Annotated in this window: 58 protein-coding genes (2 of these 58 running past the window's edge); 19 read left to right on the top strand and 39 right to left on the bottom strand. The window is 71.9% G+C overall.

Annotated elements, in window-relative coordinates; genetic code table 11:
- The 4 genes from ASE68_RS04195 to ASE68_RS04180 all read right to left on the bottom strand — a co-directional run.
- Positions 1-1,073 carry the 5' portion of a sensor histidine kinase gene (locus ASE68_RS04195; RefSeq protein WP_055855448.1) on the bottom strand. The gene continues 85 nt to the left of window position 1, outside the view, so 1,073 of the gene's 1,158 nt are visible here — the first part of the coding sequence; its start codon is at positions 1,071-1,073; its stop codon lies beyond the left edge, outside the window.
- Positions 1,074-1,132: 59 nt separating this feature from the next.
- On the bottom strand, positions 1,133-1,612 hold the full coding sequence (locus ASE68_RS04190; RefSeq protein ID WP_157421537.1) for a DUF6069 family protein: 480 nt from the start codon (positions 1,610-1,612) through the stop codon (positions 1,133-1,135).
- Positions 1,613-1,731: 119 nt separating this feature from the next.
- Positions 1,732-2,181, bottom strand: coding sequence for a GNAT family N-acetyltransferase (locus tag ASE68_RS04185; RefSeq protein ID WP_055855445.1), 450 nt, complete (start codon positions 2,179-2,181; stop codon positions 1,732-1,734).
- A gap of 139 nt (positions 2,182-2,320) precedes the next feature.
- Positions 2,321-3,289 (bottom strand): alpha/beta fold hydrolase, encoded by a 969-nt coding sequence (locus tag ASE68_RS04180; RefSeq protein ID WP_055855442.1) that lies wholly within the window; start codon positions 3,287-3,289, stop codon positions 2,321-2,323.
- Between the two features lie 176 nt (positions 3,290-3,465).
- Here ASE68_RS04180 and ASE68_RS04175 point away from each other — a divergent pair, with 176 nt between their 5' ends.
- The 6 genes from ASE68_RS04175 to ASE68_RS04150 all read left to right on the top strand — a co-directional run bounded on the left by ASE68_RS04175 (position 3,466) and on the right by ASE68_RS04150 (position 7,791).
- A complete protein-coding gene (locus ASE68_RS04175; RefSeq protein WP_055855440.1) occupies positions 3,466-4,203 on the top strand; it encodes an alpha/beta fold hydrolase in 738 nt (245 codons plus the stop codon).
- A 245-nt stretch (positions 4,204-4,448) separates the two neighbouring features.
- Entirely contained in the window at positions 4,449-5,327 is an 879-nt protein-coding gene (locus tag ASE68_RS04170; RefSeq protein ID WP_055855438.1) for an RNA polymerase sigma-70 factor, read from the top strand.
- Positions 5,317-5,679, top strand: coding sequence for a hypothetical protein (locus tag ASE68_RS04165; RefSeq protein WP_055855436.1), 363 nt, complete (start codon positions 5,317-5,319; stop codon positions 5,677-5,679). Before ASE68_RS04170 ends, ASE68_RS04165 begins: the two co-directional genes overlap by 11 nt.
- 99 nt (positions 5,680-5,778) lie before the next feature.
- Positions 5,779-6,549: an SDR family oxidoreductase gene (locus ASE68_RS04160; protein ID WP_055855434.1), complete on the top strand. Its 771-nt coding sequence runs from the start codon at positions 5,779-5,781 to the stop codon at positions 6,547-6,549.
- A gap of 6 nt (positions 6,550-6,555) precedes the next feature.
- Positions 6,556-7,350, top strand: coding sequence for an SDR family oxidoreductase (locus ASE68_RS04155; protein WP_055855432.1), 795 nt, complete (start codon positions 6,556-6,558; stop codon positions 7,348-7,350).
- Between the two features lie 36 nt (positions 7,351-7,386).
- Positions 7,387-7,791 carry a DUF6855 family protein gene (locus ASE68_RS04150; protein WP_055855430.1) on the top strand — a complete coding sequence of 135 codons (405 nt, stop codon included), beginning with the start codon at positions 7,387-7,389 and terminating at the stop codon, positions 7,789-7,791.
- 98 nt (positions 7,792-7,889) lie between these two features.
- Here ASE68_RS04150 and ASE68_RS04145 read toward each other — a convergent pair whose 3' ends face one another.
- Positions 7,890-8,969: a winged helix DNA-binding domain-containing protein gene (locus tag ASE68_RS04145; RefSeq protein WP_157421536.1), complete on the bottom strand. Its 1,080-nt coding sequence runs from the start codon at positions 8,967-8,969 to the stop codon at positions 7,890-7,892.
- 95 nt (positions 8,970-9,064) lie between these two features.
- Here ASE68_RS04145 and ASE68_RS04140 point away from each other — a divergent pair, with 95 nt between their 5' ends.
- From ASE68_RS04140 to ASE68_RS20115, 4 genes are all read left to right on the top strand, one after another.
- Entirely contained in the window at positions 9,065-9,739 is a 675-nt protein-coding gene (locus ASE68_RS04140; protein ID WP_055855426.1) for a hypothetical protein, read from the top strand.
- 55 nt (positions 9,740-9,794) lie between these two features.
- Positions 9,795-10,106: a hypothetical protein gene (locus tag ASE68_RS04135; protein ID WP_055855424.1), complete on the top strand. Its 312-nt coding sequence runs from the start codon at positions 9,795-9,797 to the stop codon at positions 10,104-10,106.
- A 25-nt stretch (positions 10,107-10,131) separates the two neighbouring features.
- Positions 10,132-10,665 carry an ASCH domain-containing protein gene (locus tag ASE68_RS04130; protein ID WP_055855422.1) on the top strand — a complete coding sequence of 178 codons (534 nt, stop codon included), beginning with the start codon at positions 10,132-10,134 and terminating at the stop codon, positions 10,663-10,665.
- A gap of 99 nt (positions 10,666-10,764) precedes the next feature.
- Positions 10,765-10,902: a hypothetical protein gene (locus ASE68_RS20115; protein WP_157421535.1), complete on the top strand. Its 138-nt coding sequence runs from the start codon at positions 10,765-10,767 to the stop codon at positions 10,900-10,902.
- Between the two features lie 62 nt (positions 10,903-10,964).
- Here ASE68_RS20115 and ASE68_RS04125 read toward each other — a convergent pair whose 3' ends face one another.
- Positions 10,965-11,438 carry a cupin domain-containing protein gene (locus ASE68_RS04125; protein WP_055855420.1) on the bottom strand — a complete coding sequence of 158 codons (474 nt, stop codon included), beginning with the start codon at positions 11,436-11,438 and terminating at the stop codon, positions 10,965-10,967.
- Between the two features lie 147 nt (positions 11,439-11,585).
- Here ASE68_RS04125 and ASE68_RS04120 point away from each other — a divergent pair, with 147 nt between their 5' ends.
- Complete coding sequence (locus tag ASE68_RS04120) at positions 11,586-12,038, top strand: hypothetical protein (RefSeq protein ID WP_055855418.1); 453 nt, start codon at positions 11,586-11,588, stop codon at positions 12,036-12,038.
- On the opposite strand, the gene ASE68_RS04115 is transcribed toward ASE68_RS04120, so the two are convergent.
- From ASE68_RS04115 to ASE68_RS04095, 5 genes are all read right to left on the bottom strand, one after another.
- Positions 11,971-14,376: an HAD-IC family P-type ATPase gene (locus ASE68_RS04115; RefSeq protein ID WP_055855416.1), complete on the bottom strand. Its 2,406-nt coding sequence runs from the start codon at positions 14,374-14,376 to the stop codon at positions 11,971-11,973. The genes ASE68_RS04120 and ASE68_RS04115 overlap by 68 nt on opposite strands.
- A gap of 16 nt (positions 14,377-14,392) precedes the next feature.
- Positions 14,393-15,307, bottom strand: coding sequence for a sucrase ferredoxin (locus ASE68_RS04110; protein ID WP_055855414.1), 915 nt, complete (start codon positions 15,305-15,307; stop codon positions 14,393-14,395).
- Positions 15,304-16,542, bottom strand: coding sequence for a cupin domain-containing protein (locus ASE68_RS04105; protein ID WP_082461977.1), 1,239 nt, complete (start codon positions 16,540-16,542; stop codon positions 15,304-15,306). Before ASE68_RS04105 ends, ASE68_RS04110 begins: the two co-directional genes overlap by 4 nt.
- A complete protein-coding gene (locus ASE68_RS04100) occupies positions 16,542-16,832 on the bottom strand; it encodes a BatC protein (RefSeq protein ID WP_235480755.1) in 291 nt (96 codons plus the stop codon). The genes ASE68_RS04105 and ASE68_RS04100 overlap by 1 nt, the downstream gene beginning before the upstream one ends.
- Positions 16,833-16,993: 161 nt before the next feature.
- Entirely contained in the window at positions 16,994-17,656 is a 663-nt protein-coding gene (locus ASE68_RS04095) for an NAD(P)H-dependent oxidoreductase (RefSeq protein WP_055855411.1), read from the bottom strand.
- Positions 17,657-17,734: 78 nt separating this feature from the next.
- On the opposite strand from ASE68_RS04095, the gene ASE68_RS04090 reads away from it, so the two are divergent.
- From ASE68_RS04090 to ASE68_RS04080, 3 genes are read left to right on the top strand one after another with little or no spacing between them, the layout of a single operon-like run.
- Positions 17,735-18,172, top strand: a complete 438-nt coding sequence (locus ASE68_RS04090) for a MarR family winged helix-turn-helix transcriptional regulator (protein WP_055855408.1) — start codon at positions 17,735-17,737, stop codon at positions 18,170-18,172.
- Between the two features lie 34 nt (positions 18,173-18,206).
- Positions 18,207-19,151 carry a GNAT family N-acetyltransferase gene (locus ASE68_RS04085; RefSeq protein WP_055855406.1) on the top strand — a complete coding sequence of 315 codons (945 nt, stop codon included), beginning with the start codon at positions 18,207-18,209 and terminating at the stop codon, positions 19,149-19,151.
- 48 nt (positions 19,152-19,199) lie between these two features.
- Positions 19,200-20,231, top strand: a complete 1,032-nt coding sequence (locus ASE68_RS04080; protein WP_055855404.1) for an NADPH:quinone reductase — start codon at positions 19,200-19,202, stop codon at positions 20,229-20,231.
- Positions 20,232-20,271: 40 nt separating this feature from the next.
- Here ASE68_RS04080 and ASE68_RS04075 read toward each other — a convergent pair whose 3' ends face one another.
- The gene (locus ASE68_RS04075) at positions 20,272-20,946 is read right to left on the bottom strand and encodes a LysE family translocator (protein WP_055855402.1); all 675 of its coding nucleotides are present in this window, start codon (positions 20,944-20,946) and stop codon (positions 20,272-20,274) included.
- A 98-nt stretch (positions 20,947-21,044) separates the two neighbouring features.
- Here ASE68_RS04075 and ASE68_RS04070 point away from each other — a divergent pair, with 98 nt between their 5' ends.
- On the top strand, positions 21,045-21,497 hold the full coding sequence (locus ASE68_RS04070) for an Lrp/AsnC family transcriptional regulator (protein ID WP_055855399.1): 453 nt from the start codon (positions 21,045-21,047) through the stop codon (positions 21,495-21,497).
- 37 nt (positions 21,498-21,534) lie between these two features.
- Here the strand turns inward: ASE68_RS04070 and ASE68_RS04065 are convergent, their stop codons facing one another.
- From ASE68_RS04065 to ASE68_RS04020, 10 genes are all read right to left on the bottom strand, one after another.
- Positions 21,535-22,317: an ABC transporter permease gene (locus ASE68_RS04065; protein ID WP_055855397.1), complete on the bottom strand. Its 783-nt coding sequence runs from the start codon at positions 22,315-22,317 to the stop codon at positions 21,535-21,537.
- Positions 22,314-23,285, bottom strand: a complete 972-nt coding sequence (locus ASE68_RS04060) for an ABC transporter ATP-binding protein (RefSeq protein WP_055855395.1) — start codon at positions 23,283-23,285, stop codon at positions 22,314-22,316. Before ASE68_RS04060 ends, ASE68_RS04065 begins: the two co-directional genes overlap by 4 nt.
- A complete protein-coding gene (locus ASE68_RS04055) occupies positions 23,282-23,782 on the bottom strand; it encodes an NUDIX domain-containing protein (RefSeq protein WP_055855392.1) in 501 nt (166 codons plus the stop codon). The genes ASE68_RS04060 and ASE68_RS04055 overlap by 4 nt, the downstream gene beginning before the upstream one ends.
- A gap of 154 nt (positions 23,783-23,936) precedes the next feature.
- A complete protein-coding gene (locus ASE68_RS04050) occupies positions 23,937-26,852 on the bottom strand; it encodes a lamin tail domain-containing protein (RefSeq protein ID WP_055855391.1) in 2,916 nt (971 codons plus the stop codon).
- A 177-nt stretch (positions 26,853-27,029) separates the two neighbouring features.
- Positions 27,030-27,485 carry a hypothetical protein gene (locus ASE68_RS04045; RefSeq protein WP_055855388.1) on the bottom strand — a complete coding sequence of 152 codons (456 nt, stop codon included), beginning with the start codon at positions 27,483-27,485 and terminating at the stop codon, positions 27,030-27,032.
- Between the two features lie 95 nt (positions 27,486-27,580).
- Positions 27,581-27,898, bottom strand: coding sequence for a metalloregulator ArsR/SmtB family transcription factor (locus ASE68_RS04040; RefSeq protein ID WP_055855386.1), 318 nt, complete (start codon positions 27,896-27,898; stop codon positions 27,581-27,583).
- Positions 27,895-28,365 carry an SRPBCC domain-containing protein gene (locus tag ASE68_RS04035; protein WP_235480754.1) on the bottom strand — a complete coding sequence of 157 codons (471 nt, stop codon included), beginning with the start codon at positions 28,363-28,365 and terminating at the stop codon, positions 27,895-27,897. Before ASE68_RS04035 ends, ASE68_RS04040 begins: the two co-directional genes overlap by 4 nt.
- A 126-nt stretch (positions 28,366-28,491) precedes the next feature.
- Positions 28,492-29,142 (bottom strand): GyrI-like domain-containing protein, encoded by a 651-nt coding sequence (locus ASE68_RS04030; protein ID WP_055855381.1) that lies wholly within the window; start codon positions 29,140-29,142, stop codon positions 28,492-28,494.
- Between the two features lie 102 nt (positions 29,143-29,244).
- Positions 29,245-30,249: an ornithine cyclodeaminase family protein gene (locus ASE68_RS04025; protein WP_055855379.1), complete on the bottom strand. Its 1,005-nt coding sequence runs from the start codon at positions 30,247-30,249 to the stop codon at positions 29,245-29,247.
- Positions 30,246-31,301, bottom strand: a complete 1,056-nt coding sequence (locus ASE68_RS04020; protein ID WP_055855377.1) for a proline racemase family protein — start codon at positions 31,299-31,301, stop codon at positions 30,246-30,248. Before ASE68_RS04020 ends, ASE68_RS04025 begins: the two co-directional genes overlap by 4 nt.
- Before the next feature lie 128 nt (positions 31,302-31,429).
- Here ASE68_RS04020 and ASE68_RS04015 point away from each other — a divergent pair, with 128 nt between their 5' ends.
- Entirely contained in the window at positions 31,430-31,897 is a 468-nt protein-coding gene (locus tag ASE68_RS04015; protein WP_055855375.1) for a VOC family protein, read from the top strand.
- 47 nt (positions 31,898-31,944) lie between these two features.
- Here the strand turns inward: ASE68_RS04015 and ASE68_RS04010 are convergent, their stop codons facing one another.
- From ASE68_RS04010 to ASE68_RS03990, 5 genes are all read right to left on the bottom strand, one after another.
- Positions 31,945-32,343, bottom strand: a complete 399-nt coding sequence (locus tag ASE68_RS04010) for a PPOX class F420-dependent oxidoreductase (protein WP_055855371.1) — start codon at positions 32,341-32,343, stop codon at positions 31,945-31,947.
- Positions 32,344-32,499: 156 nt separating this feature from the next.
- On the bottom strand, positions 32,500-34,272 hold the full coding sequence (locus ASE68_RS04005; RefSeq protein ID WP_055855369.1) for a beta-galactosidase family protein: 1,773 nt from the start codon (positions 34,270-34,272) through the stop codon (positions 32,500-32,502).
- A 105-nt stretch (positions 34,273-34,377) separates the two neighbouring features.
- Entirely contained in the window at positions 34,378-35,721 is a 1,344-nt protein-coding gene (locus ASE68_RS04000; protein ID WP_055860649.1) for a sugar ABC transporter substrate-binding protein, read from the bottom strand.
- 142 nt (positions 35,722-35,863) lie between these two features.
- Entirely contained in the window at positions 35,864-36,811 is a 948-nt protein-coding gene (locus ASE68_RS03995; RefSeq protein WP_055855367.1) for a carbohydrate ABC transporter permease, read from the bottom strand.
- Entirely contained in the window at positions 36,808-37,773 is a 966-nt protein-coding gene (locus tag ASE68_RS03990) for a carbohydrate ABC transporter permease (RefSeq protein WP_055855365.1), read from the bottom strand. Before ASE68_RS03990 ends, ASE68_RS03995 begins: the two co-directional genes overlap by 4 nt.
- A 111-nt stretch (positions 37,774-37,884) precedes the next feature.
- Between ASE68_RS03990 and ASE68_RS03985 the strand changes: the two genes are divergently transcribed.
- Positions 37,885-38,949: a LacI family DNA-binding transcriptional regulator gene (locus ASE68_RS03985; RefSeq protein WP_055855363.1), complete on the top strand. Its 1,065-nt coding sequence runs from the start codon at positions 37,885-37,887 to the stop codon at positions 38,947-38,949.
- A gap of 201 nt (positions 38,950-39,150) precedes the next feature.
- Here ASE68_RS03985 and ASE68_RS03980 read toward each other — a convergent pair whose 3' ends face one another.
- The 7 genes from ASE68_RS03980 to ASE68_RS03950 form a co-directional block, all read right to left on the bottom strand.
- Positions 39,151-40,617, bottom strand: a complete 1,467-nt coding sequence (locus ASE68_RS03980) for an amidase (protein ID WP_200921665.1) — start codon at positions 40,615-40,617, stop codon at positions 39,151-39,153.
- The gene (gene nikE, locus ASE68_RS03975; protein WP_055855362.1) at positions 40,614-42,320 is read right to left on the bottom strand and encodes an ABC transporter ATP-binding protein; all 1,707 of its coding nucleotides are present in this window, start codon (positions 42,318-42,320) and stop codon (positions 40,614-40,616) included. Before nikE ends, ASE68_RS03980 begins: the two co-directional genes overlap by 4 nt.
- Entirely contained in the window at positions 42,317-43,180 is an 864-nt protein-coding gene (locus ASE68_RS03970; RefSeq protein ID WP_055855359.1) for an ABC transporter permease, read from the bottom strand. The genes nikE and ASE68_RS03970 overlap by 4 nt, the downstream gene beginning before the upstream one ends.
- The gene (locus ASE68_RS03965) at positions 43,177-44,136 is read right to left on the bottom strand and encodes an ABC transporter permease (protein ID WP_055855358.1); all 960 of its coding nucleotides are present in this window, start codon (positions 44,134-44,136) and stop codon (positions 43,177-43,179) included. Before ASE68_RS03965 ends, ASE68_RS03970 begins: the two co-directional genes overlap by 4 nt.
- A 34-nt stretch (positions 44,137-44,170) precedes the next feature.
- A complete protein-coding gene (locus tag ASE68_RS03960) occupies positions 44,171-45,808 on the bottom strand; it encodes an ABC transporter substrate-binding protein (RefSeq protein ID WP_055855356.1) in 1,638 nt (545 codons plus the stop codon).
- A gap of 155 nt (positions 45,809-45,963) precedes the next feature.
- On the bottom strand, positions 45,964-46,419 hold the full coding sequence (locus tag ASE68_RS03955; RefSeq protein ID WP_055855354.1) for a DUF3237 domain-containing protein: 456 nt from the start codon (positions 46,417-46,419) through the stop codon (positions 45,964-45,966).
- A complete protein-coding gene (locus ASE68_RS03950) occupies positions 46,412-48,118 on the bottom strand; it encodes a CocE/NonD family hydrolase (RefSeq protein WP_082461973.1) in 1,707 nt (568 codons plus the stop codon). The genes ASE68_RS03955 and ASE68_RS03950 overlap by 8 nt, the downstream gene beginning before the upstream one ends.
- 146 nt (positions 48,119-48,264) lie before the next feature.
- On the opposite strand from ASE68_RS03950, the gene ASE68_RS03945 reads away from it, so the two are divergent.
- The gene (locus ASE68_RS03945) at positions 48,265-48,837 is read left to right on the top strand and encodes a TetR/AcrR family transcriptional regulator (protein ID WP_055855352.1); all 573 of its coding nucleotides are present in this window, start codon (positions 48,265-48,267) and stop codon (positions 48,835-48,837) included.
- Between the two features lie 34 nt (positions 48,838-48,871).
- Here the strand turns inward: ASE68_RS03945 and ASE68_RS03940 are convergent, their stop codons facing one another.
- Positions 48,872-49,858, bottom strand: a complete 987-nt coding sequence (locus tag ASE68_RS03940) for a YafY family protein (RefSeq protein ID WP_055855349.1) — start codon at positions 49,856-49,858, stop codon at positions 48,872-48,874.
- A gap of 67 nt (positions 49,859-49,925) precedes the next feature.
- Between ASE68_RS03940 and ASE68_RS03935 the strand changes: the two genes are divergently transcribed.
- Positions 49,926-51,068 (top strand): epoxide hydrolase family protein, encoded by a 1,143-nt coding sequence (locus tag ASE68_RS03935; protein ID WP_055855347.1) that lies wholly within the window; start codon positions 49,926-49,928, stop codon positions 51,066-51,068.
- Positions 51,069-51,433: 365 nt separating this feature from the next.
- On the opposite strand, the gene ASE68_RS03930 is transcribed toward ASE68_RS03935, so the two are convergent.
- From ASE68_RS03930 to ASE68_RS03915, 4 genes are all read right to left on the bottom strand, one after another.
- Entirely contained in the window at positions 51,434-52,345 is a 912-nt protein-coding gene (locus ASE68_RS03930; protein WP_055855345.1) for a hypothetical protein, read from the bottom strand.
- Positions 52,346-52,407: 62 nt separating this feature from the next.
- Positions 52,408-52,884: a GNAT family N-acetyltransferase gene (locus tag ASE68_RS03925; protein WP_055855343.1), complete on the bottom strand. Its 477-nt coding sequence runs from the start codon at positions 52,882-52,884 to the stop codon at positions 52,408-52,410.
- A 43-nt stretch (positions 52,885-52,927) separates the two neighbouring features.
- Positions 52,928-53,740: an MBL fold metallo-hydrolase gene (locus ASE68_RS03920; protein ID WP_055855340.1), complete on the bottom strand. Its 813-nt coding sequence runs from the start codon at positions 53,738-53,740 to the stop codon at positions 52,928-52,930.
- 144 nt (positions 53,741-53,884) lie between these two features.
- Positions 53,885-55,012: the end of a right-handed parallel beta-helix repeat-containing protein gene (locus ASE68_RS03915; RefSeq protein ID WP_055855338.1), read on the bottom strand. 2,607 nt of this gene lie beyond the right edge of the window; 1,128 of the gene's 3,735 nt are visible here — the last part of the coding sequence; the start codon falls outside the window, past its right edge — the gene reads right to left on this strand; its stop codon occupies positions 53,885-53,887.

The raw sequence follows: 55,012 nt of genomic DNA, 5'->3' as shown, positions 1-55,012 counted from the left end.
ACCGCCTCGACTCGTTCGCGCAGTCCCACGAGCCCGCTTCCGTCGTCGACGGCGGTCGTCGCCACCGTGCCTTCACGATGACTCGGGCCGTCGTCGGCGACCACGATGCGCACCAGCCCCGCCGACACGGCGACCTCGACAGCGCAGCGGCGGGCCGCCGAATGCCGCAGCACGTTCGTCGCCCCCTCGCGCACGACCCAGCCCAGCACCGCGTCGACGGTGACGGGAAGCGCCCGGTCGGGCATGGTCACGGACACTGCGACGCCCGCGTCCTCGAGCGCGCGACGAGCATTCGAGAGCTCCTCGCCGAGACTCATCGACCGTGAGCCCACGACCACCGACCGAACCTCGTCGAGCGCCTCGCGCGCGATCGTCTCGACCTCGGCGATATGGGTGGCCGCGACATCCGGATCCCGTCGGCTGAGCCGTCGCGCCGCCTCGGACTTGACGGCGATGACCGAGAGGGAGTGGCCGAGGAGGTCGTGCAGGTCGCGAGAGAAGCGCAGGCGCTCCTCGGCGACCGCTGCGACGGCGAGTCGCTCGCGCGTGCGGTCGAGTTCTCGCGCCAAGGCGACGTAGTACTGCACGAGGAAGTTGCCGGCTCCGCCCGCGAATGCTGCGAACCCGACGAGCACGGCCGCTTCGAGCGATCCGGTCGACGTTCCGACGGCGATCGCACCGCTGACCGCGATCGAGCCGACCATGGCCATGGCCCAGCGACGGCGGATCGCGAGTGACGCGGCCACGGCGAGGAGCGGGAACAGCAGCGCCTGCTCGGTGCGCCAGAGCACGAGGTAGCCGGTGCAGAGCAGCAGCAGGCCGGCGAACACGGCCTCGGTCGCGGCCGTGGGGCGTCGGCGCGAGCCGAACGGCAACGACACCGCGATCCCGAAGACGCCGCCGAGCAGCAGCACGTAAGCGACCCTCGCCCAGTCACCGGTCGCGACCGCTGCGACGAACGGCGGCAGCAGCAGCACCGGTGCGGCGATGAGCGAGAGCCACGGGCCCGGTCGGTAGGCGAGCCAGGCCGGCGCCCGCCGTGCGGAGTCCTGAAGATCGTCGATCGTCGTCATCGTCTCACTCGTTCGGAAATCGGTGCCTGCTCGGAGGCTCGTCCCATCGCCAATCTACGTCACCGGCCCGCGGGTCGCCGTGCCTGCCGAGCGGCGCGCGGCAAGCCGATCAGCAGCGTCGCTCCGGTCGCCACGTGCATGGCGAACAGCACCACGAGCGCGGCCCCGGTCGCGCCGGTGAACACCGGGCCGAGCAGTGAGAGTGCGAGCACCGGCCATCCGATGAGGGCGAAGATGCGACCGCTGCGGCGCGAGAACCGTTCGAGCAGGGCGAGCACGCCCCACGCTGTGAGCCCGGTGACGAGCACCGCGAAGACGATCGAGGCGGGCGCGACGGTCTGGGCGGCGGCGCCTTCGCCGACCGTCAGGTCGAGCCCGCCGATCGGCACCGCACCCGCCCAGATCAGCAGCGGCAGCGCGACCGCCGCCGCGAGCGTCGCCATCCTGCCGATCCGGCGGCGCATCGGGGTCGAAGCGCCATCAGCCGCGCGTTCCGTGCTCGTCGTCGAGGAAGCGTTCTGCATGGTCATGTCAGTCATGCCCTCGACGCTACGAACGCCGCCGGCGACCCGGCAGAGTCGGATGTCCCGACTTCGACAGGACGAATGTCACCAGCCGCAGTTCCTGTGGCCGTTCGCAAGACTGAACGGCCAGAGGCTCAGGCCTCCGGACGCCGCGGCTCGAGCAGGTCCGCGTACTGCGCGTTGTTCCGCAGGAACGCGGCGACGACCTCGCAATGCACGACGAGGTGCTTGCCGCGCTCGCGCACGTCGTCGAGCACGTCGGCGATGAGGTCGGCCGCGATGCCGCGCCCGCGGAACGCGGGCGCGACGGTCGTGGCGAGCACGTCGATCTCGTCGTCGGTCTCGGCGAAGCGCACGCTGGCCACCTCGTCGTCGCCGATCGTGGCCGCGTACCGTCCCTCGGCGAGGCGGTGCACCTCGATCTCCGCGTCGGCGTCGGCCGACGGCCGGTCGACCTCCCGCACCTCGGCAGCCGTCACCTCGTCGACGAGCGCCGAGGTGCCCTCGTCGAGGAACCCCGCCCCGTCGGGGTAGCCCGCGGCATCCGGGTACTCGATGGGCGTGAACCCGTCTGGTGTGCTCATGGCGCGTCTCCTTCGATCGTGTGCCAGGTTCGGTGGCGGGTGGGACCAGCCGTGGTCTGCTTGGCGCAACCCGGGGAGGGGCCGCCTGAAACCCGGTACTCCCGCTCTTCTCTCACGGCTCGACCGGACCTGTCAACAGTCAGGACCGAGCGGATGCCGCGGCTGTGACATCCGGCCAGTGCGCCGTCTGCCCGCCCGCGAGCTCCGCCGCCCGGCGCACGGCGTCGGCGAAGGCCCTCGGCGCCTCCTGGGGCAGGTTGTGTCCGGCGTGCGGAACGCGCCGGTGCTCGTGCGGGCCGGCGAATCGAGCCCCGGCCGCCGTGGCGTCGCGGGCGGGAAAGTTGCCGTCGGCGAGTCCGTCGAGCGTGACCGCGGGCACCTCGATCGACGGCAATTGCGCCAGTCTCGCTTCGAGTCGTGCGTACTCCGGCGCCCCGTCGACGTGGGCGAGACGGTGCCGGTAGGAGTGGATGACGACCTCGAAGAAATCGGGGTTGTCGAACGCGGCGGCGGCGCGGTCGAGCTCCGCTTCGTCATAACGCCAGTCCGGGGAGTTGCGACGCCAGATGACCTCGGCGATGCCGCGCGGGTCCTGCGCCAGCCCGAGCCGGCCACGTTCGGTGAGGAAGTAGAAGAAGTACCAGAAGCCGGCCTCGAGCTCGGGCGGGAGGGGCCGCATCGACGCGCGGATGTCCTGCACGAGGTAGCCGTTGACGGCGACCAGCGCGGTGACCCGCTCGGGCTCGAGTGCGGCGACGACGCAGGCGGCGCGTCCGCCCCAGTCGTACCCGGCGAGGATCGCCTTCGGGATGCCGAGCGCGTCGAGGAGCTCGATCACGTCCTGTCCGAGGGCCGCCTGCTGCCCGGTGCGAGGCTCCGACAAACGCAGGAATCGCGTCTCGCCGTGGCCGCGCAGGAAGGGCACGATCACCCGGAAGCCCGAGTCGGCCAGCATCGGCGCCACGTCGACGTAGCTGTGGATGTCGTACGGGAACCCGTGCAGCAGCACGACGGGCGGGCCGTCCTGCGGCCCGGCCTCGAAGTAGGCGACGTCGAGGCGGCTCGTCTCGACGTGGCGGAGCGGCTGCAGCCGCGGAATCGCGTTCATGGTGTGCTCCTCTCGGATCGGGTGCGTTGCGAACCCGTCACGACCTCCGACCGGGCCGGGTGCCCGGATGTGACGAGCGGTCGGCGTGCACCTCGTGTCACAGGTCGCTGCTCCGCACGGTCTGAGCTGACATCGACCCCGCACTCCGCGGACGTCGATCCGAGAAGGGAACCGCCATGTCAGAACAGAAGCCGACCGTCGTGCTCGTGCACGGAGCGTTCGCCGAATCCGCAAGCTGGAACGGCGTCATCGAACGCCTCTACGCCGAGGGCGTCACCTCGGTCGCCGTCGCCAACCCGCTGCGCACCCTGGCCGGCGACGCGGCGTACGTGCGCGACGTCATCGCCTCGATCGAGGGGCCCGTCGTGCTCGTCGGCCACTCCTACGGCGGACTCGTGATCAGCGAGGCCTCCGCCGGCAACGACCAGGTCGCCGCACTCGTCTACGCCGCCGCGTTCGTGCCCGAGCCGGGCGACAGCGCGTTCTCCCTCTCGGCGAGCGCCCCCGGATCCACCCTGGGCGAGGCGCTCGACGCGCACCCCGTCTCGACGGGCGGCGTCGAACTCGTGATCCGCCGGGACCGCTTCCGCGAGCAGTTCGCCGCCGACGTGCCCGTGCAGGTCGCCGGGCTCATGGGTGCGACCCAGCGCCCCGTGACCGAGGCCGCCCTGAAGGACCCCGTGCAGGCGCAGGCCCCCGGATGGACCGACCGCCCCTCGTGGCACGTCTTCGGCGCCGAGGACCGCAACATCCCCGCCGCCGTGCACCGCGCCGGCGCCGAGCGGGCCTCCTCGCTCGGAACGAACGAGATCGCCGGAGCCTCGCATGCCGTGAGCGTGTCGCAGCCCCAGGCGGTCGCCGCCGCGATCCTCGAGGCCGTCGCCCACGTGGTGGGGCAGCGCGCGGCCGCGTAGTCCGCGGTCGCCGTCGGCGTCGAACGGATGCCGCAGACAGGCGGGGCCATTGCACCTCGCCCGCCCGCGGCATCCGCTCGCCCGACGCGACCCGAGCCGGAGAACGCTCGCCGGGCCGCGGCATCCGGAATAGCATGCGAGCGTTCGAAGATTTCTTGGCGGATGTCGTCACAGCGCGGGCTGCTGCGCGGTCGTAGCTGCAGAGGGGACGGCTGCGGTCCCTCCGCCGACCGACGGGACACGACATGGACGAGAACCTCGACGACGCACTCGCCGCATTCGAAGCCGTGCGCGGGAGGCTCTTCGGCATCGCCTACCGCATGCTCGGCAGCGCCGGCGAGGCCGAGGACATCGTGCAGGACGCCTGGCTGCGCTGGCAGGGCACCGACCGCACGGTCGTCGAGAATCCGCCCGCGTTCCTCGCCACGACGACGACCCGGCTCGCGATCAACGCGCTGCAGTCGGCGCACGCCCGCCGCGAGACGTACATCGGCCCGTGGCTGCCCGAGCCCGTCGACACGAGCGCCGACCCCACGCTCGGCGCCGAACGGGCCGAGGCCCTGGGCTTCGCCGTGCTCGTGATGCTCGAGAAGCTCACCCCCACCGAGCGGGCCGCCTACGTGCTGCGCGAGGCGTTCGCCTACCCCTACGACCAGATCTGCGAGATCGTGCAGGTCTCGGAGCCCGCGGCCAGGCAGCTGGTCAGCCGCGCCCGCAAGCACCTCGCCGGCGAGACCCGTCGCGAGGTGAGCCGGCACGAGCAGCGACGGCTGCTGACCGCGTTCCTGAGCGCCGCGAAGACCGGCGACCTGGTCGAGCTCGAGCGGCTCTTCGCCGAGGACGTGGTCTCGTACTCCGACGGCGGCGGCCGCGTGCGCGCCTCGAAGTTCCCGGTGGTGGGGCGCCTGCGGGTCGCGAAGTTCGTTCGCGCCTTCCGCACCCACTTCTGGGAGGGCGTGGAGATCACCGAGGCCGAGACGAACGGCCAGCCGTCGGTGATGCTCTCGAAGGAGGGCACGACGTTCGCCGTGCTCACCGTGGTCGCCGGCGCGCACGGCATCGACCAGCTGCTCTGGATGATGAACCCCGAGAAGCTCGGGGCCGTGGCCTCCCGTGCAGCATGATCTCGCCGCTCGCCTCCTCGCCGCCCTGCACCCGTGGAACGAGGTCGCCCTGGCGAGCGTGCTGACCCGTGACGTGCGCCTCGTCGTCGACTCCGGCGACGAGACCGGCGGCGAGGCGTACGGGCGGGCATGCGTCGTGCGCACCCTGCACGAGCGGTTGTCGAGGCATCCGGATGCCACGATCCTCCCCGCGCACGTCAACGGGCGCCCCGGCCTCGCACTGCGCCGACCCGACGACGAGGTGGTCGGCGTGCTCGCCATCGACGGCTCCGAGGCGATCGAGACGCTGTGGGTCTCGACCGCGCCCAGGAAGCTCGCTCCGTGGAACCGCCGACGGCCGGCGATCGACTGAACGCGTTTCGCGACATCCGTCACAGATGCGACGCATGCCCGGTCAGAGCTTCATGACGGCAGCGGAACCACCGCGGCCACGACGGAAGGCACTGAAGTCATGAAGATCGTCGTCATCGGAGGCACCGGCCTCATCGGATCCAAGGTCGTCGAGCACCTCGTCGAGCACGGTCACGAGGCCGTCGCCGCATCGCCGAACTCGGGCGTGAACACCATCACCGGCGAGGGCCTCGCCGAGGTGCTCGAGGGCGCGAACGTCGTCGTCGACGTGTCGAACTCGCCGTCGTTCGCCGACGACGACGTGCTCGCGTTCTTCACCACCTCGACCGCGAACCTCCTCGAGGGCGAACGCGCCGCCGGCGTGACGCACCACGTCGCCCTCTCGATCGTGGGCGCGGAGCTCCTGCCGAGCAGCGGCTACCTGCGCGCGAAGGTCGCGCAGGAGCAGCTGATCGAGGAGTCCGGCCTGCCGTACTCGATCGTGCGCGCGACGCAGTTCTTCGAGTTCGCCGGCCGCATCGCCGACGAGGCGACCGTCGACGGCACCGCCCGCCTCAGCACCGGACTCATGCAGCCCATCGCGGCAGCGGATGTCTCGGCCGCCGTCGCCCGCATCGCCGCCGGCGAGCCGCTCAACGCAACCCTCGAGATCGGCGGGCCCGAGCGCCTCGGCCAGGACGAGTTCGTGCGCCTCGGCCTGACGGCGAGGGGCGACTCGCGCACCGTGATCGGCGACCCCGAGGCGCCGTACTTCGGCACGAAGCTCACGGGCACCGAACTCGTGCCGACGAGCGCCGACGCGCAGCTGTCGACGACCACGTTCGCGGAGTGGCTGGCCGCGCAGTCGGCGCCGGCCGCCTCGGTGAAGTAGCCAGCCATGCGCATCGCAGTCATCGGCGGCACCGGCCTCATCGGCACGCGGCTCGTGGCACGGCTCCAGGCCGACGGCCACGACGTCGTCGTCGCCTCGCGTGCGACGGGCGTCAACTCCTACACCGGCGAGGGCCTGGCAGAGGCCCTCGCCGGTGCGGAGGCGCTCATCGACGTGTCGAACTCGGACTACCTCGATGAGGCGGCCGCGAACGAGTTCTTCTACGCCTCGACGTTGAACCTGTTGACATACGGCGCAGCGGCAGACGTGGCGCACCACGTCGCGCTCTCGGTCGTCGGCACGGATCGCCTCGCCGGCTCCGAGGGCGGCTACTTCGCCGCGAAGGCGACCCAGGAGCGGCTCATCCGGCAGTCGGGCCGACCGTTCTCGATCGTGCACGCGACCCAGTTCTTCGAGTTCATCGCGAACATCGCGGATGCCGGCACGAGTCGCAACGTCGTGCGGCTCTCGCAGGCGCTGTTCCAGCCGATGGCCGCCGACGACGTGGCCGCCGCGGTGGCCTCGACCGCCGTCGGGTCGCCGCTCGGCCGGATGGTGGAGTTCGCAGGGCCGGAGCAGTTCCGGCTCGAGGAGCTCGTGCATCGTCACCTGCGCGAACGCAGCGACCTGCGCGACGTCCGCGTCGACCCGTTGGCCCGGTACTTCGGCACCGACCTCGACGAACGCGAGCTCCTGCCCGGGCCCGACGCGACGATCGCGGCGACGCGCTACGACGACTGGTTCGCCGCCGGCGGCCGGGCATACGAACCCGCTGTGGCCGCGCCCGACGTGCGGGCGTAGCATCTGCCTCGCAGCACCCCGCGATCGGAGGACGCCATGACCGGAACCGGATCCGCAGACGACCCGTGGCAGCTCAGCACGGCTCCGGGCACGAGCGCCTACACGATGCACCGCGACGAGGACGCCGATCCCCCGGCGCTCGTGTGCCAGGTCGGATCGACGACCCTGAAGTACCGTCTGAGCGCGGTCGACGACCTCGCTGCCTGGCTGCGCGAGCAGGCCGACTGGGTCGACCTCGGGGCCGCCGACGAGCAGAAGCCGGCGCAACCCGGCACCGTCGAGGCGTGGGGTCGCGATGAGGCGAATCCCGTCGGAGGTTGGTACGGGCTGCGCAAGGGCTACCGGGGCAGGTTCGGCATGTACCTGCCCCCGCTGCTCGAGGCGCTCGGGCTCGCCGAGCTCACCCACGACAAGCGCAACAACCGCATACGCGCGATCTGAGCGTCAGCCGATGCGCCGGTGGGCGGCGGATGTCACGGTCCGGCCCACGCGGACGCCTCGGCGCTTGCGCGGGGTGCGCCGGCGCCGACCGTCAGGGGTCAGCCGTCGAGCTCGACCCTCGCCTCGAGGCCGAGGTACGCGCCGTAGCGGTCTGCCGCCTCCTGAACCGCGTCGACCTCGCGCGGCCGGAGCGGTCGGTACGGCCGCACCGCGAACCTGACGGAGGACGCGGTGAGCGTCCGCTTCATGGCGGCGACCAGCTGCCCGTCGACGAGGGCCATGCCGATCGCGGCCTCGCGGGCTCGTGGCACGACGCCATCGGCATCGAGCACCCAGCGCGAGTCCTGGTATCCGCGGTACATCTCGTCGAGCACCTGCAGCAGGTGTCCGGCCGGCTCGTCATCCGTCGGCGCCGCGGATGTCGGCAGGTCGCCGCTCGCATGCCAGTAGGTGCGTCCGTCGTGCTCGAAGGAGTCGAGCCGGTCGACCACGGCCGCGATGCCTCTGCGCACGTCGGTCACGGTGAGGGTGGCCCAGTATGCGAGGTCGCGCTCCGTCGCGGGCCCGTGCGCGGTGAAGTACCGCAGCGCCAGCTCGGCGAGCGCCTCATCGCGGTCGAGACGGCGCACGTCGGGCACGCGATCGGCGAGGAGCGCATAGGTGTGCTCGCCGTCGCGCGGCGCGCCGCTGCACACCAAGCCGAGCACCTCGAGCCGGCCGAGCAGCAGCATGAGCTGCTGGCCCGTGAGCTCTTCATCTCGTTCGGCGAGCGCAGCGGCGACCTCCGGCCGCGTCCGATCGGGCGATTCGGCGAGCATCGCCTCGACGACCTCGCCGAGCGCCTCGACCCGGTCGGCGATCGGCTGCAACTGCTGCTCGAAGATCGGCATCACCCGCGGCCTCGTGAGTTCCTGCAGCCAGAGTGCGTCGTCGGCGTGCACGTAGTGCCAGGTCGAGCGCAGCACGTGCAGGCGCAGCACCCGACCGTCGACGAGCGCGCCGGCGAGGTCGACCCGGGCGGGCGAGGCCGTGCGGGTCGCGACCGCCCATGCCGACTGCGACGCGTTCTCGGCCTGCACGGCGCCGAGGGCGCGCACGACCTCCTCGGCCGTGCCCGAGGATGCGGCGAGCCGCTGCGAGCGCAGTCGCCAACGAGCGAGTTCGCGATCGGTGGTCATGTTCGCAGCGTATTCGGCCCCGCCGTCGGTGAACACCCGGATGCCGCGGAGGCGGTCTCGGCGTACCGTCGTCAGCGTTCCACCGAGGAGGAGCCATGAGCGAGCGCACCGTCGCCGAGCCGGGCGACACGGACACGAGATGGATGACGCGGCGAGCCCGCTGGACGCACATCGCCGTCGGAGCGGCGGCAGGCCTCGCCTGGGCCGGCGCCCTGCGCGCGTGGATGGCCGAGCTCAGCGGACCAGCGTCGTCGTTCTCATGGGGCACGTTCGAGGGCGTGCTGCTGCCCGGGCTGCTCGTCGGGGCGGCGTTCGGCTGGGCCTCGGGCGTCGGCCCCGCGGCATCCGTTCGCGAACGACGGATGCTGCGATGGTGCGCCGCGGCCCCCCTGGCGTTCGCGATCGCGCCGATGCTGCGCCCCGGCGCCCTGGCCGATTTCCTCCGCGAGGGGCTCGGCGGCGGAGCGGTGCTCGTGGCGCTCACCGCGATCGGCGGCGGCTACGCGCTCGGCGGCGGGCGCCCGCTCTGGACTCGGATCGCCTGCGGGGTGCTCGCGTTCGGCATCTCGCTCGCCGGGGCACTGCTGACCGGCCCGTTGCTGCGCGACAGCGCGCTCGCGCTCACGACGCCGCGCGGCGCCTGGCTCGCGGTCTTCGACCTCGCCCTCATGTGCACGCTCATCGTCGCCTCGGCCATCCCGTTCCGCAGGCTCTCCCGATCCTCTCCGCGGCGGCTAGCCTTGGCCGGGGCGCACGACGAACGGGAGTGACGATGCACGAGCAGTCGACGCGGCACGGCGGGCGCGCACACGCACCGGCCGATCGGTGACGGGCCCCGACGCGAGGCCGACCCGCCGCATCGAACTGACCCTGCACCGGCCGTGGTACGCGCTCTACTGGGGCATCAGGCCGACCCTCGTCATCGGCGAGCGCGGGCAGCCCGCGCAGTGGGGCGTCGGCACCTGGCAGGTCGCCGCCGAAGAGAACGTGATCGTCGGCGTCTACCTCTTCAACCGCGTCTGGCGCTTCGGGCAGGCGGAGGTCGCGCTCGAGCCGCACCACGCCCCGGCGCTCACCTACCGGGCACCCGCGCTGCCGTTCCTGCGCGGGCGGATCCGTGCAAGCGAACCGGGCTGAATCCGCGCCTGCAAGACTGGCTCGTATGGAGACTCCCCCCACCGACACGTCCGCCGCCGGCCTCGCCGCCAACGCCCCGGTCGATCGTGCCGCCGCGGCCGAACTGTGGGAGGCGTACCGAACGGCTCTGCCCGCGCGCGCGACCGATGCCGAGCCGCCTTCGGTCGAGCAGTTCGGCGATCATCCCGACCTCACCGACGAGCTCATCGGACTCGTGCTCGAGGGGACCAAGCGGGCGACGGCGAGCCTCGTCGTCGAGTTCGAGGCCGAGGGGCAACCGCTCCCGCGCGTCGGCAGCCACTGGATCGCCTGCGACTCGTTCGGGCGGCCCCGCGCCATCCTCCGCAGTACGGAACTCCGCATCGCGACGGTCGATCAGGTCGACGAGGCCTTCGCGTACGACGAGGGCGAGGGTGATCGCTCACTCGCGTGGTGGCGCGACGCGCACATCCGGTACTGGCGACGAGCGACCCAGCGCCTCGGGTCCGATTGGACACCCGACCTCGAGATCGTGCTCGAGCGCTTCACCGTCGTGTGGCCCGCCGAGGTCGCCGACTGACCCATCCGCTCGCAACCCCTTGAACTCCCGTGAATCGCCGACGAGACTTCCGACCGGCGATTCACCACTCGCGAGGCCTCGCCCGACGAGGTCGGTCCGGTGCTGAAGCGCTACGTCGCCGTCGCCCCGCTCGTGCTGCCGTACTTCACGGCGGCGGCCGACGACCCGCCCGCGGCCTTCGCTGCGGAGGCCGACCGGCATCCGGTCTTCGAACTCACGATGCTCGACCGTCCCTAGCCCAACCCTGAGCGCCCGGCCTTGAGCGCCCAGGCGCGAGAGTCCGGGCGCAGGCGGCCGGATCAGGCGTGCTCGTCGGGCTTGCCCTCTTCGGGCTCGACAGCCCACGACGGCGGCTCGTCGACACCGGACTCCTCGTCGCGATCGGCGTCGCCCTTCGTGGCCTGCACGATGCCCGCCGCGTGGTGCACGGGGGCGTAGACGACGTAGAGGCGCATGGGCTCGTCGCCGATGTTCTCGACGTCGTGCCACGTGCCGGCGGGCACCTGGATGCTCCAGCCGTCGGAGACCTCCTCCTGAATGGGGAGGTCGTGCTCCGACGGGCCCATCTTCACGAGTCCGCGGCCGGCGTCGAGCCGCAGGAACTGGTCGGTCTCGGGGTGCGCCTCGAGCCCGATCGACTCCCCCACGGGAATCGACATGAGCGTCACCTGCAGGTACTTGCCGCTCCAGGCGACGGTTCGGTAGTTCTCGTTCTGCTTCGTCGCCGTCTCGAGGTCGAACACGTTCGGCTTGGGTCCGTTGTCGATCGTCATGCCTCGACGCTATGCCCGGATGCCGCGCCGCTGCCAGCCCTTGCGGTATCCGCCCGGGTCGTGATCGCCGACGGATTCACCGCACGGATGCTGCCTCGCTGCGGTTCCGGATGCCGCGGGCGGCCGCCCGGCGCTAAGGTCGCCCGTATGACCGAGCAGACCGACGACGCGACGGCGGAGTCCTCGCCGACGGCGCCGCATCGCCCGCCGCCCGAGCTCGTCGTCGCGGTGGTGCTCGGCTACCTCACGGGCGTCGCGCAGGTCATTGCGGGCATCGCGGTGATGTTCGGTCGCTACCTGCCCGATACGAACGACGCCGAACGCCTCGTCGTGACGATCGTCGGAGCGTGCATCGTGCTGCTCGGCCTGTTCGTGATCACCATCGCCTCCGGGCTCACCCGAGCCCGGCGCGACGCCCGCGTGCTCGTGACGGCGCTGCTCGGCGTCACGATCGCGCTCGACGTCGTGATCCTCTTCGCGTCGCCCGACCAGTGGTTCGTCATCGTCGACCTCGTGCTCGTGGCGGCCGCCGTCACGGTGCTGTGGACGGGTCGAACCGCGCGGTTCTTCGCACATAGCGCAGGTGGAAGAAGCGGATGACCTCGATCGCCGAGATGGCCACGACGGCGACCACCAGCACCAGGGCCGCCGTGACGATCGACGGATCGACGAACACGAGGAACTCCGTGATGAGCGGCACCGAGTAGACCACGATCAGCCCGAGCATCATCGAGCCGATGATGAGGATCTTCCAGCCGTCGATCGGTCGTGAGAGCACCGTGAGCACCCAGAGTCCGATGACCGTCAGCAGGAGCGTCGAGCCGGTGCGCAGCTCGTCCTGGCCGATGCCGGCCTGCGTCGCGAGCCAGCTGTAGACGAAGAGCGCGAGCGCGACGACGACGCCGGCCGGGATCGCGAAGCTCAGTGAGCGCCGCAGGAACCCCGGCACGTAGCGCCGCGCGTTCGGCATGAGCGCGAGGAAGAAGGCGGGCAGGCCGATCGTGAGCCCGTCGATCACCGACAGCTGCCGCGGCAGGAACGGGAACTCGAGCACGAACGCCCCGAAGAGCACCGCGAGCCCGGTCGCGTAGACCGTCTTCGTGAGGAACAGCATCGAGACGCGCTCGATGTTCGCGATCACCTGCCGCCCTTCGGCGACGACCCGCGGCAGGTGCGAGAACCGCCCGTCGAGCAGCACGATGCGCGCGACCGCCTTCGTCGCTGCGGCGCCCGACTCCATGGCGATGCCGATGTCGGCCTCCTTGATCGCGAGCGCGTCGTTGACGCCGTCGCCGGTCATCGCGACGGTGTGGCCCGCCTGCTTCAGCGCGACGACGATCGCCTTCTTCTGCTGCGGCGTCACGCGTCCGAAGACGAGGTGCTGCTGCAGCACCTCGGCGAGCTCGGCGGGGTCCTCGGGCAGCTGCCGCGCGTCGAAGCCGCCCGGCGCATCGAGGCCCACCGTGCGCGCGATCGCGGCGACCGTGTCGGGGTTGTCGCCCGAGATGATGCGCACGGCCACGCCCTGCTCGGCGAAGTACGCGAGCGTCTCCGCGGCATCCGACCTGATGCGCTCGCGGAACGTGAGCAGCGCGACCGCCTCGAGTCCGTCGGGCAGCGACTCGGCCTCCTCGTCGAGGGGTGCCGTGCTGTGCGCGAGCACGAGGGTGCGGAGTCCGGATGCCGCGAGCCGCCGCGCGTCGCCCGCGAGCCGGTCGTCGGGGAAGACCATCTCGGGCCCGCCGAGCACCCAGCTGCCCGCGGCATCCGCGCCCTCGGCGAAGGCGACCGCGCTCCACTTGCGCGCCGACGAGAACGGGATGCGCGCGACCGGCGCGGCCGACGGCGCCTCCGAGTACGGCTCGGCGAGGCAGCGTGCGGTGGCGTTCGCGTCGGGCTCGGCGCCGTACCAGGCGAGTGCCGCACGCCACCCGGCGGGCGCGGCATCCGGAGCGAGCGGATGCTCGGCATCGAAGACGATGCTGCCCTCGGTGAGCGTGCCGGTCTTGTCGAGGCAGATGAGGTCGACACGGGCGAGCCCCTCGACCGCGGCGAGCTCCTGCACGAGCACCTGCTGCCTGGCGAGCTTCACGGCTCCGACGGCGAAGGCGATGCTCGTCATGAGCACGAGTCCGAGGGGGATCATCGCGACGAGGGCCGCGATCGTGTTCACCGCCGCCTGGCGCCAGTCGCCGGACTCGAAGGCCTTCTCCCAGCCGCCGAACACGAAGATCTGGGCGTTGAAGACGAGCAGCGCGATCGGCCCGACGATCCAGCTCACGACGCGCAGCACCTTGTCGATCGACGAACGCAGTTCGCTCGCGACGAGCGAGAACTTCTTCGCCTCCGCGGCGAGGGAGTTCGCGAACGAGTCGGCGCCGGCGCGCACTACGACCGCCTCGCCCTCGCCGGCGATCACCACCGACCCCGACAGCACCTCGTCGCCGGGCACCTTGTCGACCGCGTCGGACTCGCCCGTGAGCATCGACTCGTCGAGCTGCAGGTGAGCGGATGTCACGACGCGGGCGTCGGCCGGAACCTGGTCGCCGGCGCGCAGCACGAGCAGGTCGTCGACCACGACCTCCGCCACGGCGACCTCGGCGACCTCGGCGTCGCGTCGCACCCGCGCCCGCGGCGCGTGCAGCAGGGCGAGCTTGTCGAGGGCGGCCTTGGCGCGGAACTCCTGCACGGAGCCGATGACGGTGTTCGCGATCGCACTGATGCCGAACAGCGCGTCCTGCCAGCGCCCGAGGAGCAGCAGCACGAGGAAACAGGCCGCGATGATGCCGTTGAACAGCGTGAGCACGTTCGCGCGGATGATGCTCGCCACGCTGCGGCTCGACTGCTGCGTGAATGCGTTCGTGCGCCCGTCGGCGACGCGCTGCGCCACCTCGGCGGTGGTGAGGCCGGTCGGGGTCTCGACATCCGTCGCGCTCATGTCGGGAGACTATCGGTCAGGCCCCGCGTCGGCCGATGCCGCGCAGGCCGTACTGCCGAACCTGCACGAGGCGCGTCGCGGCGCACGTCGAGAGCAGCGGCGACGAGGCCTCCTCGGCGAGGTCCACCACGACCGAGCCGTCATCGGCGAGGTCACCGGCGCCGCCGAGTCCGAGCCGCACGCGCCATCCGCCGTCGGTCGCGACCTGCTCGAGCGGCGGGTACGCGCCGATGCGATCGTCGCCGAACTCCTGCCGCGCGTAGTGCTGCGCCGCCTGCACGGGGTGGCTGAGCGAGCTCCGCCCCCGCAGCCGGTCGGGCACCACGCGCCCGGCGTCGAACGCGTCGGCGATGCGCACGGGGTCGCCGTCGTCGGCGTAGCCGTAGTACAGCCCGTGCGGGAACACGACCATCGTGCCGGCGAAGCGATCGCCACCGACGTGCGAGCACTCCCACGTCTGCTCGGGTCGGGCGGCGGCGAGCGCGGCGGCGACCCGGCGTCCGCGCACCGCGCAGCAGCGGTCGTGCCGGCCATGGGCGCACACCGCGTAGATCGGCTCGGTCGACGGCCTGCCCGCCGAACCGTCGAGCGGAATCTCGAGGAGCGCCGCGGCATCCGTCGCCTCGCCCCAGGCGATCGACTCGCTGCCCGGGCGGGAGTCGACGATCGCCCACCGCTGCACGGCCGGCGGCACCCGCCGGCCCGGCCGCCGGATGGCGAGGATGCGCAGGTCGGCCGCCTCCGCACGCCGCACGATGCGCCGACCGAGCTCCCGGTCGAACGGCGCATCGAGCAGGGCGTTCGGGCCCCAGCTGGTCGCCACCTCGAGCAGCAGCCACCGCATGCCGCGCGGCGCGGTGCCCGCGAGCGGATCGCTCCGCTCGCGGGCGCGGTCGCTGCACGGCGCCCATGGCTCGGCGGCGAGCGTCACGCGGGCGTCACCGCGAATCCCTCACGGACGAGCCGCCGCGCGACCACGACGGCGCTCGCGGCGTCGAGCCCCGGCAGGTCGCCGACCGCGATCGGGTCGCCCTCGACGAGGCGGCGCATCGCGGCCTCGGCCTCGACCGGCAGCGACAGGGTCTTCGCGCTCGACACGATGCGCACCCGATCGCCGTCGGTCTCGACGCGCACGCGCAGTGAGCCGCGCCAGCGCACGGTCGCCGACGCGTCGAGCTCCGCGAGCGCGGCCAGCGTGGCCAGCGGCGCCAACGGCTCGGGGCGGATGTCGCGCTCGAAGCGCCGAGCGAGGGCCTGGGCCGTGCCCGCGGCATCCGCTCGCTCGATGAGCTCGGACAGGGCGCCGGCCGTCTCGCGGAGGATCTCGGCGACCTGCTCGGGGTCATCGAAGTCGACGCCCAACGGCAGCGAGGCGCGCAGGCGATCGCTGTCGCCGACGCGGGCGACCAGCGCCGAGACGACGTCGGCGTGCGTGTACGTCGACATGCCGACGGTCAGGTGCACCGACGTCGCGTCGCCGCCCGCCGTCGCCGAATGGATCCAGCCGCGCGGCAGGTAGAGCGCGTCGCCCGGCTGCAGCACGGCATCGATCACGGGCGGCTCGAGCGCGGCGACCGCGACCGCGTCGCGATGCCCGCCCCACGGCTGCGAGCTCAGCGGGTCGACGTGCACGGGGGCATGGATGCGCCAGTGCTTCTCGCCCGACACCTGCAGCACGAACACGTCGTGCGTGTCGTAGTGGGGGTCGAAGCCCTGCGCCGACGGCGGCGTCACGTAGGCGTTCACCTGCACCGGATGCCGCAGCTCGTCGGCCAGCTCGCGGGTGAAGTCGATGATCGGCGGCCAGAGGCGGTGCAGCCCCTGCAGCACGATCGTCGCGCCGCCCGCGAAGCGCTCGAACACGCGCTCGCTCGAGACCTGGTCGCCCACCTCGGCTCCGTAGCCGCCCGACGCCGTGTAGGCCGACGCGGGGAGCACGGTGCCGTCGCGAGCCATCCGGATGAACGGGGTGCGCACGCCGCGGCGGGCGATCAGCTCATCGACCGCGTCGGCGCTGAACAGGTCATCGAAGCCGGACGGGAGTTCGTCGGCACGGGACAGCAGCGCCGTGCGGGCCCAGACCTCGTCGGCGAACTGCTGCGCCGGCATGCCGACGCAGCGCGACAGCGCGGGCCGAGTGCTCGACCCGCGCTCCGCTGCCGGCACTACGCCGATCCGTCGGCGCCGCCGTCGTGACCCGCGGGGTTCGCTCCGCCGTCGGCCGTGCCCTCGCCCGCCGAGCCGTCAGCGCCGCCGTCGTGGCCGTCGGGGTTCGCTCCCCCGTCGGCCGTGCCCTCACCGGGATCGGCAGACCCGTCGGCACCGCCGTCGTGGCCGTGCGGGTTCGCGCCGCCGTCGCCAGCGCCCTCGCCGCCCCGGTCGGTCGGGTTCGGCTCAGAGAGGTCCTGACGGCCCTCATTCGGTTCGAGCGTGATGTCTTCGTCTCCGATGGACATGCCATCCCCCTTCTCGTCCGCCACGACCGGGCGCCGCGGCGCGTCTGCCGCCAGCGTAACGAGCGTCGCGCCGGGTCGCGATGGGTTGACAGGCGGATGTCACGATCCACGTGGTTCGAGGCGCATCCGGTGAGTCTCATCCCGCCAGCCGGCCGTGAGGGTCACACGCGCGCGGGCTGCCGTTGCGGGCTGGCGGCCGCGCGCAGGTTCACGAAACGCTGCTCGGTGTCGCGCAGCATCCGCTCGCGCTGTTCGACGGTCTTCTCGGTGATGGCGGCGTAGTTGACCCAGCGCAGGTTCTTCACGCCGATCTTGCCGAAGGTGCCCTTGAACATGATCTTCGTGAGCGGGTCGCGGAACCACCAGCGGTAGGCCGCGTCGGGCGTAGTCATGATCGACAGCACCGTGACGCCCCCGAGCCTGGGCATGAGGTTGCGGAACGGGTTGCCCTTGGCGCCGGCGATCTCCTCGAACACGACTCCCTTCGTGAGCACGCGATCGAGGAACCCCTTGGTCGCGGCCGGCATCGCCTCCCACCACACCGGGAAGGCGAACACCACGTGATCGGCGGCCAGCAGCCGACGCTGGTAGTCGGCCACGACGGGATCGACCACCGACTTCAAGCGCCAGGCGACGAGGTCGTCGCGGCTCATGACGGGATCGAACCCGTCGGCGGCGAGGTCGACGAGGTCGATCTCATGACCGGCCTGCCGTGCACCGCGGATCGCGGCGTCGGCGACCGCGGCCGTGAAGCTGCGCCGGTGCGGCACGTTCTCGGCGGAGTCGAGGGTGTAGGGGTGATCGAGGACGAACAAGATGCGCATGGCGGCTCCTTCGGTTGCTTTCTCAACGGTTGCATGCGCAACCGTCGCCTGTCAAACGAATACAGTAGACTGCCGGGCATGGACGAGGTCGACTTCCCCGATGAGCAGGCGCAGCTCTGGTACCTGATCCGCCGCGTGGCGGGCCTCCTCGACCGCACAGGCGACGCGCTCTTCCGCCGGGAGCTCGACATCTCGCTCGCGCAGTTCCTCGTGCTCAGCGTCGTCGACGCGCATCCGGGCCCCCTCAACCAGCAGGCGATCGCCGACCGGCTCGGTCTCACCAAGGGCACGGTCAGCCGCCAGATCGAGCAGGCCGTCGCGGCCGGGCTCATGACCGTCGAGACCAGCCCGCACAATCGCCGTGAGAACGTCCTCGGCCTGACCGCTGCCGGCACCGACCTCGTGCGCCGAGGCGACGCCCTGCACGCCGCGAGCCGCAGCACGTGGGATCCCGAGCCCGACGAGCTCCGGGCGACGCTGCGCGTGCTCGAGCAGATGAACCGCGCCCTCGGCTGAGACCGACGGCGCAGCTCGGGCAGAGTGGATATCCATGACGAACCACCACTTCGACATCCGCACTCTCAGCAGCATCGACGAGCTCGACTTCTTCAACGGCCTGCCGTACACCCTGAATCACGAGATCGCCGACGACCTCGAGCAGGGGCGGCGCCGACCCGAGTGGACCTGGATCGCCGAGCGGGACGGACGCCTGCTCGGACGGCTCGCGCTCTGGTGCCCGACCGGAGCTGCGGGACCGACCCAGCTCGACGTGTTCGATCTCGACGACCGACTGTCCGACGACGAGCAACGGACGGTCGGCACGGCGCTGCTCGACGCTGCGCGAGACGAGATGATCGCGAGCCTGCCGACGCCGCCGGAGTTCGCCCGCTACCTGCCGGCCGACTGGCGCGAGCGCTCGGCCGAACGACGAGCGACCGAGACGATCATGGGCCTGCTCGAGGCATCCGGTGCCCGATTCATCGTCGAGCGGCTGCGGCTCGAGTGGCGACCGGAGGCCGGCGTGCCGGCGCCCGACCCGCGACTGACGTTCCGGGCGTTCGCCGGCGATGAGGAGCTCATCGACCTGACGACGAGGGTGCTCGCCGGAACGCTCGACGCGCACAGCCTCGAGGAGCTGGAGCATGCGTCGCCGCGCGAGGTCGCGGTCGCACAGAACGAGGAGGAGTTCGCCCGATACACGACGCCTCGCGAATGGTGGCGGGTCGCGCTCGACGTTTCGGGCGAGGTCGTCGGGTTCGTGCTGCCCGCGCGCAACTCGTACCACCACATCGTCGCGTATCTGGCCGTGCTGCCCGAGCACCGCGGCAACGGCTACATCGACGGCATCCTCGGCGAGGGCACCCGCGTGCTCGCAGAATCGGGGGCACCGTACATCCGGGCGTCGACCGACGTCGGCAACGTGCCGATGGCGAACGCGTTCGCCCGCGGCGGCTACGTCACGTTCGAGCGCCTGGTCAACATGGCTTGGGCCTGAGCTCAGCAGACACGGAAGGTTCTCGGCATCGGCCGCGTTGGCCTGAGCATGAAAGCGATCGCGTACTCGAAGACCGGTGACTCGTCCGTGCTGCAGCTCGTCGAGCGGGAGGCGGCCGACCCAGCCGAGGGCGAGGTGCGCGTGCGCATCGCCGTCTCGGGCGTCAACCCGACCGACTGGAAGGCCAGGGCGGGATCCCAGCCCGGAGGAGCCACCCCGTTCGACGAGGTCGTGCCGAACCAGGACGGCGCGGGCGTCATCGACGCGGTGGGGCCCGGCGTGACCGGCTTCGCCGTCGGCGACCGCGTCTGGGCCTACCTCGCCGCGCATCAGCGGCCGACCGGCACCGCGCAGCAGTTCGCCGTGCTGTCGGCCGAGCATGTCGTGCCGCTTCCGGATGTCGCGAGCTTCGAGCTCGGGGCCTCGCTCGGCGTGCCCGCGATGACCGCGCACCGCGCCCTCACCGTCTCGGAGCACGGCCCCTCGCGGCTCGGCCCCGGCGCGCTCGACGGGCGGACGGTGCTCGTCGCGGGCGGCGCCGGCGCGGTCGGCCACGCGGCCATCCAGCTCGCCCGCTGGTCGGGAGCCACCGTCATCACGACGGTGAGCTCACCCGAGAAGGCGGCCCTCGCGACCGCGGCCGGAGCGCACCACGTCGTGGACTACCGCGCCGGCGACGCCGCCTCCGTGATCCGCGCCCTCGCCCCGCACGGCGTCGACCAGGTCGTCGAGGTCTCCCCCGCGCGCAACGCCGAGCTCAACGCGAGCGTCATCGCGAACCACGGCACGATCGCGGTGTACGCGACCGACGGCGGCGCCGAGATGGCGATCGACGTGCGCCGGCATTTCGCGCTCAACGTGCGCTACCAGTTCCTGCTGCTCTACACGGTCGGGCAGGCGGCGCTCACGGCGGCGGCCGAGGACATCGGCCGCGCCCTCCTCGACGGAGCGCTGCCCGTCGGCGAGGAGGCCGGGCTGCCGATCACGCGGTTCCCGCTGGAGCGTACGGCCGAGGCGCACGACGCCGTCGAGGCCGGCACCGTCGGCAAGGTGCTCATCGACGTCGACCCCGCGGCCTGAGCCTCGAGGTCGTGCCGGTCTGCGGCCGCCCGGCCGAAGCTCACCCGAGCAGGTGCGACAGCTGCTCGACGACCAGCACGACCGCGAGGACGACCATCGCGGCGCCCGACACCCGCGACACCACGGTGAGCGCCGTCGGCCGTGCACGCAGCACGGCCCGCGCGCTCACGCCCACGACCGAGTAGACGAGCGCGCAGCTGCCCACGAAGATCAGGCCGAGCACCGCGAGCTGCACCGGGATCGGCCATTCGCTCGCGGCATCCGTGAACTGTGGCAGCAGCACCACGAGCACGAGCAGGCCCTTCGGGTTCAGCCCGCTGACGCCGGCGCCCTGGGCCAGCCGCAGCCACGGGCGGTCGACGGATGCCGCGGCCGACGTGCTGCTTGGCGCGCCGTCCGCGGCGAGACCGGCCGTGACCCCCGCGACCGCCGGCGGCGCGAGCAGTACCCGAACGCCGAGCCATGCGAGGTAGCCCGCGGCCGCGAACGTGAGCACCACGAGCACCATCGGCAGCGCGGCGACCGCGGCGCCGACGCCCACCGCCACGGCCGCGACCGCGGCGAGGTAGCCGACGAGGATGCCCGCGAGCGACGGCACGATCGAGCGATCGCGCAGGCCGGCCGAGATGATGTAGGCCCAGTCGGGGCCGGGCAGCACGACCATCAGCGTCATCATGCCCCAGCAGGCGAGCAGCAGCTCCGGGTTCATCGCCATGCCCCTTCTCGTTCGATACGACGAACCTAGGCAGGATCGCCCGAAAGAGGCTTCCGAAGATCACCCATGGAAGCACCCGCAGTGGAAGGATTCACCCCATGGATGCCATCGATCGCAGAATCCTTGCCGAGCTGCAGCAGGACGGCCGCCTCAGCCTCACCGACCTCGCCGATCGCGTGCAGCTGAGCATGTCGCCGACCCATCGCCGGCTGCGCGCGCTCGAGGCATCCGGAGCCATCACCGGGTACCGCGCCGTGATCGACCCCGACGTCGTCGGGCTGGGGTTCGGGGCGCTCGTGTTCGTCAGCATGGAGTCGGCGAACCAGGCGACCATTCCCGCGTTCGATGCCGCGGTCGCCGAGATACCCGAGGTGATCCAGGCGCTGCGCCTCTTCGGCGACCCCGACTACCTGCTGCGCGTCGCCGTGCCCGACCTGCCCGCATACCAGCGCCTCTGGGACGAGAAGCTGTCGGCCCTGCCCGGGGTGCGCCGGGTCGAGTCGACCCTCGTCATGAAGACCATCGTCGACGACCGGCCGCTGCCGATCTGACCTTCTCTGGCCGCTTCACGGGTGACTGCCGTTCAGCTCAGGCGTTGCGACGCTTCACCCAGACTGCGGCGAACACGACCAGTGCGATCGTCCAGACGATCGAGGCGATCGCCCCGGCGACCGGGTCGAGCTCGGACGGGTCCGTCGTGATGCTGAAGAAGTTGCTCGCGGCCTTTCCCGGCATCGTCTCGCTGAACACCGCGAACGCGTCGAGCGGCACGAGGCTGATGACCACGGGCACGATGTAGAGGTAGCCGAGGGTCGCGCCGAGTGTGGCGATCGTCGAGTGGAAGACGAGGCCGAGGGCGGTCGCCGAGACCGAGACCACTGCAGCGAAGAGTGTCAGGTCGCCGAGCACGCGGAGCACCCCCGGGTCCCCGAAGTCGGCGCCTCCGCCGTGCAGGGCGATCGACAGCGCCAGGCCCGCGGCGGTCGCGATGCCGCCGACCACCGCGCCGACGAGCGCGGAGAGCAGCACCTTCGCGAGCACGAGCGGGGTACGGCTCGGCACCGCAGAGAAGTACACCGAGATGGCGTGGTTCTCGTGATCCGCGGTGGCGATCATGGCCCCCACGAGCAGCACGAACAGCAGGCTCACGGTGAAGCCCTTCGCGACGGCGTCGAGGACGTTCGCCTCGGTCGCGCCGGGAACCGCGACGGTCCAGAACGCGACGATGAGCAGCATCCCGACGACCGCGGATCCCATCAGCCACCATGAGGAGCGCAGCGAGGCGAGCTTCACGGCCTCCGAGGCGAAGACGCCGCCGAAGCTCACCCGGGTGCGCGCGAGGGCCGAGGCATCGGCGGTGGTCGCGGTCATGCTCGTGCTCCGTCCTGTGTGCGGCCCGCCGCAGGATCGGCGGCCGGGCCTCCCGCCTGGTCGCTCGGTCCGGAGGCGTATTCCTGGTCGTCCTTCGTGAGCGCGAGGAACGCGTCCTCGAGCGAGCCCTGCTGCGGCGTGAGCTCGTAGAGCACGATCCCATGGGATGCCGCGGTCTCCCCCACCTGCCTCGCGGTCGCGTTCGCGACGATCAGGGCGTCGTCGGGTGCGCGTCGCGCCGAGCCCCCGACCGCGGCGAGCGCCGCCGTCAACTCGTCGGGCTGCGGGGTGCGCACGAGCACGTCGGACTGCGTCGCCTCGGCGATCACGTCGGCGACCGGTCCCTGGGTGATGAGACGCCCGCGGCCCATGACCACGAGGTGGTCGGCGGTGAGCGCCATCTCGCTCATGAGGTGGCTTGAGACGAGCACGGTGCGGCCGGCGGCGGCGAGGGCCTTCATCAGCTCGCGGACCCAGTGCACGCCGTCGGGGTCGAGGCCGTTCACGGGCTCGTCGAGCACGAGCACCTGCGGATCGCCGAGCAGGGCTGCGGCGATGCCGAGGCGCTGGCGCATGCCGAGCGAATAGGTGCCCACCCGTCGGGAGGCCGCCTCGGTCATGCCCGTCAGCCGCAGCACCTCGTCGACGCGGGTGCGAGGGATGCTGTTCGTCATCGCGAGTGCCCGGAGGTGCACGCGGCCGGCGCGACCGGGGTGGACGGCGGCGGGATCGAGCAGTGCGCCGAGCTCGTGCAGTGGGCGTTCGGAACGACGGAAATCATTCCCGTTGACCCGAACCGTGCCCGAGATCGGGCGGTCGAGCCCGACGATCATGCGCATCGTGGTGGACTTGCCGGCGCCGTTCGGGCCGAGAAGTCCGGTCACGGCACCTGGCCGAACCGTGAAGCTCACGTCATCGACGGCGGTCTTGTCGCCGAACACCTGCGTGAGACCGTCGATCTCGATCATCGGGTCGCCTCCGTTCTCTCGTCTGGACTGCCGCCCTCGAACCGTGTCGGTGACGTGTCGTCGAGGGCGAGGTCGATGCGCCGCAGGTGCTGCTCCTGCACGCCGTCGAGACCGTCGAGCGGATGCCACGCGACCTCCGTCATCTCGCCGTCGGCCGGGTACGGCTCGCCGTCGATCCACGAGCAGCGGAACACGAGGTCGAGGTAGTCGACCACGTCGCCGTTCTCGTACGTGAGCCGTGGCATCTGGTGCACCCAGGCGAGCCGGTCGACGCGGATGCGCACCCCGGCCTCCTCGAGCGCCTCGCGCGCCGCGGCATCCGCCGGCTCCTCACCGGGATCGACGATGCCCGTGATCGGCGTGAGCGCGCCGTTGTCGGAGCGGCGCCCGAGCAGGATCTCGTCGCCGCGCACGATGACCGCCGTCACCCCCACGAGCGAGAGCGGGGCGTGCCCGATGTGGCGGCGCAGTTCGAGCACGAAGTCGGGGGTGGCCATGCCGCCACGCTACGCGAGCAGAGGCTCGATTCCGCGCAGAACACCGGTGACGCGGCGGAGTCCCCGGCTTCGGGGGCTCCGCCGCATGAACAGGAACGACGGATGCCGCGGCAGCAGGTGCTGCCGCGGCATCCGCGTCTTCGGTGGTGAACGCCTAGCAGGCGGCCTCCGTGCGGCGGCGGCGCAGTGCCACCGCGCCGGTGCCGAGCCCGAGCAGGAGCAGCACGCCGGCCGCCCACAGCGCGGCCGACACGTCGGCCCCCGTGTGCGCGAGGCCGCTCGCCGAGCCGGAGCCCGCCGTCGTGCCGGGCTCCCCGGTACCGGGCTCGTCGGTGCCGCCGTGACCGGGGACCGCGGCGGTGACCGTCACGGGCGCCCAGCCGATCAGCGTGCCGTCGGCCGCCTGGATGACGACCTTGTGCTCGCCCGCCGCGAGCGAGGCGGGCAGCGTGACCGAGACCACGCCGTCGAGTCCGACGGACGTCGATCCGAGCAGGGTCGGCGTCGAGTACACCCACGCCCACACGGTCTCACCGGCGTGCGCGACGCCGACGTTCACGGGCAGGGTCGCTCCCGTCGCGGCCGTCGCGGGGGCGGTGACGCCGCCCCGGTTCGCGTCGGTGAGCAGCGACTCGTCGATCGGTGCCGGCGCCGTGCCGGGGTCCGTCGGGTCGGTCGGATCGGTCGGGTCCGTCGGGTCGGTCGGGTCGGTCGGATCGGTCGGGTCCGTCGGGTCGGTCACGACCGCGCCGGGCAGCGTGCCGGTGCGCAGCGCGCCGGGGCGCTCGCCGTCGGCGAACCACCACACGGGGCGGGTCGTGACGAGCGACGGTGCCGGGTTCGCCGAGCTCAGCGAGGCCGGCGCGGTCGCGAAGCCCTCGTTGTTGAGGTTCGGCATGCCGGCCGGACGCGCGACGTGCACGATCGCGGGATCGGCGCCCGTGAACGCGATGCGTGCGGCCTCGCCCTCGCAGCCGTTGTCGCACACGGCCCAGAGCTGGTCGAGCACGGTGTCGTAGTCGAGGGCCATGACTCCGCCGAGACCCGGATCGATCGAGGCGACCTGGGCGAACGACCCGTCGGCGTTCAGCGCGTAGGCGTAGACCACGCCGTTGTCCTCGACCGCGACGAAGAACAGGCCGTCGCCGTGGCCGGGGTAGTCGGCCGGGTCGTACACCGCACCCGTGTTGGCGTCGACGAGGCCGGTCAGGTCGCTGTCGGCGACCCACTCGACCGCCTCGAGGCCCGTGTTCGCGGCGACCTGCGGCAGCGAGGCCGTGAGGTCCCACTCCTGCGAGGCGACGACGTCGGGGCCGGCGGCCTCGGGGTCGACCGCGAGGATCGTGTTCTGGTTGACGCCCTTGTTCGCGTTGTCGCGCTCGGAGGCGATGTAGATGCGGCCGTCGTTCGCCGAGGTGATGCCCTCGGTGTCGGGGCCGGCCTTCGCCGGGCTCCCGGCGTCGCGCTGGAACCGCACGCGCTTGCCCTCGGTCCAGCCGTCGGCGAACGAGACGCCGCCGTCGGCCTTCGCGTCGAGCTTCCAGAAGGTGCCGGTGCCGTTGTCGACCGCCCAGAGCACGACGCCGTCGGCCGTCTGCTGCGTGTCGAGGCCCGACGAGTCGCTGAGGAACATGGCCGCCTCGTCGACGACCGTCACGTCGGCCGAGCCCGGCCAGGCGACGGCCACGGGGTCGGTCGGGTCGGTGGGATCGGTCGGGTCGACCGGTCCGCCGCACGCGTTCGCGGCGCCCTTGGTCGAGGTCGTCGCGTCGCCGAACGCGCCCGTGCCGTCGGGGCAGCGCGCCCACGTGACGGCGGCGTGCGCGGTCCACGAGTACTCGACGACCGTGAGGCCGGCCGCGTTGCGGATCGTCGCGACGTCCGCAGCACCGAGGCCGAACGAGAAGTGCGTCGCGCCGTCGAAGACGAAGCGGGCGCCGGGTGCCAGCACGGTTCCGGATGCCACGGGCGTGACGTCGGCGGCGTGGCCGACCGGGTCGTTGTCCATGAGGGTCCAGCCCGACAGGTCGACGGGCGTCGTGCCCGTGTTCACGACCTCGACCCAGTCGGTCGCGTCGCCGTTGGACTCGACCTCGTTGATCGCGATCGAGGGCAGCACGCAGTCGTTCGCCGCGCCGGGCGTGACCCTGGCGAGCGCGAAATCGCCGGTCGCGTCGGGGCAGCGCGCGTAGCTCGCCGCGGCCTCGTCGCCGTCGATGGCCGGATGGCCGTTCCAGGTGAAGCTGTCGAGCAGGGTTCCGGTCGTGTCGAACACGCGGATCGAGTCGGAACCGCCGATGCCGATCGCGGCCTGGAACTCGAGCGGCGCGCCAGCGGCATCCGCTCCGATGGTCGAGGCCTCGACGACGAGGCGCTGCCCAGCGGCGATCGAGGCGCCCGTCGCGAAGAACCAGCGGTGGTCGTCGCTGTTGTCGCGCACCTCGTAGCCGCCGAGGTCGACGGCCGCGGTGCCGGGGTTGATGAGCTCGATCCAGTCGGCGGGGCCGGAGTCGACCTCGTTCAGCACCACGGAGCCGGGCGTGGCGGGCTCCTCGGGCTCGTCGCAGACGTTCGCCGCGCCGAGGGTGACCGCGGTGGCGGGCGCCCATGCGCCGCCGTCGGCGCAGCGCGACCAGTCGGCCAGCGGGGCGGTCGCCGCGTAGGCGTAGGAGTCGACGACGGCATCGGCCGCGTCGACGAGCACGACCTCGTCGCCCTTGCCGAGGCCGAACGGGAAGCCGAGCGGCGTGGCATCCTTCGCCAGCACGAGGTGGCCGCCGGCCGCGAGGGTGGTGCCCGCCGGGATCGTGCCGCGCTCGGTGCGCTTGTCGTCCATGACGGCCCAGCCCGAGACATCCACCGGGGCGGATGACGCGTTGAACAGTTCGATCGAGTCGACCGTGCCGTGCGTGGCGGTGTCGTAGACGATCTCGTTGACGAGGACGCCGGGGGTCGCGGCGCCGTCGGCGGCGAGTGCCGCGCCGGGCAGCGCGAGCAGCGCGGCGCCCGAGGCGAGGGCCACGGCCGCGGCCATCGCGGAGGCGCGACGGATGGATGGGGGGAAGGGCATGGAGGGGCTCCTGACGGGAAGTGAGGGGTCGCCGACCACTCGACCGTTCAGCGCTGAACGGAGGATGTCCCCACGGTGAACCGCCGGAATCGGCCGCGTGTCGGACCGGGTGCGCACGCGTGGCGGGCGACGCGCACGACGGGCGACGCGACGGGCGACGCGACGCGCAGCGAGGGATCAGTCGTCGGCGGAGGCCGCCGCCGAGAACGGCTCGGCGCCCGCACCGCAGAGGGTGCGCCGCACCCAGTCCGCGGCGCCGGCCTGGGCGAGCTCATCGCTCCGAACCAGGCGTACGAACTCGACGGCCTCGGCGCTCAGCCGGCCGTCGGCGGTCTCGGGGGCATCGCGCAGCACGTGCGCGGTCAACCATCGCGAGAGACGACCGCCGATGCGCACGGTGACCGCGACGGTGCCGGCGAAGTGGCGGGCCTGGCCGTCGGTGTCGTCGTCGAGCGCCGCCCGGAACCCCCGGCCCTTCAGCCGGTTGCTGCCGCCCGATGCGGCGTCCGTCACCCAGAACGGCCCGCGGCGCACGCCCCCGAGGTGTCCGATCTCCTTGAGGAACCGGCGGTTCGAGTACCCACGCGCGGCGAGCCCGGAGATCGCGTCGGCGAGGGCGGCGCAGGCGTTCATGCCCTTCAGCGTACCGACGCCCAGGGGTGCGGATGCCGCGTGGCGGCGCCCGCGCGACCGCGCCGCCGCGGCATCCGGTGCCCGATCGCGAGCGTTCAGAGCCCCTCGGCGATCTCCTTGATCGCGGCGAGGCGGCGGTCCCACTGGGCGCCGATCGTCTCGAGCTGTCGCGCGGTGTCGCCGAGCTGTGCGCCGATCACCCGGAAGCGCACCTCGCGGCCGACGCGAACGGGCTCGACGAGGCCGACCTCCGCCAGCACGACGAGGTGCTTGGCGATCGCCTGGCGCGACACGGGCAGGCGCCCGGCGAGGGCGGACGCCGAGGCGTCGCCCTCGCCGAGCGCGGCCAGGATCGACCACCGGGTCTCGTCACCCAGGGCGGCGAACACCGGAACCAGCGTCTCGGCTGTCACGCGTCGCCCTCGAGGAGGGCGACGAGCTTGTCGAGTTCGGAGACCCAGCCCTCGGCGTGGTCTGCCATGTTCGCGCGCGGGTCGGACGTGCGGTCGAACCCAGTCTCGACCAGCGTCAGCTCGGTGCCGTCGGCGACGGGTTCGAGCGTGAAGGTGAAGACCGTGGCGTGGTCGTCGAGCTCTTCGGGCAGCGTGCCCGAGGCGTCGTCGTTGCCCCAGCGGTAGGTGATGCTGCGCGGGGCGTCGACGGCCTCGATGGCGAGCGGCACGCGGCCGTAGCCCTCGAACGTGATGCTCCCCCGGGCGCCGGGGCCGGTGCCGTCGAGCTCGGTGCGGCCGAACCAGCGCGAGATGTGCTCGGGCTCGGTGACGGCCCGCCACACCTTGTCGACGGGGGCGGCGATGCGGATGGTGCGGCGCACCGCGTAGGCGGCCTCGTCGACGACGGATGCCTGGTTGTCGGTCATGCTCATGATTCTCGTTCCTCTCGATCGATCAATGCAACTTCAGAGTTGCATGTTGTTCGAGAATCCGCAACCTCTAGGTTGCATATCAGGCGGAACGACTCACCGGGCCGGCTCAGACTGGCCGGCTCAGACAGGCCGCACCGGCTGCCGCAGCACCGCGCGCAGCTTCTCGGGCGCCGTGCGTCGTGCATCGTTCAGGTAGACCTCGTGGTGCGGGCCGTTGAACGTGAGGCCGTGCTGCGGCATCCACTCGTCGTGCAGGCGCGCGAGGGTCGGCGCCTCGTCGTCGTACGACCCGACGTGCAGGATCTGCACCGACGCGCCCTCGTCGAGCCGCTCGAGTCGCAGCAGGTCGAGGGCCGGGTTCGGATCGGCCTTCGCCTTCGCGGCCTTCGCGCGGGTCGCCTCGACGGCGTCGGCGACGGCCCGCTCGTCGATCCAGTCGGGCTGGTTCACGAGCATCGTCCAGTTCCAGGCGCCCGTGTCGCGTGTCACGAAGGCCGCTCGGTCGTCGGCCCACCACAGCCCCTCGAGGGGCGCGACGGCGAAATCGCGCCCGAGCCCGCGCTTGCTCGCGAACTTCACGGCGTACGCGACGCCGAAGAGCGCCTCGACGGCCTGCGTGTACGACACCGACGTGTTCGGGTCGCCGTGCCCGTCGATCGCGAGGAAGCGCAACGGCGGCACGTCGACGACGGCGAACCCCTTCGCCGACGGCGCGTAGAGCACCCGATGCTCGCGCTTGACGTCGTACTTCTCGTACAGCTGCTCGGTCATGCCGCGAGCGTACGCGGCACCACGGTCAGAAGGTGTCCGGATGCCGCGTGCGGGCGTCACCGGCGCCGGCCGGCGGCAGGAACACTCGCCGCGCCGCCGCCGTCAGCCCGCGAGCGCCGTGCGCCCGACCACCGCGTCCTCCCACGACATGCCGGAGGTCTTGACCACGAGCGGACGGGTGGCGTCACCCTGCGCCGCCACCCACCGCCCGGTCACGACGTCGGCGAGCGGCACGAGGGCGGCCGGCGCGAGCGCGCCCTCGTGCACGGCCATGACGACGTCGCCGGCCTCGCGGAGCGCGGTGACCACGTCTTCGACGACGACCTCCGCACGCATCATGAGCGCGGCGTCGAGTTCGCGTGCGTCGGGTTCGTGCGAGCCGACGGCGACGACCACGGCGTCGTCGCCCAGCAGCGCCGAGTCGAACAGCGGCTCGCGCGCAGTCGTCGCGCAGACGACGAGCCCGGCTCCGCCGAGCGCCAGGGCGACGGATGCCGCGTCGGCCGCCGCAACGAACTCGCCGCCGTGCAGCGCGGCGGGGTCGCCTGGCGCCCGGCGCGCGACATGCGTCACGCGCCCGATCGGGAGCTCGGGGCAGACCTCGCGCAGCGCCTCGACGTGCGCGATCGCCTGCGGCCCGGTGCCGAACACGACGACGTCGAGCGACGTACCGCCCGCCCCGCCACCGTCGCCGCCGGGAGCCGCCTCCCCCGCCGCGATCCGCGCTGCCACCCGGGCCGCGAGCGCCCGCCGCACCCCGACCATCGACACCGCCGGCGTGCGGATGCCCGTGAGCACCGATCCCTCGAGGATCAGCACGGGCGCCATGGTGTCGGCGTCGAACACGAGGTGCAGCCCCTGGATGCGCGGCAGCCCGCGTGCCGGATTGCCCGGAGCCACGGTGAGCACCTTGACCCCGACGGCGTCGCCGACGGCCGACGGCATGAGCAGGGCCTCAGCGGATCCGAGTGGCGACGCCGTGCGCGGCACGTCGGTCGCAGGGTCGAACCCGGCGAGCAGGGCGCCTTCGAGTGCCTCGACCGCCGAACGGTAGCCGAGCCGCGAGCGCGTGCCCGCGGCATCCAGCACCTCGATGTGCGCGCTCATCGCAGCACGAACCCGGGCACGAGCGGGTCGCGCGGATCGACCGTGAACGTCGAGCTGCCCGTGCGATAGGCCATGCCGGTGACGACGGGCACGACCGCCTCGCCGCCGTCGTCGACGACCCGTTCCGAGGCGAGCGCGTGGAACCTCGAACCCACGATCGAGTCGTGCACGAGCGTCTCGCCGAAGACGAGCTCGCCCTGCGCGGTGAGGGCGGCGACGCGCGCCGCCGTTCCGGAGCCGCACGGCGACCGGTCGAGCTCGCCGTCGGCGAAGACGGTCGCGTTGCGCTGGTGCAGGCGCCCTTCGGCGTCGCGGCCCAGCCGCTCGAACAGGATCGTGCCGTAGATGCCGCTGAGGCGCTGGTCGGTCGGATGCCGTGCGGCATCCGAGTCGTCCAGCAGCCACTTGACCTCGCGCCCGAGCGCGATGATCTCGCCGACGTCGCGCGGCTCGATCGAGAGCCCGACCTGCGCGACGTCGAGCATGGCGTAGTTCGCCCCGCCGTACGCCACGTCGACCGTCAGTTCACCGCGGCTCGTCGGCACGCGCAGGCCCTCGGCGACGAGGCGGCTCGGCACGTTGACGAAGTCCACGCTCGTCACCGCACCCGCCGCGTCGGTCGAGACGCGTGCGGCGACTCGGCCCGACGGCACGTCGATGACGACCTCGGTGACCCCGCTCGGGTCGACGGCGACCAGCCCGGTCTCGACCGCCCACGCGCCGAGCGCGATGGTGCCGTGCCCGCACGCCGTCGAGAAGCCGTCCTTGTGCCAGAACAGCACGCCGAGATGCGCGCCCGCGTCATCGGGCGGCGTGATGAACCCGCCGTACATGTCGGCGTGCCCCCTCGGCTCGAAGCACAGCAGGCGGCGCAGCCCGTCGACGGCCTCGTCGGCGATCGCGAACGCCCGGCGGTCGGCCACCGTCGCCCCCTCGATCGCGACTCCGGGGTCGGCGATGATCCGGAACGGCTCGCCCGCCGTGTGGTAGTCGATCGTGCTGATCGTCGTGATCGGGCGAACGGAGGGCGCGTCGGCGAGCTCTGTGGTCATCAGCCCATTCTGCTCGCCGCATGGCCGACCACCCGCATCCGGAGCACTGACAGCGACGACCGACCGGCGTAGCGTGAGCGGGGTCGGATGTCGGCCGACCGCGCCGGCCGGACAAGGGGGTGTCACCGATGGCCGAGCTCTCGCCAATCCAGCCGTGCCTGTGGTTCGACGACCAGGCGCGCGAGGCCATGGAGTACTACGTCGAGGTGTTTCCGAACTCGCGCATCAGGTCGATCGAGCCGTACCCCGACGAGTCGCTCGACGAGCACTTCGAGGGCATGTCGCAGAAGGTGCTGAACGGGCGGTTCACGCTCAACGGCGTCGACTTCGTCTGCCTCGACGGCGGCCCGCTCTTCACCTTCAACGAATCCGTGTCATTCGTCGTGGCGTGCGCCGACCAGGCCGAGATCGACTACTTCTGGTCGAAGCTCTCGCACGTGCCGGAGTCCGAGCAGTGCGGCTGGTGCAAGGACCGCTTCGGCGTCAGCTGGCAGGTCATCCCCGCGAACATGGGCGAGCTCACGCGACGGCCCGAGCAGATCCAGGTGATGATGCGCCAGAAGAAGGTCGTCATCGCCGAGCTCGAGAACGCGTGAGCGGATGCCGCGGGCGGCCGCCCGCGGCATCCGTCACCTGATCGGGGTCAGCGCCCGTTGACCTTGTCGATGCGCATCTCGAGGATCACCCGGTCGGCCCTGTCGGCGGGGGCCTCCTGCTCGGGGTTGCCGTACCGCTTGCCGAGCCGCACGTAGAACGCGCCCTCCGGATCGGCGACGACCTCGGCCAGCTGCCCGCGCACCTCGACGTAGCGCAGCGGGTCCTCGGGGTCGAGCGCCTCGAGCGTCATGTGCGGGTTCTGCTGCAGGTTGCGGAACTTCGCACGCTTCGTCGTGTGCGTGAAGCGGATGACGCCCGCCTCGGCGTCGAGCTCGAACCACATCGGGTTCACCTGCACGCTGCCGTCGGGCCGAACGGTGGCGAGGTGCCCGAAGACGGGAGCGGTGAGGATGCGGCTGGCGTGGGCGTCGAGTTCGATCGTCATGCCTCCAGTCAACCGCACGGGCGTCGGCCGGTATTCCGGATGCAACTTTTTCAGGACCACATCGGTCATGGCTGCATATTGCACCTATGACCGGTGTGGTCCTGAAAAGGTGCTCGGCGGGCACGCGGCCGGGCCGTGCAGGTCGGGGTGGCGGGACTAGATCTCGGTGTGACCGAGGTGGGGGGCGGCGAGCGTGCGCACCGCCGCCTCGGCGAAGCCCTCGAACTCGAGCACCACGACCTCGTTCGCGCCGGCGCGCGTCACGGGCGCGGGCACGATGAGCGTGCGCTGCGGGCCCCGGCGCCAGTAGCGCCCGAGCAGGAACCCGTTGACCCAGACGAGGCCCTTGCCCCAGTGCAGCGTGTCGAGGAACAGGTCGGCGGGCGCGGCGAGGTCGAGCACGCCGTGCGCGAGCGCCGGCCCGGCGACGGCCGCGCGGCCGGAGTCCGCGGCCAGCGCGGGCACGCGGTCGAGGTCGATGGGACGCACCCGCCACCCGGTGAGCTCGACGCCGTCGAGCGCGATGCCGCCGATGAGGCCCTTGTGCTCGCCGAGGCGCGTGCCGTAGTCGACGCGCCCCTGGTCCTCGACGAGGATCGCGAGCTCGCCGCGCGTTCGGGGCAGCACGATCGAGCGCTCGTGCGCGTCGCGCGACATGACGCCGACGGGCACGCCGTCGAGCAGCACCCAGGCGCGGTCGCGCACCTCCTCGCCGACGACGAGCGCCCCGGGGCGGTCGCCCCCGCCGGAGACGCCCGCCAGGGTCGTCGTGAAGAGCGCGATGCCGCGGTCGTGGCCGAGCTCGTCGAAGGTCGGAACCCGCTCGTGCACGGCCTCGTCGCCGAGCGCGTCGGCCACGTCGAGCAGCGCGGGGCCGACCGCGAGCGGCGCCTCGAGCACGGGCGCCGGCGCCGCGGCATCCGGAACCTCGTCTGGCACCGGCGCGTACCGCGAGATGACCTCGCGGAACGCCCAGAACTTCTCGGTCGGATGCCCGGCCTCGTCGAGCGGGGCGTCGTAGTCGTAGCTCGTGGTGATCGGCGCGTAGCGGCCCTTGTCATTGGCGCCGTTCGTGAGGCCGAAGTTCGTGCCGCCGTGGAACATGTAGATGTTCACCGAGCCGCCTGCCGCGAGCAGCAGGTCGAGCTCGTGAGCGGATGCCGCGGCATCCGTCGTGTGGTGATGCGAGCCCCAATCGTCGAACCAGCCGCACCAGAACTCCATGCAGACCAGCGGGCCGGTCGGCTGGAACTCGCGCAGGGTCTCGAGGCGCTCGAGCGTGCGCGACCCGAACGAGCCGGTGAGGTGCAGTCCGGGCAGGCTGCCGTCGGCGAGCATCTGCGGGGTCGGCTGGTCGATCGTCGTCAGCGGCACCGTGACGCCCGCCTCGCGCGTGACGTCGACGAGGTGCGCGAGGTAGGCCTTGTCGTCGCCGTACGCGCCGTACTCGTTCTCGATCTGCACGAGGATCACCGAGCCGCCCGTGTCGACCTGGCGTGGCACGACGATCTCGTACACGTTGCGGAGGTACTCGCTCACGGCGTCGAGGTAGCGCGGCTCCGAGCGGCGCATGCCGACTTCGCGGTCGCGGAACAGCCACGCGGGAAGCCCGCCGTTGTCCCACTCGGCGCAGATGTACGGGCCGGGGCGCACGATCGCGTGCATGCCCTCGGCCGCGACGAGGTCGAGGAACCGGCCGAGGTCGAGCTCGCCGTCGGTGCGCCACTCGCCGCGGTGCGGCGCGTGCCGGTTCCACGCGACGTAGGTCTCGATCGTGTTCAGGCCCATGAGCCGCGCCTTGCGGATGCGGTCGGCCCACAGGTCGGGGTGCACGCGGAAGTAGTGCAGGGCGCCCGAGAGCACGCGGAACGGCTGTCCGTCGAGCTCGAAGTCGGTCTCGCCGATGGCGAAGCGGCTCTGGGTGGTCACGGGCGCATCCGATCTGGATCTGACCGGCGGGGCCGGTGGCGGTGGAGATGGGTGGGGATGCGGCGGGGCCGGCCGACGACCGCCGGCCGGCCCCGCCTCATCGGGTTACTTGTTGACGCTGAAGCCCTGGTCGTTGCCGTAGTCGACGAGCTGGTCCTGCCAGTTCGCGAGGCCGTCGTTCAGGTCGGCGTTGTTCGCGTAGGACTGGCCCACGGTGTCGCCGAAGATGCTGTTCGCGTACACCTGGTAGGGCAGGTACGACCAGCCGGTCGAGACGTCCTTCGAGGCCTGCGTGAGCACCTCGTTGATCTTCTGGCCGCCGAAGTACTCGGACTCCTGGTTCACGAAGTCGGGGTTGTCGAGGTCGGCCGTCGTCGCCGGGAAGCCGCCGCTCGAGAGGAAGACCTCGATCGACGCCGGGTCGGAGTTCAGCCAGCGCAGGAACGCGGCGGCCAGCGCCGGGTTCTCGGACTGCGTGGTGACCGACTGGCCGCCGCCGCCGTTCTCGGCCGTCGTGGGCGTGCCGTCGTACGTCGGGATCGGGGCCACGCGCCAGTCGCCAGCGGCATCCGGAACGCTCGATTCGAGCACGCCGGGCATCCACGCGCCCGTCACGAGGGTCGCGATCGAACCGTCGCCGAGGCCCTGGTACCACTCGTCGGTCCAGCCGGGCGTGGTCGAGAGCAGCTTGCCCTCGACGAGCTCGTTCCAGACGCCGGTCCACTTCTGGGTGCCCTCGTCGGCGAGGTCGACGGTGATGTTCGTGCCGTCGATGCCGAACGGGCGGCCGCCGGCCTGCCAGATCATGCTCGTCGTGAAGCCCGCGTCGCCGGTGTCGGCGGTGATGAACTTCGTCGGGTCGGCGGCGTTCAGGTCCTTCGCGGCCTGCACGTACTCGTCCCACGTGGTCGGCACCTCGATGCCGTACTCGTCGAACACGCTCGCGTTGTAGAACATGGCCATGGGGCCCGAGTCCTGCGGCAGGCCGACGAGCTTGCCGTCGACGTTCACGGCGCCCCAGGTGGAGGCGCTGTACTGGTCCTCGAGGTCGCCGAGCCCGTACGAGCTGAGGTCGACGAGCGAGTCGGAGAGCGCGAACTGCGGAATGGCGTAGTACTCGATCTGCACGACGTCGGGAGCGCCCGAGCCGGCCTTGATCGCGTTCTGCAGCTTCGTGTACTCCTCGGTGTTCGTGCCCGCGTTGACGAGCTCGACGTCGACGTTCGGGTAGGCGTCCTCGAACGCGGCGACCTGCGCCTCGGCGCTGGGGGTCCAGCTCCAGTAGGTGAGCTTGCCGCCCTTCTCGAGCGCGGCGTCGAGGTCGGAGGCCGAGCCGCCGGCGTCGGACCCGCCGCCGGAGCCGGCCGAGCAGGCAGCGAGCGTACCGATGAGGGCCGCGGCTGCGACGACCGAGAGGGTCCGCCTGGCGGCGGAGCGAGCGATGCTCATGGTGATTCCCTTCACTTCGTTGTGTTCGTTGTCGTGGTGTTCGTTGTCGTGGTGTTCGTTGTGTGCCATGTGGTTCCGGGGCAGGACGCTCCGGTGAGCGGATGGTGCGCGTGGTGCAGGTACGCCTCGCAGTGCCGCTCGGTCACTGCTTGACGGATCCGGCGCTGAGCCCCGACTGCCAGAACCGCTGCAGGCCGAGGAACGCGACGACGATGGGGACGATCGTGAGGAGGGACCCCGTGATCACCAGGTTGTAGATGGGCTGCGCGCTGACGCCCGTGGCCTGCGCGCTCCACTGGTTGAGGCCGACCGTGAGCGGGTACCACGTCGGGTCGCTCAGCATGATCAGCGGCAGGAAGTAGTTGTTCCACGTCGCGACGACCGTGAACAGCAGCACGGTGACGATGCCGGGCGCCAGCAGGCGGATCGAGATCGTGAAGAACGTGCGGAACTCGCCCGCGCCGTCCATGCGCGCCGCCTCGAGCAGCTCGGTCGGCACCGAGTCGACCGCGTAGACCCAGATCAGGTACAGGCCGAACGGACTGATCAGCGACGGGATGATGATCGCCCACGGCGTGTTCGTGAGGCCGAGCTGGCTGAACATCAGGAACGTCGGCACCGCGAGCGCCGTTCCGGGCACCGCGATCGCGCCGAGCACCACGGCGAAGACCGCCTTGCGCCCCGTGAACCGGAACTTCGCCAGGCCGTAGCCGGCGAGCGTCGCGAGCAGCGTCGCACCGCCCGCGCCGACCACGACGTAGAGCAGCGTGTTGCCGAACCAGCGCAGGAAGATGCCGTCCTTGTAGGTCAGGGTCTCCCAGATGTTCTGGAACAGCACGAAGTCGTCGTCGAACCAGAGCCCGAAGCTCGAGAACAGGCCCGCCTGGGTCTTCGTCGCGTTGATCACGAGCCAGACGAGCGGCACGAGGCTGTAGATCACGAAGATGCCCATGAGCAGCGTGAACGCGACCGACTTGCGGGGGCGCAGCGGCGAGGAGTACTTCGGGCGGTACGCACCCCGACGGGTGCCGGAGCCGCTGCGGCCGCCCGCGGCATCCGTCGTGGTCATGACCTCGGTCATCGTGCTCATCGCTCTTCCTTCCGCGAGCCGCGCAGCTGCACGACGTAGGCGATCACGGCGGTGAACACGCCCATGACGATCGCGACGGTCGCCGACGCGTTGTACTGCTGACCGGCGAACGAGAGGTTGTAGGCGTACATGTTCGGCGTGAAGTACGTGGTGATGATGTTCGGGGCGAGCGTGCGCAGGATGTTCGGCTCGTTGAACAACTGGAAGCTGCCGATGATCGAGAAGATCGTCGCGATCACGATCGCGCCGCGCAGGGCCGGCAGCTTGATGCCCGTCACGACGCGCATCGGACCGGCGCCGTCGAGCTCGGCGGCCTCGTAGAGGTCGGTCGGGATGACCTTGAGCGCCGAGTAGAAGATCAGCATGTTGTAGCCGACGAACTCCCAGGTCACGATGTTGCCGATCGAGACGAGGATCCACTCCCGGGCGAACGGCGTGACGATCGTCGAGCCGAGCCAGTCGTTGATGTTCGCGGCGAGGCCGAAGTTGTCGCCGTAGATGAAGCCCCACATGAGCACGGCCACGACCGCCGGAACCGCGTAGGGCAGGAAGATCGCGATGCGGAAGAAGCCCGTCGCGTGCAGTCGGGCGCTGTCGATGGCGAGGGCGGCCACCAGGGCCAGGCCGAGCATCACGGGCACCTGCACGAGCAGGAACAGCGTGACCCGGCCCAGGCCCTCCCAGAATTGCGGGTCGACGAAGAGCGCGGCGTAGTTCTCGAAGCCGACGAACGCGTTGCCGCCGACGAGCTGCTCGCGGTAGAGGCTGAGGTAGATGGAGTACGCGACCGGCGCGATGAAGACGAGCAGGAACACGACGAGGAACGGCGCCACGAAGGCGAGGCCCTTCCATTCGCTGCGGGTGCGGCCGCGCGTGCCACGGCGACCTGCATCGCGTCGGCGGGGGGCGGATGTCGCGGCCGGGCCGGGGTGTGGAACCAGTTCTGGGGACGTCGTTGTCATCGGATCTTTCCAATCGAGGAGATGTTGACGTCAACATCTCGCGAGGACACCGTAGCATGTTGACGTGAACATGCGCCACTCTTCACGAGGGCGCGCTGAAGGGAGCCGGAGATGACGACGACCGACCCGACGGGCGCCGCCGGCGGCGGCTTCGGCAGCGGCTCCGGCAACGGACGCCGCCGAGCGCCGTCCATGGCCGATGTCGCGCGCGAGGCCAACGTCTCGGGCCAGACCGTGTCGCGGGTGTCGAACGGACGCGACAACGTCGACGCCATCACACGCGACCGTGTGCTGGCCGCCATGTCCAAGCTCGGCTATCGCCCGAACAGCGCTGCACGCGCCCTGCGAACCGGCCGGTTCCGCAGCATCGGCGTGATCATGTTCACCCTCTCGAGCTTCGGCAACATGCGCACCCTCGACGCCATCACCATCGCTGCGAGCGCCGCCGGCTACTCGCTCACGCTCATTCCCGTGCCGCACCCGACCAAGGGCGAGATCTCGGTCGCCTTCGACCGCCTCGCGGATGCCGCGGTCGACGGCGTGATCCTCGTGGTCGAGGCGCATCTCTTCGACGAGTCCGATGTCGAGCTGCCCGACGGCCTGCCCGCCGTGATCATCGACGCCTCGGGCGACGAACGCTTCCCGGGCGTCGACACCGACCAGGCGCACGGCGCCCGCCTCGCCGTGCAGCACCTGCTCGACCTCGGACACGACACCGTCTGGCACGTCGCCGGGCCCGACCGCTCCTACTCGGCCACCCGCCGCCGCGACGCCTGGGCCGCGACCCTCGCCGAGCACGGGGCATCCGCTCCCCCGGTGCTCGAGGGCGACTGGTCGACCGAGGCCGGCTACGAGCTCGGCCTCGAGCTGGCCGCGAACCCCGCCGTGACCGCCGTCTTCGCCGCGAACGACCAGATGGCGCTCGGCGTGCTGCGCGCCATGCACGAGACCGGGCGCGCCGTGCCGGGCGACGTCAGCGTCGTGGGCTTCGACGACATGGCCGAGTCGAGCAGCTTCTGGCCGCCGCTGACGACCGTGCACCAGTACTTCGGCGAGGTCGGCCGACGCTCGGTCGAGGCGCTGCTGCACGAGGTCGAGGCGGGCGAGCGCCGCGCCAACTCGCTCGTCGACGTCGAGCTCGTCGTGCGCCACAGCACCGCGCCGCCGCGCCGCTGACGGGCGCGCAGCGCCCGTCGCCCGCCGCCCGCCCGCCGTACGCCGCGACCTCGTGCATCGGGCCGTCGCGCGCCCAGGCCCGCGTGCGCCCGCCGCAGCGGGGACGCGCGTGGTCGCCTCGGCGCCCCGCACACGACCACACGCGTCCCCGACGGGTGCCGGGGGGTGCCGACGGGGCCGGGCCGCTCGGGTGAGGCGGCGTCAGCGCGGGTCGACGGGCGTGAGCGTGCCGAGCGCGGCCTCGACGTCGCGCGCCGCGGCCAAGGCGATGTGGTCGCCGTTCGCCGGGCCGATGAGCTGCACGCCCGTCGGCAGGCCCTCGTCGTCGAGTCCGGTGGGCACGGCGACCGAGGGCAGGCCGAGGAAGTTCACGGCCACGAGCAGGCGGTGGTCGCGCCAGAGTTCGGTCGTCGCGGCGGGGCCTGAGAGATCGACGCCGATGCGCGGCATCCGCCTCGTCGACACCGGCCCGAGCACGATCGGGTGCTCGGACTGGAACCTCGCCCACGCGGCCGCGACGACGACGCGCTGCGCCCAGGCTCCGCCGTACTCGTCGCCCGACTCGAGCACGTGCGTCTCGGAGGCGTTGTCGAGGAAGTACCGCGTCGCGCCGTCGCTGAGCGGCGCCGGCAGGCCGCCGGGTCGGAACGCGCCCACCATCTCGGTGACGGACAGCTGGCGCCACATCACGGCCGCGTCCTCGAGCATGGGCGGCTCGGCGTCGACGACCTCCCAGCCCGCTGCGGCGAGCGCCGACGCCGCACGCTCGATCGCCTCGGCGACCTGCGGCTCCACGCCCCAGCCGAGCGGATCGCGCACGACGGCGACGCGGCGCACCCCTTCGTAGGTCGACGGGTGCGGCACGGTCACGACGAGGGGGTCGCGCCCGTCGGCGCCGTGCATGAGCGAGAACGCGAGGTCGAGGTCGTCGACGTGCCTGGCGATCGGGCCGTTCACGGCGAACATCTGCAGCGAGAGCGGCAGCGGCTCGACGACGAGCGACGGCGCGGGCACGCGGCCGGCCGATGGCCGCAGTGCGCAGACGCCCGCGGCATACGCGGGCAGCCGCAGCGATCCGCCGTAGTCGTTGCCGAGACCGATCGCGGCCATGCCCGTCGCGACCGCGACCGCGTCGCCGCCGCTCGATCCGCCCGGCACCCGCTCGGGGTCCCACGGGTTGTTCGTGCGGCCGAAGAGGTCGTTGACGGTGTCCCAGCGCAGCCCGAAGTCGGGCATGTTGCCGCGCGCGATCGGGATCGCCCCGGCCGCGAGCAGGCGGTCGACGAAGGTCGCGTTCTCGGGCGGCACCGCACCGGCGAGGAAGGTCCAGCCCTGCGTGGACGCCGACCAGGTGAGGTCGATGTTCTCCTTGACGCTGATCGGCACGCCGGCGAGCGGGCCGACCTCCTCGCCCGCGGCGATGCGCGCGTCGATCGCTGCGGCGAGCTCGCGCGCACGGTCGGCGAAGACGACCGTGGCCGCGCCGACCGCGGGGTTCACGGCGTCGATGCGCGCGAGGTGCGCCTCGATCACGGCGACGGCCGTCAGCTCGCCAGAACGCACCCGCCGGGCGAGCTCGCGGGCACCCAGCCTCCAGGGCTCGGGCTGCCCGGGGTCAGGCGCGGACGCGGGCGCGGACGCGGGCTGCCGGAGCTGGGATTCGGTCACGGGGTTCCTCCTCGGGGGATGGCGGTCGTCGATGTGGCGACACTGGGCAGGGCACCGGTTCGGGCGGGGCGCCGGCGTCGCGGCACCCATCCCTCGCGGGGGATCGAATCGAGCAGCATCCTCGTGTACTCGGCCGTGGGGCGGTAGAGCACGTCGGCGATCGGACCCTGCTCGACGATGAGGCCCGACCGCATGACGACGACCTCGTCGCACAAGCGTCGCACGGTGTTCAGGTCGTGCGAGATCATGAGCAGCGCGACCCCGGTCGAGCGGCGGATGCCGTCGAGCAGCGTCAGCACCTCGACCTGGGTGGTGACGTCGAGCGCCGAGACCGCCTCGTCGAGCACCAGGATCTCGGGCTCGGCGGCGAGCGACCTCGCGATGGTGACGCGCTGCCGCTGTCCACCCGAGAGGGCGCGCGGATGCCGGTCGGCGAGCGCCGCATCGAGTGCGACGTTCGCGAGCAACTCGTCGACCCGGGCCGTCAGCTCGACGCGGCCTGCCTTCGGCCGGTGCAGGGCGACGGCCTCGGTGAGGCAACCGCGCACGGTCTGGCGCGGATCCAGCGACTGGTACGGGTCTTGGAACACCATCTGCGCGATGCGGGCTCGGCGGCGGCGGCCGCGCGCCCCGCGCGCCGGGCGCGTCCAGTCCTCGCCCTTGACGGTGACCGAACCGGCATCCGCCGACTCGAGGCCGCAGATGATGCGCGCGGTGGTCGACTTGCCCGATCCGCTCTCGCCGACGATGCCGAGCGACCCGCCGGGGGCGAGCTCGAAGCCGACGTCGTCGACGGCGACGAACTCGTCGTGCCCGAAGCCCTGGGCGGCGCGCACCCGGAACGTCTTGCGCAGCCCGTCGACGCGCAGGATCGGCTCGGCAGGCGTGCCGGTGGGGCGCACCTCGTCGGCGGGCATCGACGCCGACAGCAGCCGTATCGTGTACGGGTCGCTCGCCCGCTCGCGCATGCCCGCCGCCGGAAGCGTCTCGACGGTGCGGCCCTGGTTCATCACGACGACACGATCGCAGACCGCGCCGGCGAGCGGCAGGTCGTGCGTGATGAAGAGCATCGCGAGGTCGCGGTGGCGGCGCAGGTCGGCGATGACCGCCATGACCTCCTCCTGCGTCGTGACGTCGAGGGCGGTGGTGATCTCGTCGGCGAGCAGGATCCGCGGGTCCATGGCGAGCGTCGCGGCGATCATGACGCGCTGCAGCAGTCCGCCCGAGAGGTCGCCCGGCCGCTGGCGCATGCGCCGAGAGGGGTCGGGCACCCCGACCTCGTCGAGCAGGTCGATGGCACGCCCGGCCGCGGCATCCGCTCGCTCCCCCGCGACCGAGACGAGCGCCTCGGTCATGAAGTCGCCGATCGTGCGGAACGGGTTGAGGTGCGCGCGCGGCGTCTGGAACACCATGCCGAGGCGTCGAGCCCGCACGTCGCGGAGTCGCGCGGGCGGCAGCAGCGAGAGGTCCTCGCCGTCGATGCGGATCGTGCCGCCGACCGCGAACCCCTCGGGCAGCAGGCCGGCGACCGCGCGGGTCGAGAGCGTCTTGCCCGACCCCGACTCCCCCACGAGGCCGAGCGCCTCGCCGGCGTGCACCTGCAGCGTGCAGTCGTGCACGAGGGTGCGAGCATCGGCCGCGGCCGACGTCGCGATGGACACGCGATCCAGTTCGAGCACGATCCCGCTCGGAGTCTCGGTCATCGTTCGCCCCTCTCGGCCCACACGGTCACTCTGGCGCCGAGCACGTTGACGGCGAGCACGGTGATCACGACGAACAGCGCAGGGAACATCGACTGCTCGGGTGCGCCGGCGATGAGAGCCGGTTGGCCGCCCGCGATCATGACGCCCCAGTCGGATGCCGGCGGCTGGGCGCCGAGACCGAGGAACGAGATCGCGGCGAGGTCGAGCATCGCGTAGCCGAACCCGATGGTGGTCTGCGCGAAGAGCGCCGGGAGCAGCGCGGGCACGAGGTGCCGGAAGCAGATCGCCGCCGACCCGACGCCCTGGATGCGCAGGGCCGCCATGTACGGCCGCCCGAGCTCCTGCCTGGCTCCGGCCCTGATCAGCCTGGCCACGATCGGGAGGTAGGCGATCGCGAGGGCGAGCGTGGGCGCGAGCAGCCCCTTGCCGAACATCGCGACGGCGAGCACGGCGAGCACGAGGCCGGGGATCGCGAAGATCAGCTCGATCACGCGCGACGCGATGCCGTCGACCGCCCCGCCGAACCACGCCGCCGTGATGCCGAGCGCGGCGCCGAGCAGGCTCGAGACGGCCACGACGATCACGGGACCGATGACGCTGGGCGCGGTGCCCGCGAGCACGCGGGAGAGGATGTCGCGGCCGAGGTCGTCGGTGCCGAAGGGGTGCGCGAGGCTCGGCGCCGCCGACACCGGTCCGACGTAGATCGCATTCGGATCGTACGGGGCGAGCGCCTGGCCGAAGACGGCCATGACGGCGACGCCGACCACGACCACCACGGCGGCGATGACGAGCGGGTCGCGCGTGGCGGCCCGGCGCACGACGGCGGCGACCCGGCCGCCGGCGAGTTGTGCGACGCTCATGCGTTCCTCCTGGGCTTGGCGCTGTCGGGGTCGATGACGGCGATCGCGATGTCGGCTACTGCGTTCAGCACGACGAAGACCACCACGAGCAGCAGCGAGATGACCTGCACGACGGGCAGGTCCTTGCGCGCCGCGGCCTCGGTGAGCAGCGACCCGAGTCCGCCGATGCCGAACGCCTGCTCGGCGATCGCCGACGTCGCGAAGAGCCCGGCGACCGTCACGCCCGAGACCGCGAGGATCTGCGGCGAGGCGTTCAGGAACACGTGCCGGCGGAAGACCTGCGAGCGCGGGATGCCGCGCACCCTCGCCGTGTCGACGTGCTCGGAGTGCAGCTGGCCGACGACCGCGCCCCGCGTGATGCGGCTGAAGAACGCGACGTAGAGCACCGAGAGCGAGATGGCCGGCAGGGTGAGGTGGGAGATCATGTCCGCGAATCCCTCGCCCGCCCCGTAGACGGGGAACCACCCGAGCACCCTCGCGAACACCCAGATCAGCAGGATCGAGACGACGAACGTGGGCATCGCCATGCCGATCGAGGTGCCGATGAGCACGGCGCGATCCGCCCTCGGTCCCCGGGTCGCGGCGAGCACGCCCGACCCGATGCCGAAGATCGCGATGAGCACCGCCGTGTAGAGCACGAGCATCACGGTCACGCCGATGCGGGGCGCGATGAGCGCGCCGACATCCGTCTTGTAGACGAACGACGTGCCGAGATCGCCCGTGAGCACTCCGCCCACCCAGTGCAGGTACTGCTGCCAGACCGGGTCGTCGAGGTGGTGCTGCGCACGGATCGCCTCAACGAGCTCGGGGGTGGGGCGGATGCCGCCTGCGAGCGCCGAGACCGGGTCGCCCGGCGTGAGCAGCACGGCCGAGAAGATGACGACGCTGGCCAGGAACAGGGTGAGCGCGAGCTCGCCGAGCTTGCCGGCGAGGGTGCGAACGACTCCCGCGTTCATGTGGTGCCTCCGATCCTGTCCAGCGTCGCCGTGCTCATTCGCTGCCGAGGTGCAGCGCCCAGGGGCTGCTGTAGACCGCGACCGAGGTGGTGACGCCCGTGAGCCCGTTCTGCAGGAACGTCGTCTGGTAGGCCGAGGCGAGGGTCACCTGCAGCTGGTCGGGCGCGAAGATCTCCTGCGCGGCGATGAACGCATCGGCGGATGCCGCGGGGTCGAGCGTCGTGCGCGCGGTCTGCAGGTCGGCGGTCACCTCGTCGTTCGAGTAGCCGCTCCAGTTGAAGAAGCCGCCGAGCTCGGCGGGGAGCAGGAACTGCTGGGCGTAGCCGAGCACCCCCGGTGCGTCGAGGTAGCCGACGGTCGCGACGAAGTCGATGGACTCGCGCGCGGCCGGGTCGAAGAAGATCTGCGAGAAGTCGGTGGGCTGGCGCTCGTCGATCTCGATCGTGAGTCCGATCTGGGCGCCGGCCGCCTGGATGATGGCGGCCGTCTGCGAGAGCTCCTTCGCGCCGGCCGGAATCGCGACGACGAGCGGCTTCGACGTGTCGACGCCCGATTCCTCGACGAGCTGCTTCGCCTGTTCGAGGTCGAGTTCGGGTGCCGCGAGCGCGTCGTACGCCTCGGTGTACTGGTCGGCTGCCTCCATGCCGGACCACGCGAACGGCGGGGTGAAGGTCGACTGCGGTTCGCCGAGCCCGTGCAGCACCGTGGTGATGAACTGCTCGCGGTCGATCGCGAGGCTGAGCGCCTGGCGGATCCGCGGGTCGGCTCCGGCCCCGGTCGAGTTCGTCGGGCCGAACGAGTACGACGCGGTCGACGGGCCGAGCACGAGGCGTCCGCTGTCGGAGCCGGCGAAGTTGTCGCGGCTGGCGGGCGGCACGTTGAAGGCGCCGTCGACCTCGCCCGCGAGCAGCGCGTTGGCGAGCGTCGCACCGTCGGTGATGAAGGTGTACGTCAGGGTGCCGACGAGCGGCGCACCGCCCCAGTAGTCGGGGTTCGCGCTCGTGACGATCTCGGTGCCCGGCGTCCACTCGTCGAACACGTACGGGCCGGTGCACATGACCCCGCCCGTCGAGGTGCCGAACGCGTCACCCGCCTGCTCGACGAACGCCTTGCTGAGCACGGCGCCCGCCGCGCCCGCGATGGCGTCGCGGAAGGTCGAGTCGGGTGCCGTGAAGTGCACGGTGACCTGGAGGTCGCCGGTGACCTCGATCGTGTCGACGAGCACGAACGCGGGGAACCAGGCCGAGGTCTCGACGCGGTTGCGCTCGAGGCTGAAGGCGACGTCGTCGGCCGTGAGCGACGTGCCGTCCCAGAAGGTCACGTCGTCGCGCAGGTCGATGACGAAGGTCACCGGGTCGACCCAGTCGGCGCTCGTCGCGACGCCGGGCTCGACGGTGAAGTCGGGGCTGATCGTCAGCAGGTTCTCGCAGAGGTTGGGGATCGCCAGGCTGTAGTCGCCCGCGGGGTCGAGCGTCGTCGGCTCGCCCTCGACGAGCGCCCAGGTCACCTCGTCGACCGCGCCGGTCGCCGCGGGCAGCGACGACACGAGCTTCGAGGAGTCGACGGGCTCAGACGTGACCGGCGACGTGTCGGCTCGACCCGTGCATCCGCTCAGGAACACCAGGGCTGCGACGGCGCCGGCGGCGGCCGCGGTGATGCGTGTGGTTCTCATGACGGGTCCTTTCGTGCTGCTGTGGGGTGGCGGTGCAGTGCGTCGGCGGTGCGCCTCGGCGGTGGAGCGTCAGGTGATGCGATTGGTGGGATGGGCGGATGTCGGGGGCGGGCGTCGCGGGGCGCGCGCCGCGGGGGCGCGCCGCGGGGCGGGCGTCAGCGCACGACGAAGACGCGCACGCAGACCTGGCCGTCCTCGTCGCGGGCGAGGCCGACGAACTGGTGCTCGGCGAGCCAGCGGTGCGCCGGGGCATCCGTCTGGAACACCGGCGCGGTGCGGAAGTAGATCTCGGCCTCGTCGACGTGCTCGCCGGCCTCGTGGAGTGCGATGGCCTCGGCCGACGCGCGGAAGTAACCGCGGTTCAGGATGTCGATGACGGCGCCGTCGTCGGCACGCAGCAGGTAGCGCGCCTCGAGCTGCGACGTGCCGCTGCGCTCGACGGCCCAGTCGCCGCCGCCGGCGAGCACGACGCCGTTCAGCAGCGGCCCCGCGACGGTGCCGCCGGTGATCGGGGTGAACGTGAGCTCCTCGTCGGCGCTGCGGCCGATACGCAGGTGCGGGTCGCAGTCGACGCGGAGTTCGAACGCGAACTCGAGCACGGGTTCAGACATGGTGGGTTCCTTTCGGTTCGGTCACGGCGACCGGTGCGATGCCCGGCGACGCGATCGTGACAATGAGGCGGAACGGCCGGTCGCCGCCGAGCTGGAGGCGCTGCCGGTTGGTGGTGGTCTCGGTCGCGCCCCACGGGTCCTCACCGGTGCCGGGCTGCGGGATGAACTCGGGTGCGTCGCTGCTCGACACGTGCACGCGCAGTCGATGCCCCGCCTTCAGCCGGTAGCCGAGCTGCCCGAGGTCGACCTCGACGGTGGCCGCATCCCTCGCCTCCCGCAGGTGCACCTGGCCGCGGGCGATGCGGAACGCCCGGCCACGCTCATCCACGTCGAGCAGCCGCACGAACAGGTCCATGACCGGCCCGTCGGAGGCGATCACGGCCTCGGCCCGCACGGGCCCCGTCAGGTCGACGTCTTCGGCGACGGGTTCGGTCGTGAAGGCGATGACATCGGCGCGGTCGGCGAGCGCGGCCTCGTCGGGCGCGTCGAGCAGGAACGCGAACGCGTTCGCCACGCTCGAGGGCACCGGGTCGGCCGGGTCGTGCACCCATTCGAGGTCGGATGCCCCGGCTGGGCGCTCGTCCGAGAGCGCGCCGTCCGGGTGGGCGAAGAGCTCGAGCGGTGCGGCGCCGGCCGGCGGCCAGGTGTCGCTCGCCCGCATGCCCGGCGTGCCCGCCAGGTTCCAGGCGACGCGCGGGATGTCGGTCGGCGCGCCGTTGCCGCGCACGAACACCTCGAAGAACGCCAGCGACGGTTCGAGCATGCGCGGCAGGCCGGCGAGCAGTTGTTCGTGCGAGCGCTCCTCCACGCGATCGGCGTCTGCGTCGTCGAGGTAGTACGACTCGTGGTCCATCGACTCGATGCGCAGGAAGTGGTTCAACGCCCACGCCGGCCGCTGCTCGATGCGCGCGACATCCGCCCACGAGAGCGGCGCGCAGTTGTCCCACCAGCCGATGGTGTGCAATGTGGGCACGGGCCGCGCGTCGAACGGGTCGCCGTTCGGGAAGCGCGGCAGGTGCACGGGCCGCGGGTACCACTGGTCGTACGAGATCGAGCGCGAGCCGAGCTGTTCGAGCACGGCCTCGACCTGCGCGCTGTAGGGGCGACGCTCGGGGTCGAGCTCCCAGAAGTAGGCGTCGCGCGAGTGGAAGTACGTGAGCGGGTAGAGGTAGGTGATGCCCCACTCGACGCCGCGGGTGCGGGCGCCGGGCTCGGCTCGCACGGGTTCGCCGAGCTGCGTGCCGGTCACGCGCGGCGCGATCGCCTTGAGCGCCGGATGCTGCGACGACGCCGCGGCCCACTGCGTGTACCCGTAGTAGCTGTCGCCCCACATGGCCACGCGTCCGTTCGACCACGCCTGGTTGACGATCCACTCGATCGTGTCGTACCCGTCGTCGGCCTCGTTGACGAAGAGCAGCGCCTCGCCCTCGGAGCGGAACTTGCCGCGCACGTCCTGGGCGACCACGCGGTATCCGCGCTTCGTGAACTCCTCGGCGATGAGCGGGATGTACGTGTAGGCGCCGCTCTTGTCATAGGGCAGGCGGATGAGCACGGTCTCGCCCGGTGCGGCATCCGGCGTCGTCGGCGCACCGGGCAGGTAGACGTCGGTCGCCAGTCGGATGCCGTCGCGCATGCGGACGAACTCCTCGCGGGCGAGCGGGCTGACGGGCCCTGGGCCGACGTGCTCGATGTGCTGCATGGGTTCCTCGCTCGCCTCTCTCGTGGTTCGGGTGGATGCCACGGTAGATTCGGATAGGGTTATTAGTCAAGTCCGACTAGAAAATAAATGACGGGCGTCCCGCACCACGACCGCACGGCCGATATCGTGCGAGGAGGAGGAGACACATGGCGCGACCATCAGTGGCCGATGAACGCACGACGCAGATCGTCGAGGCGACCATCCGGGCCATCGGCACACACGGCATCACCGGAGCGAGCCTCGACCGCATCGCCGAGGAGGCCGGCATGTCGCGCGGCCACGTGCGCCATTTCGTCGGCAACCGCGAGCAACTGCTCCGCGTGAGCGCCCGCCGGTTCTACTACGACGGCACCGAGGGAACGTCGATCCTGCCCGCGGGCACCGTCACCGTGGCATCCGCCCTCGACCACCTCTTCGGTGACGAGTTCGCCGCCCCCGGCCGCGAGAACGCCGTCGTGCTCGGGTTCGTCGAGGCCGCGCGCACCGACCCGGCCCTCGCCGAGCTCATCGTCGACGCCTACCGGGGCACGCATGACCTCCTCGCGCGCCTCATCGCCGCCGAGCACCCCGGCGCCGACGCCGACGCTTGCGCGAGCACGGCCTACGGCATCGTCGCCATCGCGCTGCACAACGTGTTCCTCAGCGACATCGTCTCGGCCGCCACAGGCACCGCCGCCGCGCGCGCGACCGCCGAGCGGCTGCTCGCGGCACTCCCCTGACGGGCTACGCCGGGCTGTACCGGGAACGCGAAGTTCAGGTGCCGGATGCCGCGTCGGCCGACCTGCGATACCGGTCGGCGTAGACGCGCAGCAGGTCGCGCAGCTCCGGCGGCGACTCGACCGTGAAGTCCATGCCGAGCATGCCGATGTAGGCCGCGATCGTGTCGAGGCTGTCGGCACCGGTGAGCAGTACCGACTCGTCGGCCGAGACCTCCTCGACGATGCCGACGGCGGGGTGGATGCGATCGAGCACGGCGGATGCCGCGGCCGCGACGCGCAGGCGGGCGTGCACGTTCCATCCGCTCACCGCGACCTGCCGCATCGTGAAGGCCGTGTAGTCGCCGCCGGGCACGAGCCGCGGCTCGAAGGAGCGACGCGTCGGCAGGCGCGGGCGCACGCGGTCGGCGCGGAAGACGTCCCACTCCCCCGACTCCGGATCGCGCGCGACGAGGTACCACCGCCGCAGCCAGGAGAGCAGCCGGTAGGGCTCCACGAGTCGCGGCACGCCGTCGTGGGCACCGGAATCGTGGGCGTAGTCGAAGCGCAGCCACTCGACCGACCGGATCGCCGTCGCGATCGCGCGCAGTACCTCGGGGTCGACCTCGGGGTCCGGCGCGTCGGTGTCGTTGTTCTCGGGCGCCCGGTCGATGACGCTCGCGACGGCCTCGACCAGGGGGCGGAGCCTCGGCGGCAGCACCTGCTCGAGCTTGGCCAGCGCGCGGCGGCTCGACTCGCCGACGCCCGCGACACCGGTGGCCGCGCGCAGGCCGATGGCCACGGCGACCGCCTCCTCGTCGTCGAGGAGCAGCGGCGGCAGCCGGCCGCCCGCGCCGAGCCGGTAGCCGCCGATCGAGCCGCGGGTCGCCTCGACGGGATAGTCGAGGGCGCGGAGCCGCTCGACGTCGTTGCGGATCGTGCGCGTGGTGACCGCGAGCCGCTCGGCGAGCTCGGGTCCGGACCATGACGGACGCGACTGCAGCAGCCCGAGCAGCGCGAGCAGGCGGCCCGCGGTCTCGGTCACGGCGTTCTCCGACGAAAATCAGCCAACAGGAACGATCCTTTCCGCTATCGACCGTACCGTCGAAGACATGAACATCGCCACCGCAACCGCGACCGACATCCGCCCGTTCATCGTCGACGTGCCCCAGGCCGACCTCGACGACCTCGCCGACCGCCTCGCCCGCACGCGCCTGCCCCAGGCCGCGCCCGGCGACGACTGGACCACCGGCACCCCGAACCACTACCTGCGCGACGCCGTCGAGCAGTGGAAGACGTTCGACTGGCGCGCCGTCGAGGCCCGCATCAACGCTGTGCCCCACTTCATCACCGAGGTCGACGGGCAGCCGATCCACTTCATCCACGTCGTCTCGCCGCACCCCGAGGCGACGCCGCTGCTCCTCGCGCACACCTACCCCGGCTCGTCGGCCGATTACCTCGACCTCATCGAGCGCCTCGTCGACCCCGTGGCGCACGGCGGTCGCGCCGAAGACGCCTTCACGGTCGTGATCCCGGATGCCCCGGGCTTCGGGTTCTCGAACCCGGTGCACGAGTCAGGCTGGACCATCGCGAGGGTCGCCCGCGCCTACGACACGCTCATGCGTCGCCTCGGCTACGAGCGCTACGGCGTGCACGGCTCCGACAACGGCGCGATGGTCGCCCGCGAGCTCGGTCTGCTCGAGCCCGAGGGCTTCCTCGGACTGCACGTGCTGCAGCTGTTCTCGTTCCCGTCGGGAGACCCGAGCGAGTTCGAGCGGCTCGAGCCGGCCGATTACGCGGGCCTCGAGCACATGCAGTGGTTCCAGAAGGTCGGCGGCTACAACACCATGAACGCGTCGCGCCCGCAGACGATCGCCGCAGCGCTGAGCGACTCCCCCGTCGGCCTGCTCGCCTACAGCGAGCTCTTCGAGTCGTTCGGCAACGGCACGTCGAAGGTGCCGCTCGATGCCATCCTCACCGCGGTGAGCATCATCTGGTTCACCAACTCGGCCGCAGGCATGAGCCGGGCGTACTACGAGAACGCGCAGGTCGAGCCGAAGCCGGCCGTGAACCACGCGCCGACCGGCGTCGCCGTGTTCGCTGACGACTTCCAGACGATCAGGGTGTTCGCCGAGCGCGACAACGACGCGATCGTGCACTGGAGCCGGTTCCCCGAGGGTGGGCACTTCGCCTCGCTCGAGGTGCCCGACGTGCTCGCGGGCGACATCGCGGCGTTCTTCGCCTCGCGGCGCTGACGCGCAGGGCCGGCCCGGCCGGCCCTGCCGTGGCCTCGTGCCTCGCCGGCCCCGGCTCGCTCCTTGCCGCGACACGCCGGCCCGGGCTCACGAGCGGTCACGATCTGCTGCATCCCGCACTCCGGATGCCGCAGAACGTGACCGCTCGACCGTGCGCCACGGCGCGTCGCGCCCGCGCCACGGCAGAGGGGCAGCAGCAGGGGCAGCAGCGGCAGCAGCAGAGCACAGCCGTACCGCACAGCCGCCCGGGGCGGGTCAGCGGGCGGTCGCCGCCACCCAGGCGCGCCAGGCCTCGGCCTCGGCCGCGGCATCCGCACCGAAGAGGTGGTGCATATTTGTCAAGACAATTCTGAGGTTCGGTCAGGTCATGCGAAGAGCAGCGGCAGCAGCTGGATGCCGATCGCACCGGCCACGAAGCGATTGCGACGGTCGGCGGTGAGCTGCGCGACCCAGTCGAAGCAGCCGAGGTCGACCAGCTCGACGAATGCACCGTCTCGGCCGTGCACGCCGTACCCGACGCGCAGTCCGCCGTAGTACGCGTTGACGAGCTCCTCGCGCACCACGTCGACCTCGGCCCACTCGGCGGCGATGGCGGCCGCGACGCGGTCGCCGAGTACCGTGCGCCCGGCGTCGGCCCGCACGATCGCGCGCGCACCGACGCCCGCGCCGAATCCCGCCGCGGCCGCCGCGTCGAGCAGCCGCCGGAACGCGGCGAGCTGCCCGAGCACGGCGTCGACCTCGAAGCCGTCGTCGGCGCGGGCCCGGCCGGCATCGGCGAGGGCGAACATGCGGAAGTGCCGCGTGCGCCCGCGGCCGGCGGGCGCCGGCTGCATGCGCAGGGTCTGGTGCACCGTGCAGAGGCGCACGACGTCGTCGGTCGCGGCCCGCAGCCGTCGGGCCGCCTCGAGGGCGAGCACGTTCGTCGGATCGGACACCACCTCGACCGGACGGATGGTCGACAGCACGCGATCCTGCGAGGTCGGGCCGAGCACCGACGTCGCCCCCAGCGGCGCGACCGGTGAGAGCAGCAGGGCGTCGTGATCGGGGGCTGCGGCGAGCGCGAGCGCGTCGAGCGCCACGCTCGCGCGCAGGTCGACGGGCGACGGCGCGACGAGGCCGTCGTCGGCCCACTGGGCGAGCAACTGCGCGGGGCGACGGCGGGCCGCGGCATCCCGCGCTTCCGCGAGCCGTTCACCGCGGAGGTCGTGCACGGGCGGGGCGTTGGATGCCTCGGACGACTCGGACGACTCGGACGACTCGGAACGCTCGACGTTCATCGCCCCATCATGTCGCGCGCCCGGGTGTCGCGCACGAGGCGCCGCGACCGCGGCAGCCCGGGTCAGGCGCGCGCGTCGAGCTCGAGCGTGTAGAAGACGCTGTTGGGGTCGAGCGCGTACGAGCCGAAAGGCGGGCACTCGACGAATCCGGCCTTCTCGTAGAGCGATCGGGCGGGCGCGAAGAACGGCTCGGTGCCCGTCTCGAGGCTGATGCGCGCGTAGCCACGGCGGCGGGCCTCGTCGAGCACGTGTTCGAGCAGGCGGCGACCGAGGCCGCGGCCGCGCGCCGCGGCATCCGCTCGCATCGACTTGAGCTCGCCGTGCTCGGGCGACAGCTGCTTCAGGGCGACGCAGCCGAGCACCTCGTCGCCGTCGGCGATGGCCCAGAAGCTGACCGCGGGATCGGCGAGGCCCGAGACGTCGAGCGCGTGCACGCTCTCGGCGGGCGAAGTGGCGTGCATGTCGGCGAGGTGGTCCTCGAGCAGGCGCAGCACGCGCGGGTCGGCGAGGTCTCCGGGGGCGATCACGAGTTCTGGCACCGGATGATTCTCACACCCGCGTGAGTCGGCCAGGTAACGCGGCTCAGACCTCGACCGCGACCCCGTCGACGAGCCACACGGCGCGATCGTGCACGGATGCCGCCGACGCGTCGATCGCGTCGCGCAGCCCCTCCTCGCCGTCGACGAAATGCGACCAGCCGTCGTAGTGCGCGAACGTCGCCACGCGCGGTGCGGCGATGCCGACGAGCTCGACGGCATCGCGGCCCGTCATCGTGAAGCGCAGCGGCCCGGTGACGCCGAACCTCACACCCCCGACGTTGGCGAGCATGACGTCGATCGAGAGCTCTTCAGCGGTCCGACGCAGCGGCTCGAAGAGCACGGTGTCGCCCGTGACCCAGAGGGCCACCTGCTCCTCGCCCCGGCGGCGCACCGCGAAGCCGACCACGTCGCCGACGATCGGGCGCGTGAGCGGCGGCCCGTGCCGGCACGGGGTCGCCGAGATCACGAGCGTCGGCAGGCCGGGGCGAGGGGCCGGCAGCGTGACCGAGCCGCTGTCGTCGAGCCCGTGCAGGCGCTCGGCGGGCACGCGCTCGCCGGGCGGCGCCTGCGCAAGCCGACGGGCCCCGCTCGCGGTGGTCACCACGGCGCCGGCCGACGGCAGCATCGCGCGACCGGCGTCGTCGAGGTTGTCGGCATGGTGGTCGTGGCTGACGAGGACGACGTCGATCGGTCCGATGTCGCCGACGTCGATCGCCGGATCGGCCGTCTTCGTCGATCCCGTGCCCCACCCGAACGCGTAGTGCCGGCCGGCCGGATCGAACGTCGGATCGACGAGCAGGCGCCATCCGTCGAGTTCGACGAGCACGGTCGGGCCGCCGATGCGCGTCAGCTTCATGCCCGTGACACTAGGGCACGCGGTGCCGGCGCGTCGAGGTCCCCGTTCGGGCCGGGGGTCTCGGCGAGGGTTTCCCGTCGTGCCCGGCGTGTCCGCTCCAGCGGCGACGACGGGCACGAACGGAAACGCTCAGCCGATCAGCGCTCAGCCGAACAGCCTCCGCAGCCAGTCGAGGAGCGCCTGCACGATCTGCGCGATCACCTGCGCGGGCCCCGGGCGGTCGTTGACCACGGTCACCGCGGTCGAGTTCACCGTCACCGGCGCCTGACCGTCGACCGTCGCGGTGACGGCGACCGACAGGTCGTGGCCGACGTCGCCGCCGCGGACCTTGTACGTCGCCTCGGTGCCCTTGCGGCCGGGGATCGGCTCCCCGTCGCTCAGCCACTGGTAGGCGATGGTCGCCTCGCCGTGGGACCAGGTGCCGGGGTCGGCCGTGAGGGTATCCCCCTTGACCGGGTTCCCGGCGATCGACGGAGCGGTGAGGTTGGCCAACGGCACCGTGACCTCGGGGAGCACCGTGATCTCGGTCGGTTCGGCGATCGGCCCCAACCGGGCGCCCGAGGCGGCGGGCGCGACATCCGTCAACTCGAGCAGGCCGTGCATGTCGACCGAACCGTCGGCCGCGATCTCGGGGCGCACGCCGTCGAGGTCGACGGACTCGAACCAGTCGGCCGTCACCGGCGACACGACTCCCGTGTTCCAGAGGTTCGTCGGATCGGTGAGCAGCGAGGTATCGGCCTGCTTCAACGCGAGCACATCGGTCTGCGGCGACTGCCAGGAGAGCACGCCCGAGGCGCGGTAGTCGGTCGCTGCCGCGTTCGTCTCGAGCCGGACGCCGCGGTCGTTGCCGACCGAGGTGACCCCGTCGAGGCGGATGTCTGGCCCGGAGTTCGAGGTGACGCCGGTGGCGAGGTTGCCGAAGCTGACCGAGTTGCGCAGCAGGTGGTCGCCGGGCATGGACTCCCCGCCGAGCTTGAACCCGTTGCCCTCGCCGGTTCGGCTCGGGTCGGCCTGCAGCCATCCGTTGTCGTAGGCGACCGAGTCCTCGACGACGACGGTGCCGATCGGGCCGGTCGTCGACTTGGCATAGAGGTCCCAGCCGTCATCGATGTTGTTGTACGCGATGTTCGAGCGGAACACGTTGCCCTCGCCCACGCTGAGCTTCGCTGCGAAGCCGTCGGCGTCGTTGCCGCCGAGGTCGGCGTTGTCGTGCGACACCGACGAGACGACCAGGTTGTCGGTCGGCCACAACGCGGGCGGCTCCGCCTCGGA

Origin of the sequence: Agromyces sp. Leaf222, from assembly GCF_001421565.1 — a bacterium.
Classification (GTDB): Bacteria; Actinomycetota; Actinomycetes; order Actinomycetales; family Microbacteriaceae; genus Agromyces.
This window is presented reverse-complemented; position numbering and strand designations above follow the sequence as displayed.

Excerpts from the sequence above, each read along its gene's own strand:
- ASE68_RS04020 (WP_055855377.1), bottom strand. The coding sequence starts at position 31,301 with ATGACCACAGAGCTCGCCGACGCGCCCTCCGTTCGCCCGATCACGACG.
- ASE68_RS04035 (WP_235480754.1), bottom strand. The coding sequence starts at position 28,365 with ATGACCGACAACCAGGCATCCGTCGTCGACGAGGCCGCCTACGCGGTG.
- ASE68_RS03985 (WP_055855363.1), top strand. The coding sequence starts at position 37,885 with ATGACGACGACCGACCCGACGGGCGCCGCCGGCGGCGGCTTCGGCAGC.
- ASE68_RS04030 (WP_055855381.1), bottom strand. The coding sequence starts at position 29,142 with ATGACCGAGCAGCTGTACGAGAAGTACGACGTCAAGCGCGAGCATCGG.
- ASE68_RS03935 (WP_055855347.1), top strand. The coding sequence starts at position 49,926 with ATGAACATCGCCACCGCAACCGCGACCGACATCCGCCCGTTCATCGTC.
- ASE68_RS04015 (WP_055855375.1), top strand. The coding sequence starts at position 31,430 with ATGGCCGAGCTCTCGCCAATCCAGCCGTGCCTGTGGTTCGACGACCAG.
- ASE68_RS03955 (WP_055855354.1), bottom strand. The coding sequence starts at position 46,419 with ATGTCTGAACCCGTGCTCGAGTTCGCGTTCGAACTCCGCGTCGACTGC.
- ASE68_RS03920 (WP_055855340.1), bottom strand. The coding sequence starts at position 53,740 with ATGAAGCTGACGCGCATCGGCGGCCCGACCGTGCTCGTCGAACTCGAC.
- ASE68_RS03945 (WP_055855352.1), top strand. The coding sequence starts at position 48,265 with ATGGCGCGACCATCAGTGGCCGATGAACGCACGACGCAGATCGTCGAG.
- ASE68_RS04095 (WP_055855411.1), bottom strand. The coding sequence starts at position 17,656 with ATGCGCATCTTGTTCGTCCTCGATCACCCCTACACCCTCGACTCCGCC.
- ASE68_RS03950 (WP_082461973.1), bottom strand. The coding sequence starts at position 48,118 with ATGCAGCACATCGAGCACGTCGGCCCAGGGCCCGTCAGCCCGCTCGCC.
- ASE68_RS04180 (WP_055855442.1), bottom strand. The coding sequence starts at position 3,289 with ATGAACGCGATTCCGCGGCTGCAGCCGCTCCGCCACGTCGAGACGAGC.
- ASE68_RS04150 (WP_055855430.1), top strand. The coding sequence starts at position 7,387 with ATGACCGGAACCGGATCCGCAGACGACCCGTGGCAGCTCAGCACGGCT.
- ASE68_RS04145 (WP_157421536.1), bottom strand. The coding sequence starts at position 8,969 with ATGACCACCGATCGCGAACTCGCTCGTTGGCGACTGCGCTCGCAGCGG.
- ASE68_RS03995 (WP_055855367.1), bottom strand. The coding sequence starts at position 36,811 with ATGAGCACGATGACCGAGGTCATGACCACGACGGATGCCGCGGGCGGC.
- ASE68_RS04065 (WP_055855397.1), bottom strand. The coding sequence starts at position 22,317 with ATGACCGCGACCACCGCCGATGCCTCGGCCCTCGCGCGCACCCGGGTG.
- ASE68_RS03960 (WP_055855356.1), bottom strand. The coding sequence starts at position 45,808 with ATGAGAACCACACGCATCACCGCGGCCGCCGCCGGCGCCGTCGCAGCC.
- ASE68_RS04050 (WP_055855391.1), bottom strand. The coding sequence starts at position 26,852 with ATGCCCTTCCCCCCATCCATCCGTCGCGCCTCCGCGATGGCCGCGGCC.
- ASE68_RS04140 (WP_055855426.1), top strand. The coding sequence starts at position 9,065 with ATGAGCGAGCGCACCGTCGCCGAGCCGGGCGACACGGACACGAGATGG.
- ASE68_RS04160 (WP_055855434.1), top strand. The coding sequence starts at position 5,779 with ATGAAGATCGTCGTCATCGGAGGCACCGGCCTCATCGGATCCAAGGTC.
- ASE68_RS04075 (WP_055855402.1), bottom strand. The coding sequence starts at position 20,946 with ATGGCGATGAACCCGGAGCTGCTGCTCGCCTGCTGGGGCATGATGACG.
- ASE68_RS04090 (WP_055855408.1), top strand. The coding sequence starts at position 17,735 with ATGGACGAGGTCGACTTCCCCGATGAGCAGGCGCAGCTCTGGTACCTG.
- ASE68_RS04185 (WP_055855445.1), bottom strand. The coding sequence starts at position 2,181 with ATGAGCACACCAGACGGGTTCACGCCCATCGAGTACCCGGATGCCGCG.
- ASE68_RS04115 (WP_055855416.1), bottom strand. The coding sequence starts at position 14,376 with ATGAGCGCGACGGATGTCGAGACCCCGACCGGCCTCACCACCGCCGAG.
- ASE68_RS04155 (WP_055855432.1), top strand. The coding sequence starts at position 6,556 with ATGCGCATCGCAGTCATCGGCGGCACCGGCCTCATCGGCACGCGGCTC.
- ASE68_RS04080 (WP_055855404.1), top strand. The coding sequence starts at position 19,200 with ATGAAAGCGATCGCGTACTCGAAGACCGGTGACTCGTCCGTGCTGCAG.
- ASE68_RS04055 (WP_055855392.1), bottom strand. The coding sequence starts at position 23,782 with ATGGCCACCCCCGACTTCGTGCTCGAACTGCGCCGCCACATCGGGCAC.
- ASE68_RS04085 (WP_055855406.1), top strand. The coding sequence starts at position 18,207 with ATGACGAACCACCACTTCGACATCCGCACTCTCAGCAGCATCGACGAG.
- ASE68_RS04060 (WP_055855395.1), bottom strand. The coding sequence starts at position 23,285 with ATGATCGAGATCGACGGTCTCACGCAGGTGTTCGGCGACAAGACCGCC.
- ASE68_RS04100 (WP_235480755.1), bottom strand. The coding sequence starts at position 16,832 with ATGTCCATCGGAGACGAAGACATCACGCTCGAACCGAATGAGGGCCGT.
- ASE68_RS04120 (WP_055855418.1), top strand. The coding sequence starts at position 11,586 with ATGACCGAGCAGACCGACGACGCGACGGCGGAGTCCTCGCCGACGGCG.
- ASE68_RS04000 (WP_055860649.1), bottom strand. The coding sequence starts at position 35,721 with ATGAGCATCGCTCGCTCCGCCGCCAGGCGGACCCTCTCGGTCGTCGCA.
- nikE (WP_055855362.1), bottom strand. The coding sequence starts at position 42,320 with ATGACCGAGACTCCGAGCGGGATCGTGCTCGAACTGGATCGCGTGTCC.
- ASE68_RS03965 (WP_055855358.1), bottom strand. The coding sequence starts at position 44,136 with ATGAACGCGGGAGTCGTTCGCACCCTCGCCGGCAAGCTCGGCGAGCTC.
- ASE68_RS03970 (WP_055855359.1), bottom strand. The coding sequence starts at position 43,180 with ATGAGCGTCGCACAACTCGCCGGCGGCCGGGTCGCCGCCGTCGTGCGC.
- ASE68_RS04190 (WP_157421537.1), bottom strand. The coding sequence starts at position 1,612 with ATGACTGACATGACCATGCAGAACGCTTCCTCGACGACGAGCACGGAA.
- ASE68_RS04175 (WP_055855440.1), top strand. The coding sequence starts at position 3,466 with ATGTCAGAACAGAAGCCGACCGTCGTGCTCGTGCACGGAGCGTTCGCC.
- ASE68_RS04130 (WP_055855422.1), top strand. The coding sequence starts at position 10,132 with ATGGAGACTCCCCCCACCGACACGTCCGCCGCCGGCCTCGCCGCCAAC.
- ASE68_RS04010 (WP_055855371.1), bottom strand. The coding sequence starts at position 32,343 with ATGACGATCGAACTCGACGCCCACGCCAGCCGCATCCTCACCGCTCCC.
- ASE68_RS04045 (WP_055855388.1), bottom strand. The coding sequence starts at position 27,485 with ATGAACGCCTGCGCCGCCCTCGCCGACGCGATCTCCGGGCTCGCCGCG.
- ASE68_RS04125 (WP_055855420.1), bottom strand. The coding sequence starts at position 11,438 with ATGACGATCGACAACGGACCCAAGCCGAACGTGTTCGACCTCGAGACG.
- ASE68_RS04070 (WP_055855399.1), top strand. The coding sequence starts at position 21,045 with ATGGATGCCATCGATCGCAGAATCCTTGCCGAGCTGCAGCAGGACGGC.
- ASE68_RS03990 (WP_055855365.1), bottom strand. The coding sequence starts at position 37,773 with ATGACAACGACGTCCCCAGAACTGGTTCCACACCCCGGCCCGGCCGCG.
- ASE68_RS04170 (WP_055855438.1), top strand. The coding sequence starts at position 4,449 with ATGGACGAGAACCTCGACGACGCACTCGCCGCATTCGAAGCCGTGCGC.
- ASE68_RS03930 (WP_055855345.1), bottom strand. The coding sequence starts at position 52,345 with ATGAACGTCGAGCGTTCCGAGTCGTCCGAGTCGTCCGAGTCGTCCGAG.
- ASE68_RS04025 (WP_055855379.1), bottom strand. The coding sequence starts at position 30,249 with ATGAGCGCGCACATCGAGGTGCTGGATGCCGCGGGCACGCGCTCGCGG.